Genomic DNA, 41,926 nt, shown 5'->3' with positions numbered 1-41,926 from the left:
ATTCATCTTTCAGCAGATAGACAGATCAGCCAAAGTGCGGGCGATAGCATCAATATCAGCAGTCAAAAATCTTTAATTGCCCATGCACAAAGCAAGATCAGTCTATTTGCAGCACAAGAAGGCTTACGTGCGTATGCGGGCAAAGGCAAAGTTGAAATCCAAGCCCAAGGAGATGGGGCAGATTTGATTGCACGAAAAGGTATTCAAATTATTTCCACGGAAGAAAATGTTGATATAAAAAGTCCAAAGGAAATTATTCTTACCGCTGGTGGGTCACAACTTAAAATTACCAGTGCAGGAATATTTCCAACGACTGCGGCAAAGTTTGAAGTAAAGGCGGGACAGCATAAGTTTGTGGGTGGAGCAAAGCAAGCATTACAATTACCGAAACTACCCCAATTAGTCCTTGCTCAAGGCCCTTTCGCTGGGAGGTTTCAGCTTTTTAAAACAAATGGCCGAAATTTCGAAGGTTACAAATATTCTATTAAAGATAAGAGTGGGAATGTTTTAAAAGAAGGCATAACTGATGATCAAGGTTTTACTGATCAAGTTATAACTGAAATAAGTACAAAAATTGAAGTATATAAATCAATTATGAGAGAAAGTGAACGTATTACAGAAAATTGGGAAAATAAATTAGACTCGATGGCTAAACGTACAGGGGAAGATTAATGGCAGTTCCTGTTATCTTGGGGATTATTAAAATTGCTGGTTATGCGATTGCAGCCTATGAGCTTTATCATGTAGGAATGAATATATATACAGAAGTTGAAGCATATAAAGATAATATTAAAAAAGCTAAAGACGAAATGAAAAAAATGATGAAATCTTTAGATTTGGAGATTTCAGATAATATAGATAAAAGAACTGAATTGGCTCAACTGAATGCAATTACTAATTCAGATAAGCAATCTTCTAGTACTACAAAGCCAAGCGGGACCCGAGGGGCAAGTGTAACTGGTATTCAAGCTGCCATTATGCAAAAAATTCCTTTTAGACCTGTGATTAGTAAAGTCTGTGAAACTGCTGATCAGTTGCCTATGGTGCAATTGCGTGCAAAAAGAGGTCAAAAATTTAAGGATGTTGTGCCAAAAAGTAAAGTAGATGTTGTTGCTAAACTACTCAGTATGACTGCTGAAGAGTTTGCTGATGTTTCAATTGAAGAATTTACTATTGTTCGATTAAAACAATTGGCTGTTAATTTTATGATTGAGTGTATGGATGAACTATTGACATGGCGGGGGCCGTTAAAAGCTGAAGTTTGTTTTCCTTATATTACTAAAATGTCACAATTCCAACGTCCTCCATCTAAAGGAACTCGCTTAAGCCGCTCAGGTAGTGATATTAATCCTTTTTGGCCAATGCCAAGCAAAGCACATGGTACGATTAGTGCAGATATAGTGATTCCTGAATATCGAGCTGAAGCTATTTCATTGACAAATATCTTCGCTTTAGTGGAAATTAAGTTTCAGGGGGATCGAATTGGTGAAAAACAATTTTTAACTTATAGACGTTTGAGTACACAATCAAAAAATGAAAAAAAAGTGAGTGGAATTACGGTCAGTGAAGGATTTAAACTTTCACTGTTTCGTTATCCAGAAGATGCTACACCAAAGGATCAAAGTAAAGCCCAAACTCAAGGGAATACAAGAGGTAGAAGAGGAAATTAATATAATGAGTACAGCACAAGTTTATTTAAATAATGAAGAAATAGAAGAACTCATTCGTGATATTCCATTTGATACTTCCATTTTGTATGGAGAGGAAAATAAAGAGTTTGGGGTTTGTCCTTATATCACCTTTTATCTTTTCCATTCGGCCGATAAAGTAGAAGAAATTATAAATAAAATAATTGATATTTATGAAGATTTTGAAAAAAATATTATAGATAAACCATTTAAATTACGTTATAGAGATGATATAGAGGTTTGGAAAAAATCGGAAAAATGGTCAAATAATAGATCTGAGCTTATAGAATTAATGCATAAAAACTATAAAAATCATTTAGTGTATTTTATAGGTGCAACATCAGGTGATAGCCGTGACCAAAGTGCTCGTTGGGCGCTAGAAAGTAAAATCTGTATTCATACAAAAGAATATTCAGTTTTAAAACTAAGTTTCGGTGATAAATGGTATAGATCGAATCAAATTGTTTGGCACTCCTTTGTTCAAAAATGTCTGGAACAACTTAATCCAATTCAAGCTTATAGTGGTTATGAAATAGGAAACACAGGACAATTTGCATTTGTATCTCCAGAGTTTGAAACAGTTGAACGGACTTTCACGGAGTATTTTTACGGGCTCGATATTGATCATCCTGGTATGGAGTTTTCTCATGAAAATATGTTTATTGCAGATGATCGGGATGGGTTAGGTGGTGGTATTCGTACGCCTACATGGTGCTTTTTACTTTCCCCCTACTGGCTAGAGAAACTAGACTTGAGTGAAGAACAAATTCGTGAAAAACTAAATGATCCACGAATTGAAATTACTAAAATTATAGACCCAGAAGATTCAACAAAATACAACTTATGGATACGTTTGGGAGAGCTTTCACTTTATCCAGTTGAAGAAGGTGTTCCTGATTTATTGGTGATGGCAAATGAACTAATTAAACCGATACGTTGTGATAACTTAAAACTGACCACTTTGGATGCGTGGTCAGATGATCCAAATCCACGTTTTGATGCCGTAAGTTCAAAGCAATGGATAGCACGATTTGATGAAGACAGCACTTGGCCTGAATTAAAACGAGTGAAAGTTGAAGTTCAAGAACCAGAAAGAATAGATATTGTTATTGCCGGTAGCCCATGTCCTCATGCAGGATATTGGTATACTTTTGCTAAAGAAAACTCACGTCAATATTTTAAACAAGGTGATATATTCCCTGATTTTGAAAGTGATTGGGGTGATGTGTATTGGCAGTTTGATGGTGAAGAATAAGTGAAAATATGCACTTTGGGGCAGTTTTTGGGCATAAAATGGATTTAGTTAATATAAAAAGACAACAATTTCTTACACCTCAAATGTATGAAACATTAAAGGCGGAAACTCTGAACACTATTGAAACTTTTAAAGTAAATCCTACAGGTGTTGGTGATTCACTAGAAGAAAGATGGGTATACTCTTATGCTATCGTAGCAGAGAACTATTTAAATCTACTTTTATTGGAATATACAGCTGGCAATAGTTTATCTTTTATTAGAAGCCAACTTGAAATAGTTATTGACTATTATGAGCAATATGGAAGTAAATTAAGAAGTTATCATAAAAATATAAACTTACCAGTTTTTGAATTATTTACTATTGATGGCTATTGTCCATGTATTTGGTTAATCAGTTTGTGTTATTTACTCCACCGAAAGGATTTACTACCTAGAGTTGCGAAATTAATTGACGGAGAAATGAGAGAAAATTTTGCTCAAGATTGGCTAATTGAAGAGTATTTATCTTTTTCAGATGAAAATAGATATGATTGTTCAACAGTATTAGTACCAAAACCTTACTTATTATTATGTGAAGCCTTTTCAAATCAAGATAATGAAATTTCTTTAGCTTTTGTCCGTAAGTTTTTAAAGAATTGGTACAAAGATTTATCAGGTGCGCCTTGGCATGATACTCATAAATCAGAAGGTGGCTATTATGGATACTGGGCTTTTGAAGCAGCGTGCGCTGTTATTCTGTTAGAGATAGAGAATGATACTGTCTTACATGAATACTTATATTACCCTAAAGATTTGGTTGAATTTTATCACAAATTCAAGCTCAAAACTTCAGTAATAAATTTTCTTGAAAATCATAATAAATTTTCAATTAAAGCTGGGAAAAATGTCCTCAACAGGGTTATTGGTTTACAGTTGCTAAAGTGAACTCACGTCAATACTTTAACTTGGGAGATGTTTTTCCTGATTTTGAAAGTGATTGGGGCGATGTGTATTGGCAGTTTGATGGTGAAGAGTAATTTATGCCTTCGGGGCTTGATAATCTTGGATCTCTAAAAAATAGAAGTATAAATTAACGAATATTTTATGAGTACAGTACAACTTTATTTAAATGAACAAGAAATAGCTGAATTGGCTCGAGATATTCCTCAGGATACTTCCATAATTTATGGAGAGGAAAAGAAAGAGTTTGGTATTTGCCCCTATATCACTTTGTACATGCATCAAGAAAATGCTGAAGATCTACTAAATAAAGTTTTAGATATTTATATTGAATTTGAAAAAACCATAATAGATAAACCTTTTCAATTAAGGTTTAGGAGTGACACTGAGGTTTGGAAAAAGGCTGATAAATGGATTAGAAGCCGAGATGAGCTTTTAGTTGAAATGCATAAAATCTTTAAAAAATATTTTGTATATTTTATAGGTGCAACATCAGCCGAGGCGGATACACAGAGTGCACGTTGGGCTTTAGAAAGTAATATTCGAGACTCAAATGAGCGCTATTCTAGTATTAAATTAACTTTTGGCGATCAATGGTATAAAACCAATAAGATGGTTTGGCACACTTTTGTTGAAAAAATTTTAAGACAACTCAATCCAATACAAGCTTATAGCGGTTATGAAATAGGTAATACTGGACAGTTTGCTTATATTTCACCTGAGTTCGAAACTGTTGAACGCACATTTTCAGATTATTTTTATGGACTCGATATTGATCATCCTGGTATGGAGTTTTCTCATGAAAATATGTTTATTGCAGATGATCGGGATGGGTTAGGTGGTGGTATTCGTACGCCTACATGGTGCTTTTTACTTTCCCCCTACTGGCTAGAGAAACTAGACTTGAGTGAAGAACAAATTCGTGAAAAACTAAATGATCCACGAATTGAAATTACTAAAATTATAGACCCAGAAGATTCAACAAAATACAACTTATGGATACGTTTGGGAGAGCTTTCACTTTATCCAGTTGAAGAAGGTGTTCCTGATTTATTGGTGATGGCAAATGAACTAATTAAACCGATACGTTGTGATAACTTAAAACTGACCACTTTGGATGCGTGGTCAGATGATCCAAATCCACGTTTTGATGCCGTAAGTTCAAAGCAATGGATTGCACGATTTGATGAAGACAGCACTTGGCCTGAATTAAAACGAGTGGAAGTTGAAGTTCAAGAACCAGAAAGAATAGATATTGTTATTGCCGGTAGTCCATGTCCTCACGAAGGTAATTGGTATACTTTTGCTAAAGAAAACTCACGTCAATATTTTAAACAAGGAGATATTTTTCCTGATTTTGAAAGTGATTGGGGTGATGTGTACTGGCAGTTTGATGGTGAAGAATGATTTATGCCCTTAGGGGCATTATTTTTGGAATAAGAATGATTTTTGATAAAAAGAAAAGACAATTATTTTTAACAGATGAAGTTTACAATAGAGTAAATATATTTTTAAAAGAATTACCTATTGAAATTTTAGAAAGTAAAAAAATATATGAAGACAGTCCATCTGATATAAGAAGATTAGATTATTACTTATCACTACATTCTTATGATTTATTAAGTCTAAATTTTACTGCCGGGTTTGATATTTCTACACTTAGAATTCAATTAGAAGATGTAATTACGAAATATTAAGAATATACAATAGCCTTGCGCAAAGACGAGAAGGATAAAGATTGGGCACCATTTTACTTTACTGCTATAGATGAGTACGAAAGATGTATGCAGTTGATAGGACTCTGTTATCTATTACACAGAAGAGACTTATTACCTCGTATTGCAGCGATGCAGGACAAAATTTACCATGAGCAAACAGACCAATTAGATACACTGTATGAGGACTTTTTATCATTTGAGTTGACGGATAGAAATGATGTGGATCAATGGTTTTTTGATAATCCATATCGCCCATTAATTTTTAGTAAATATAGAGATACTAAAGAAGAGAGTATTCATGATATACAGGAATATTTGAAATTATGGTATCCCGCATTTGAAAGTGCAGCTTGGCATGATACCCATAAAATGGATGAAGGTTTGTACTTTGGATATTGGTCTATAGAAGCTGCTGCTTACGTTTATCAGTTAGATTTAGATGATAGCGAAATAACACATATGATTTATCCAAAAGATTTGGTTAAATTTGCCCGAGAATTTGTACCTTCCGAAAATGATATAAGTAACCCAAGTGCAAAAACGCTAAGAAGCGAAACAGGACAAATTTGCCTTAAAACAGGTGAATGGTATAGTCCTGCGAATAACATGGAAAAACGTCATTTTAAACAGGGTGATGTTATGCCTGAGATTAAAGATAACCCTTGGGGTCTAACGATTTGGTATCTGACTGAATAAGTGGATGCCATTCGGGGTATGTTGGAATAGATATGGACATCTATAAAAAACAAATTCGACAAATTTTTCTAACTGAAAATACTTATATTGAAATCACGAAGTACTTATTAAACTCTTATCATAGATTGGTTCAAAAAAAATTGAGTATAATGGATCCATAAATGATTTAAGACGGTTAAATTATTATATCGCTGAAGAAGCTTATCAATTATTTAGTTTACATTATACAATTGGTAAGTCGATTCAACCTCTCAGAATAGAATTAGAAAATATAATTACGAAATATGAAGAATATACAATAGCCTTACGCAAAGACGAGAAGGATAAAGATTGGGCACCATTTTATTTTACAGCTATAGATGAGTACGAAAGATGTATGCAGTTGATAGGACTGTGTTATCTATTACATAGAAGAGACTTATTACCACGTATTGCAGCGATGCAAGACAAAATTTACCATGAGCAAACAGAACAATTAGATACGCTGTATGAGGACTTTTTATCATTTGAGTTGACGGATAGATATGATGTAGATCAATGGTTTTTTGATAATCCATATCGCCTATTAATTTTTAGTAAATATAGAGATACTAAAGAAGAGAGTATTCAGGATATACAGGAATATTTGAAATTATGGTATCCCGCATTTGAAAGTGCTCCATGGTATGACTTACATAAAATGGAAAATGGAGGTTATTTTGGCTATTGGGCTATAGAAGCTGCTGCTTACGTTTATTTGCTAGATTTAGATGATAGCGAAATAACACATATGATTTATCCAAAAGATTTGGTTAAATTTGCCCGAGAATTTGTACCTTGCGAGAAGGATATAAGTAATCCTAGTACAAAAACTCTAAGATGCGAAGCAGGACAAATTTGCCCTAAAACAGGTGAATGGTATAGTCCTGCGAATAACATGGAAAAACGTCATTTTAATCAAGGAGAAGGTATGCCTGAGATTAAAGATAATCCTTGGGGTCTAACGATTTGGTATCTGACTGAATAAGTAGATGCCATTCGGGGGGGCATTTTGAAATGGATGCGAATATATATTGGCAGTTTACTAGTGATAAATAGGATAAATTTTCCTTTTGGTTCTTCGTTTCTAATGGATAATATTTTTAATTTTCTTTGATTATTATTTTTAATTAAATAAATTAAAACCCAATATTTTTAAAAGGATAATGATGAAAGTTTTAAAAACGAATTTAATGCTTATTATGCTTTCAGCAATGAGTTTAATAGGGTGTAATACTAATTCAACAAAAACTTATGTGTTGACCACAACATCTTATGGTTATGATGCAAGATATATTCCTTATATTGTTGAATTAAATGGAGAAGAGTTAGGTGGAGGGCTAGGTAGTGGAACGAAAAGATCAGCAGTGATAACAGGAACTCAATATATTAAATGGGGAGAAGGTAATAGCTCTAAAAAGCATATTGCAACCAATGTCCCCACATTGACGAATGAAAATTTAAAAGATAAAAAATATTTAGCTGTCCATTTATACCCAGATGATAGTGTTGAGATTACTCTTTCAAATGAATTACCTCGTGCTACAAATAAAGGTTTAGAGTGGAGAGCAAAAATTATTGATGAATTGAAGGTAAAAGAAGAAAAATAGCTGTATCAGTCATGAGTGGCATATAGATAAAAAAAAGCGCATGATGACATGCGCTTTTTAATTTACAGCTAATTATTTTTCAACGAATGCACGCTCGATCACGTAGTCGCCTAGAACTCCCATCTTAGGAGATTCTTTCAGGCCGTGCTGGTCAAGTAGTGCAGCAACGTCGTCTAGGAATGCAGGTGAACCGCAAAGCATTGCGCGGTCAGTTTCAGGGTTGAAACGAGGAAGACCAATTTTTTCGAAAAGTTGACCAGATTCAATGGCAGTAGTTACACGGCCCTGAGTATGGAATTCTTCACGAGTTACCGTAGGGTAGTAAACCAATTTTTCTTTCGCGCCTAATTCACCAAAGAATTCGTGGTTAGGAATTTCATCTAAGATTAAATCTTGATAAGCCAATTCCGAAATGAAACGTGTACCATGTACAACGATGATTTTTTCAAAACGTTCGTAAGTTTCAGGGTCACGAATTACAGAAAGGAACGGTGCAAGACCTGTACCTGAAGAAAGTAGGTATAAGTTTTTACCAGGGTTTAAGTCATCTAGAACTAAAGTACCTGTAGGTTTTTTAGACACTAAAATTTCATCGCCAACTTTTACTTTTTGTAAAATAGACGTTAAAGGACCATCTGGAACTTTAATAGAGAAAAACTCTAATTCTTCTTCATAGTTTGCGCTTGCAATAGAATAAGCGCGCATTAAAGGCTTACCATTTACTTCAAGGCCGATCATCACAAATTGACCGTTTTTAAAACGTAACGCAGTATCGCGAGTGGTTTTAAAAGAGAATAAAGTGTCATTCCAATGGTGGACGTGAGTAATCTTTTCGACGTTAAAAGCAGCCATTAAAGGTCTCAATAAAATTATCAAATTAGAACAGCTTACTATTCTAATCTAAAATCATTCTCGATAAACTGAATATATTTAATTGAACTTATCAGAAAAAGTGATTATGTCTGAGCTTAAAATGCCAATTATCGGGTATATGAAATCTCCCTACCGAGAAAAATTTGGTATTCCACGTCAGCCGAATTTGGTGCAAGTCGAATCTTATATTGAAATGGTAGAACCTTATAACGATTTATTGGCTTTCGAAGGGATTGATGATTTTAGTCATCTTTGGCTGATTTGGCAGTTTCATGAAAATAAAAATGCAGATTCGACAAAATTTCGTCCGCAAGTTCGTCCTCCGCGTTTAGGTGGTAATCAAAAAATCGGGGTATTTGCGACACGAAGTATGTACCGACCGTCACCTTTGGGCTTGTCGGTTGTGCAGCTCAAAGGAGTGAAAAAAGTCGGAAAATCGGTATGTGTCTATGTGGTCGGTAGTGATTTGTTGGATGGAACACCAATTTTAGATATCAAACCGTATATTCAGTATTCAGATGCAGTGATGGATGCGCAAAGCGGTTATGCGCAGGATGAGCCAGAAAGAAAATCTGTGATTTGGTCAGAGCACGCTGAGCAACAAAAACAGGTATTTTTGAATAATGGCAATTTAACCGAACAATTAACAGCAGAACTGGAACAAGTATTGAGTTTAGATCCACGTCCTGCTTATCAGCATGATGATGAACGTGTGTATGGCATGTTATTTGGTGGATTGAATGTAAAATTTCAGGTCTGTGATCTACAAATTCTGATTATTGATATATCTTAATAAAAAAGGAGCTTTTAGCTCCTTTTTTATTAAATGTGTAAATTATTTATTTGCTGCAAAACTTTGTTTGATTGCGTTAAGAGCAACATCGTTATACATGCTGCAAGAGTTCTCAGCTAATTGTTTAAACTCTAAAAATTGAGTTTTTTGAGTAGGATTAGTTGAAGTATTTATCCAATTATCAATAACCTTAATTAAACCCTGCATATTGTATTCCACTCCTTTAGGAGATAGGTAAGCGTCATAAAAACGATTTTTATATTGAGCTACGCCATATTCACTCTCATCATCAGCTACGGTATAGGCTACAGTATCTTTCATGATGTATTTTTTCGCAGTAATATCTGTACTAAGATCAGCCCACCAGTCAGCTAAAAAACTTTGACTATCACTATCTGAGGAATCTGTTAAATCTAAATACTGTTCACTATTTGATACTTTATTTAATTGTAAACAGCGAGAACCAGCGGGAAACTTAATATTTGAAATAGCTGTTAAGTATTTGAGAGCATCGTTAGAAATATAGTTGCTTGAATCAGTAATATTATTTTTTATGATCCAATAATTATAGGCATCAACTTGAGATGCTAGGATTTCACCTTCAAGATTGAAGGACTTCATTGTTGTCGTAATTTTTAGATCTGATGAATTAATAGAGGAATGAGGACTTAGCGTCCACACATTATTTGCAATGGATATATTGCCATTCAGATAGCCATACGAACTGTGTAGAGATCCTTCATCATACAAGCCATTAGCTGTGACCATAAATGAATCGCTACTTTCTGAAGTATATAGTTTACCATTATCGATAGTTGCAGTATCACTTTCGTATGACAGCACATCACTTTCACTGTCGAGTTCAAAAGTTGACCACTGTTGGAAAGCAGCATTTGGTATCGTTGGATTTTCGCTGGAGTCATTATTAGAGGTTGAGTTTCCACCGCCGCAGGCAGTTAAGCTAAGAATAGTCATGGTACAAATTGCTAATATTTTTATTTTCATCATAAATCTTCTTATATCGTAATTATAAAGCCCTGATAGGCAACTTTATTATAGCTTAAATTTATGAATGATTTCATTAATAAAAAAAATAGTATGCTTTCAGAAAATCTATGTGCAAAACACGAATGACACAAGCGTGCCTTTAGAATTTTTTGCTATAGTGGTTTTATGTTTGGGGAACATAGAACAATGACTTTTAATTTTGAAATTGACACTTCATGGTGTTTAGACCAATTACAAAAAGACGGGCGAATTACTGAGCGGGACAAAATGCTGATTCAAACCACGCACCGTCAGCGTGAGCAGTTGAAATGGCATCCTTTACAATGGATTGCCAATTTTAATTTAGTCGATCAGAGTCATCCACAGTCTACCTTAACATTGAATAGACTTTGCCAATGGTTGGCAGAAAAGTCTGGTGTACCGTTTTATATTATCGATCCTTTAAAAGCTGATGTGCCTGCTTTGACAGCCATTATGTCTCAGGAATTTGCAGTACGAAATCGCATTTTAGCGGTTGAATTACAAAATGAGCATGTGCTGATTGCAACGGATCAACCTTATAAAAATGAATGGATTGCCAATTTAGAGAGAACAGTTTTACCACGGAAGATTCAGCGTGTATTACTCAGTCCAGACCAACTACAGCGTTACTTGGTTGAATATTACCAAGTGAGTCGTGCGGTCAGTAATTCGCAAAAATCATCGAGTTATGACCGTGAAAATAAAGGCGTTGAAGCACTATTACAATTAGGTGATACACAAAATCCAGATGCCAATGATCAGCATATTGTGAAGCTTGTGGATTGGGTCTTACAGTTTGCCTTCGAACAAGGTGCAAGTGATATTCACCTCGAGCCGCGTAAAGATACAGGAAAGGTGCGTTTTCGTATCGATGGCGTATTGCATACCATCTACAACATGCCCGCAAATACCCTGACAGCCGTGGTCTCGCGAATTAAGATCTTAGGACGGATGAATGTGGCGGAAAAGCGTAAGCCGCAAGATGGACGTTTAAAAACCCGTACACCCAAAGGCCAAGAAACAGAGCTACGTTTATCGACGCTGCCAACAGCCTTTGGTGAAAAGTTAGTCATGCGTATTTTTGACCCTGAAGTCTTGGTACGTAGTTTCCAACAGCTCGGTTTTGAAGGGCGTCTGTTGGATGATTGGAAGGCCTTAACCAGTCATAGTCACGGTATTATTTTAGTGACCGGTCCGACGGGTTCGGGTAAAACCACCACGCTTTATTCATCACTCAAACAATTGGCAACCGAAGAAGTGAATGTCTGCACCATTGAAGACCCGATTGAGATGTTAGAGCCAAGTTTTAACCAAATGCAGGTGAATACAGGGATTGATCTAGGCTTTGCCGATGGTGTACGGGCTTTAATGCGTCAAGACCCTGACATTATCATGGTCGGGGAGATCCGAGATCATGATACGGCAAATATGGCGATCCAAGCTGCATTAACAGGTCATTTGGTGCTTTCAACTTTACATACCAATGATGCACCATCGAGTTTGACGCGATTACATGATCTGGGGATTCAGCCTTTTTTAACGGCAGCGACCATTTTAGGGGTTTTGGCACAACGTTTGGTTCGTCAACTCTGTCCACATTGTAAGCGTGAGACTTTTATCAATGAACAAGAGTGGAAACATTTGACCTTTGAATATGCGATACAAATGCCTGATTTTGTCTACGAGGCGGTGGGCTGTGATGAATGCCGTCAAACGGGTTATAAAGGCCGTGTGGGAATTTATGAATTTATGCCACTCAGTATTGAAACCAAGCAATTGATTGGTGCCAATGCAGATCTAACCCAACTACGTACACAGGCACGTAAAGAGCATGTCGAGCCATTACGAATTGCAGGTGCGCGTAAAGTACTTGCAGGGGTGACGACTTTAGAGGAAGTCCTGCGTGTCGTACCGCTCAACTAATGGTTTGATCAAATAAATAAAAACGTCTTTGCAGCTTAAGATTCGACTCATCTTGCTTTGTTTAAATAGTGCTATCGAAATAGACAAAGTAAGAGAGACCGAAGATGAAAACATTCACTCAATTGGTATGTGTTTTAGCATTTGCAGGTGTGGCATCGGTTGCAGTCGCGAATACAGCAGTTAATCAAACAGCTGTTGCACCGATGAAAACCACATCAGTGAAACATGCCTTAGGCTTAAAAGATGATAGTAAAGTTCAATTGAAAGGTTATGTTGTCAAATCGATGGGCGATGAAAAATATCAGTTCCGCGATAGCACAGGCAGCATTACAGTGGATATTGATGATCAACTTTGGCAAGGCAAAGCGATTTCAGCTAAAACACCAGTAACGCTCATTGGTGAAATCGACATTGATTACAAACCGACGAAACGCGTTGAAGTTGATGTCGATCAAGTAAAATTTTAATTTAGCCTGTTATTCATTTCAGTGCTGCTCCATAAAAAACCACGGCTTGCTGTGGTTTTTTTATGATATGAGTAGATATGAGCAAAAGTTCGATACACTGAAGTCGGAACCATAGAAATAGGGTAGGTAAGATGCGAATTTTATTGGCAGAAGATGATGCATCCCAAGCAGACAGTATAAAAACATGGCTTGAAATGGATGGCTATAGTGTCGATTGGGTTGATCGCGGCGATCACGCTATTTTGGCTTTAGAACAACATCAATATGATTGCATACTTTTAGATCGTGGCTTACCAAAAGTAACTGGTGATGAAATTTTAAAACGTATCGTACAGTTGCATCCGCTTACACCAGTTTTATTCATTACAGCTCGTGACAGTATTGCAGATCGTGTAGAAGGTTTAGATCTGGGAGCCCATGATTATTTGGTGAAACCCTTTAGCTTGGAGGAGTTGTCAGCAAGGGTACGTGCCCAATTACGTTTGCATCATCAACAGCGTGATAATTCTCTGACTTTCGGGGATTTAAGTTTAGATGTACAAGCTAAAACGCTGCGTAAAAATGCGGAATTGATTACGTTGACTTCGCGTGAATATCAAATTTTGCATAAGATGATGTTAAATCCAGAGCATATTATGACGCGTAGCAAACTCGAAGAATCACTCTATGCTTGGGGCGATGAAGTGGAAAGTAATGCGATCGAAGTTTTTATTTACCAATTGCGTAAGAAGATTGGCAGTGATTACATTAAAACCTTAAGAGGTTTGGGTTATCGCATGAATCTTCCGCAAAAAAGTTAAGTTTATGAGTGATAAAAAAAGCATTTCCTTACAGTCGCAGCTGATTAAAACCTCACTGCTCAGTGCAATTTGGGCGGGAGCAATCTCTCTGTGTCTGATGTTGGGATTTGGTTTGTATCACATCATGAATGTACACGATGCCCTGATGGACGAAGTGGCAGATATGCTTACTGCTACTGATCTAACGCTGAAGCAAGACGAACAAATAGATGAGCTGAGTGAAGAGTTTGATATGCAATATCAACTCATACAAGGGTCGCAAGTCTTAACCACATCGGAACAACACACAGCATTTGAACATCAGCCCAATTTAAAACAGGGGCTACATTATCAATGGAGAGACGGAGCGCTTTGGCGTAGCTATGCACTTCAGGACGATGGATTAACCGTACAAATCATTCAACCGATGAAAACACGGCTCAGAGAAACGCTGCAAAGCGTACTAGGCTATGCAGGGATTTTGTTGATAGTTTGGTTGATCCAATGGCTATTACTACATATTTTGATTAAACGTCAATTGAAAGTTTTACAGCTATTTTCCAAACAAATCGCTGAAAAAAATGTAGATGACTTACAAGCCATCGTCTTACCTGAACCTGTATTGCAAGAACTAGAGCCGATCCAAACACAGCTGAATTTTTTATTAAGCCGATTAGATCAAGCCTTAGAGGCGGAACAGCGTTTTACCTCCGATGCCTCACATGAATTACGCTCACCATTGTCTGCGATTCAAATGCGACTTCAGGTATTAAAACGAAAATATCCCGACATTCAGCAGGATTTATTGAGCATACAGCACGATGTTAATCGAGGAACACGCGTGTTGGAAAATCTACTAATTTTGGCACGGCTCGACCCGACGCAATCGGAGCAATTAGATAAAAAACAAGACGACTTAGAACAGCTGAGTTTACAAGTCCTTGACGCTTTACAGCCTTTTATTGAAGAAAAGCAGATCGAATTGAAGCTCCAGACCCAGTCTGTACAGTTTGAGATGAACGCAGAGTTGATGTTTAGCTGTCTGCGAAACTTAGTCGATAACGCTATTCGCTATAGTCCTACGCAAGGACAGGTAAAGATTGATTTAACGGTAACATCACAGCAGGCGGTTTGGACGATCGAGAATCAAGGTGCGGGACTGACAGTCGCAGAATTGCAACGCATTGGCGAGCGATTTTACCGAGTATTGGGAACGAAGACGCAAGGTTCAGGTTTAGGTATTTCAATTGCCCAAAAAATTGTACAGTTACATCAAGGTCAATTAAGTGTGAAAGCCTCTGAACTGGGCGGCTTAAAGGTACAACTCATTTTTCCATTCCGCTAAAAACATGATTTGCCCTATTGAATTTAAGCGAAAGATTGTTGTGAGAGGAAGATGAGTGTTGCGATTTAAATTAAGTTTGAGTAGTTATAAAGCTTAATTTGACTAAGTACAAAACTTAAAAAAGCAGTAAGCGGCTGGCTTACTGCTTGTGTCCACGATTATTTTTATTGCGCTGATAATTATTATTTTTATCAGAAATTATTTGGTCAAAATAAGGCGATTATTTCGTGTTAAACGTAGTCGATATTCTTCACCTGCATGCATAATACGAATTTCACGTCCTAAGGCAAAAAGGTTGTTTGAATGTAGCATTGGCAGCGAGTGGTGTGCTTCATTGCTACGAGTAAAAAGGCTAAATGGTGCGTTCATTCCGTCGACTCCGTGGTGTATTTCTGAATGGTTTAAATGATAATCATTATCGAATAGACCTGTCAACGGTAATTTTAGGATTTTATAAAAAAGATAAATTTGCTTACACTTGGATATCAATTGGAACAGAGTAGAGAGCAGGGAACTATGTCGAAACCGCAAATCGATGTCGCCATTGCGATTTTATTGCATCAAGACAAAGTACTGGTGGGTTGGCGTGAAGCAAAACAGCATCAGGGCAATAAACATGAGTTTCCGGGTGGTAAAGTTGAGCAGGGGGAAAGTCCTGAACAAGCGTGTCGTCGTGAAATTTTTGAAGAAGTTGGCATTGGTTTACACGACTGGCATGCTTTTGATTTTATTCAGCATGAATATGATGATGTTGTTGTGAAATTACATTTATTTCATGCCACCGTCCCGCATGCGTTGCTGAATGAAATCCAAAAGCCATGGGCCTGGTATTCGCGTCAACAACTTATGAGTTTGAATTTTCCAAAGGCCAATCAAGCTATTTTGCAGCGCTTATATTGGCAGCAACAGATCAAAATCACCGCCGATCTACCAACATTTGAAACGCTTCAAGAGACGCTGTTGTATTATTGGCGAGTCGATGCCAGCGCAGAAAATGCAGAGGCATTAAATCAATTACCTACCGTGATTTTAAAGCAATTGATAATTAATGAAGCTCTATGGTCATTACTCTCTACAGAGGTGCAAGCACATATTTCGGCTTTACATCTTAAGCAGCACCAATTGCTGAAAAAAAATAAAGGTGATTTACAGCTTGGGAAGCGCTATATCGCAGCTTGTCATGATCAAGTTTCTGCGCTGCATGCGCAAAAAATTGGCTGTGAGGCTATTTTTATGAGCCCAGTTCTGGCGACACAAAGTCATCCAGAGGCGCAAGGTATGGGATGGGCGCATTTTTCTGAGATTGCACGAGGCATAGAAATCCCTGTTTTTGCTTTAGGTGGCATGCGTCCTGAATTGCTACCTATTGCACAGCAGCATCATGCTTATGGGGTGGCAGGTATTCGCAGTTTTTAGAAACTAGAATGTGTATATTGAATTAAAGTCGTATTTGAAAGTCGTTATGTAAAATTCAGTGAAGGTTGGTTAGAAATAGACTTACTATTTGTAAGCTATTTACTGATGTTACGCCCGTAAAAATAATTACGCATTTTTAAAATGATTTTTAAACCGATACGACGGAGTCTTAAATCTAGAGATTGAATAAAGGGATTAGCCTTCGGCTGGAGGTACTCGTACGAAACGATGCTTCTCATTAGGCAAAATGAGAAGCGTGCTTCACAAGGAAACCATCTTGCGGTGCAATGCACCTCACCGACAAAACTCGTTCGCTAGCGTCAATTTATCCAAAGTATCGCAAAAATATTTTTAAATAGATGTGGTCTTGTCTCAAACGCTTGCGGATGACGTTACCGTGTATCGTATTTTATTTAGATCAAATTATGCTTCTGATGTTACTGCGTAACATTATTTAATAATAACTATGAGAAATAAACTTACTTTGAGTATGTTTTAAATAAAAAAGCCTGATCTCAATTAAGATCAGGCTTTTTTTATGGGTGCTTAAAGAGCTTTGATGGCTTGTTGGGCTTTTTGAATGGTGCTGCTTTTCTTTTGCATTTGACCGGCTTTTAAAACAACATTCCAAAGCTGTTGTTTCATCGGCTTGGTTTGAGCATAGCTTAATCCGCGCAGTGCCAACGATTCTGCATTCGCAGGCTGACTTTTTCGATTGGCGATCATTGCCAAATATAAAAAAGTTTCCGCAGATTGTGGTGCCAAACGCTGTGCTTGAGTTGCCGCACTTTCAGCTTCATTCCATTTTCCATTGGCATAAGCGGTTTGCGTAGTTTGCATCAATTTTTTGAATGCAGGTAAGTCGCGGCCATCATCAAACTTTTGAATTTGGGTTTTCTGCTCAGGAATAACGATACGTTGACGCTTAATTTCTGGATGGTCATATGGCGTAATGATGACCCCAGAAGGGTCATGGATATCTGCCTTTTTTTCAGGTGCAGCAGGCGGCTTTTGCTCAGGTTCGATCATGGTTTGGCAACCTGCCAAAATGATCGTCAAAACGCTCAGAATACTGAACGTTTTTAAAACTTTAATGTTTTGCAGTTTAATTTGAATACTCTCCACTTGAGATGATGCGAGGTTGATCAGATGAACCCTGATCATTATCGACATCACTTTCACGAATGTAGTCACCTAAACTATCATTTTGTTCCTGAGTTGGCTGCGTCTCTTCAGTATCAACTGTGTAAGGTTCTACTTCATATTGTGTCGAACCACATGCCGTAGCTTGATTTGGAATGGAGTTGCGCGAAAGAGGAATATACATCGCACCTGTACAATGCTGCGCAGATAAATTACCTGAATAACCGTCTAACCAATGCCACTGTACGCTGTCTGGTTGACGTAAATTAACTGGTTTTTGACGTAACTGCTTCATCACATTGGTCCAAACAGGAAGTGCTCCTGACGAACCAGTTAAGCCTGTAACTTTGTTGTTGTCTAAACCTAACCAAACCACACTTAAATAATTACCTGAATAACCTGCAAACCATGAGTCACGCGTATCATTGGTTGTCCCTGATTTACCTGCAAGTTTGAGTGAAGCTGGTAATGATACATAAGCAGAACGGCCTGTGCCTGAACTCATGACTTGTTGTAAACCGTAGTTCAAGATAAAGGCAGCATCAGGTGCAATAGTCGGTTGTACCGTTAAGCTATAACGATCTAATAAACGACCATTGGCATCGACCACTGAACGAATAGCTTTCACTGGATATTTGAAGCCACCGGTTGCAAAGTTTCCATAGACACTCATCACTTCCATCGGTGACATATCGATAGCACCGAGGTAAATCGAAGGGTAGTTTGGAATATTAGAAGTCACACCAAACTTTTTCAAATGGTTAATAAAAGTCGACATACCGAACTCTTGACCTAAGCGTACCGCAGAGAGGTTATAAGAGTTTGATAGGGCATCGACCATTGGTACGACACCATGTGCACCACCACTATAGTTTTTCGGTGTCCAAGCTTTGCCATCACTTTGAATGCTGATAGGGCTGTCTTCAATTTGACTCGCCCAGTTATAGCGGTTGGATTCTATCGCACTGAGGTAAATCACAGGTTTTAGCAATGAACCGACTTGACGTTTAGCATCCATCGTACGGTTAAAGCCGGTAAAGTCCTGCGTTGAACCGACTGCTGAAACCAATTCACCATTTTCAGGATGAGACACCAGTACCGCGCCTTGTAATTCTTTCAAGCGTGCTGGATTGGCATTACTTAAACGTGCCACAGATTCTTTAAATGCAGTTTGTACACGAGTTTGAGCAATCGGGTCCATCGCGGTGAAAATACGCAGACCTTGATTGGTCAAATCGCTTTCTTGGTATTCAGTACGCAGTTGACGACGCACGATATCCATATAGTCTGGGAAGCGAGAAGGGCCCAATGTTGGTTTTGTAATGACATTCAATGGACGTGCTGACTCAGTTTCATATTGTTCCTGAGTTAAATAGCCCATGACCACCATATTGTTTAACACAATATTACGGCGTTTAATCGCACCTTCAGGGTTTTTCCACGGATTAAATAGGGTCGGGCCTTGAACCAGACCGACTAAATACGCCTGCTGAGCAATATTTAATTCACGCAGTGGTAAACCAAAATAGAATTGTGAGGCTAAACCATAACCATTGATTGAATAGTTACCGTTTTGACCTAAATTCACTTCATTTAAATAAGCTTCAAGAATTTCATCTTTGTCATAGTGAAGTTCAATCAGCATCGCCATTAAGGCTTCATTGGCCTTACGTTTAATGGTTTTTTCAGGCGATAAATAGAAATTTTTCACCAATTGTTGAGTGAGGGTCGAACCACCTTGACGTTTACCACCAGTGATATTACTTACGATGGCACGTGCTGTACCACGAATCGAAATCCCATGATGCTGATAGAAATTACGGTCTTCTGTAGCAATTAAAGCTTGGATTAAAGGCTTTGGCACTTTATCAAGTTTGATCAGCACACGGTCTTCATTGTGCTGAGGATAAATACCACCAATTAACATCGGCTCTAAACGGGCAATACCACTACTTGAAGGCTTGGTCGCACTCACTTCAGTGATTTGATTTTCACCAAAAGTCACTTTAAGAACTTGTTCAGGGTCGACACTATCACCAAAGTCAAAACCACGCGTATGGATATAGGTCACATTGCCAGAAGTAACGTAACTCCCTGTTTTCGCATAGCTGTCCTGAGCGTTATAGCCCAAAAGTTTCAGTTCTTGGTTGAGGTCTGCTTGGCTTACAGGCGCATTGGTATAAATTTCTAAAGGACGTGCAAATACCTTGGCTGGAATATCCCAACGTTGACCTTCGAATTTGTCCCGTACAATATTATCTAGACGAATAAGATAAATGCTGAACACGAGAAATCCGCCGATAATCAACAGCGAAAAAATCAGTGCAATTATGCCTATGCCACGTTCAGACTTCATAAATAGTGATAAGACCCTGAGAAATTTTGCTAATCATGCGAAGCTTTTCAGTATTTTGCAATATTTAAACTGTTATATGTATGCAAAATATTGGAAGCTACTTCACTAAAGTCGAAACTTTAAAGTTTTTTTAAATCATTTCTGTTAGTGATATGATACCAATGAGGCGAAGCGGAGCAAAAGCGCAGGTGCAAATTTCACATAAATCATTTCGAAACATTGGGTTGATTGGTCGTCCAGACAAATCATCAGTGATCGAAACCCTATGTTTGATCCACGATCATATTTTGAGTTTGGGATTACATCCTGTATTTGATACGCAAACAGCGCAGCTTGTTCCCTATAATAATACTCAGACGGTTAGCCGTAATTTATTGGGTGAAGTCGTCGATTTGGTGATCGTAGTCGGCGGTGATGGTTCATTGCTTCATGCTGCACGTGCCTTGGTGAAATATAATACTCCTGTGATTGGGGTGAACCGTGGTCGTTTGGGCTTCCTGACCGATATCAAACCGACAGAAGTGATTTTCAAGTTAGATCAAGTGCTCAAAGGCGAGTTTCAGCTAGACCGACGTTTCTTGCTGGAAATGGAAATTCGCTCAAAAGGTGAGTCGATTTATGATGCTGTGGCTTTAAATGATATTGTGCTGCACTCGGGTAAATCGGTACACATGATCGACTTTGAACTGAATATTGATGGGCAATATGTATACCGCCAACACAGTGATGGTTTAATTGTTTCCACGCCAACCGGCTCTACAGCTTATGCATTATCTGGTGGTGGTCCGATTGTCCACCCAAGTATGGATGCGATTGCCTTAGTGCCAATGCATCCACATACTTTGTCATCACGGCCGATTGTCGTAGGTGGACAAAGCGAAATTAAAATTTTGATTCGTGAAAATCGTGTTCTACCAATGGTCAGTGCCGATGGTCAACACAGTGTATCATTGGGTGTAGGCGATAGTTTACATATCCGCAAACATCCATTTAAGCTCAACTTATTACATCCACCTGGTTATGACTTCTATATGGCATGTCGTACCAAGCTAGGCTGGAACCAAGATTTTGACTCATTAAAGCAGGATTAATTATGAATATTGAACAGATGCTTGCCGTACTCGATCCTGAAATTGTTGGTCGATTAAAAACGGCAATTGAAATTGGTAAATGGCCAAATGGTGTAGCGCTGACTCAAGAACAACGTCAAATTTGTATGCAAGCGGTGTATGCATGGGAAATTAAACATTTGCCAGAAGATGAGCGTAGTGGTTATATCGACCGCGGGACCAAAGAAGAAGATGAGCATTGCGACTCACATGTGGAAGAACCTGAGTTCAAGCCGATTCGTTTCGTATAATCCTTTTTCTTTCTGATTGAAAAAGCCAGCTTAATGCTGGCTTTTTTATTAGCTGATGCATACCTAAATTTGTTGCTTCATATCTGCTTATTTAAGCGTGACGATTTGCCCACATGGTTTTGGCAGTTTGCACTGCTTCATCAAAACTTGCGATGGCACCCATGGTATACAGTGCGATTCCCATGGTTTCGGTGACCGCGATTTCACCATATTCATGTGCCTGCTGACCGTCCCACACGGCTTTAAAAATGGCCAAATCAAGTTCTTCTTCGACTGGGCTGCGGTTGTCCGTCAGTTTAGGCAATTCATGTTCATACATTTCACCATCCTTGATACCACAAATTAATGTTTTTGCATCGGGATTACGTTCGAATTCACCACCTTCACCCTTAATGACAGCACTATTTTGATAACCCAATTGAAATGCCGCACGTTGGTGTGATCCACGATAGGCTGGATGGAAAATAGCTTGCATGGTGGCTTTGGCATTAAATGGGTTAATCAGACGCGCAAGGGTGTGAATTGGGGAACGTAAACCCATCACATTGCGCAGTGAAATTAAATCACTAAGTATTGGTGAAATGACGTCGAGCGGAATATAAGCAAAATGACGTTGTATTAGTTGCTGTTCCACATCTGTATCATTTTGGCAAATAGGAAAACCCAAATACTCTAATACTTGTTCTGTATAAAGGCGGTTAATGGTATGACCTGAAGCGCCATGCATTACGACATTGTAGCCGTGTTTTGCTAGCGTTAATGCGGCCAATAAAAACCAAGGATAATGTTTGCGTTTACCTGCATAAGATGACCAATCTAAATCGACATCAAGTTTTTTAAACTTGAGCTGATCACGTGTGGCTTGGACAAAGCCAGTGAGTTCATCGACTGACTCTTCTTTTACACGCAATAACATCAAGAAAGCGCCCAATTGAACGTCTAAAACCTCATCTTTTAAGATCATGCTGAATGCTTGGTAGGCTTCATCATAAGTGAGCGAACGTGCACCATTTTTGCCTTTACCCACGATACGGACAAATTGCGCAAAAGGATGTTCAAAATCTTTGTAAATATTTCGTTTATTGTTCATGCAAATACTGGGCTTAAAATTAGGACTTAAGGATAGTTTACTTCTATAGTTGGTATTTTTCAGCCTGATAATGGGCGTAAAAAATGCAGTCTTTAGACTATAGTCTAATGATCTCGGTCTATTATTTAACCGAAATTAACATTTGTGGCAGAACAAGCCATTAAAAAACAGGTAAAATTTAACCTACTTTAGTATGTGTTTCATCTCCTGATCAATGCACTGATTCTATATCAGGTCCTGATGTGATTATTTAATCACCATACATATTTCGTTTTTCTGTATTTGGCTAAGTCAAATACCTTTGGTGCTCTTTTGTCGAAGACAAAGGGGTTTTGGGATGTTTATTTTTTGAAAATAGACAAAAACTGAATATTTCTTTGAAGCAGAAATATATCGTGAAGTAATGTCATGGCTAAAAAACCAATTTATAAGTCACTATATTTTCAAGTGATCGTTGCCATTATTGCGGGTGTATTGGTGGGTCATTTCTCACCAAGTGGTACGCAAATCATCAATGGTACCGAGCAATACGTAAAAGGCTGGGGTGAATTGTTCTATCCACTAGGACAAGGTTTCATTAAGCTAATTAAAATGATTATTGCACCTGTGATCTTCTGTACCGTAGTGAGTGGTATTGCAGGCATGGAAAGCATGAAATCTGTGGGTAAAACAGGTGGGGTCGCTTTACTATACTTCGAAATCGTTTCGACCATCGCACTCATTATTGGTCTTGCAGTGATTAATATTGCAAAACCAGGTGTAGGCATGAACGTAGATCCAGCATCTTTAGATACTTCAGGTATTTCTAAATATGTTGAATCTGGTGCAGCACAATCTACCCAAGAATTTTTTATGAATATCATCCCAAACACCGTTGTTGGTGCGTTTGCCGAGGGTGAAATTCTTCAAGTCCTATTATTTGCCTTATTATTTGGTTTTGCTTTGCATAAACTTGGTGATGCAGGTAAGCCTGTATTGAAGTTTATTGATCAAATTGCACATGTATTCTTTAACATTGTAAACATGATCATGAAGCTTGCACCAATTGGTGCTTTCGGTGCGATGGCTTATACCATTGGTAAATATGGTATTGGTAGTTTGGCACAATTGGGTCAATTGATCATCTGCTTCTATATCACATGTTTGCTGTTTATTTTCATTATACTTGGCTCAATTGCACGTATTTGCGGTTTCAGTATTTTGAAAATGATTCGCATGATTCGCGAAGAGTTACTGATCGTACTGGGTACGTCATCTTCTGAATCTGTACTGCCACGTATGTTGAGAAAACTCGAACTTGCTGGTGCAGAAAAATCTGTAGTGGGTCTTGTTATTCCAACAGGTTATTCATTTAACCTAGATGGTACGTCTATTTACCTGACCATGGCAGCAATCTTTATTGCACAAGCCACCAATACACCGCTTGATATTTCGCATCAGATCACGTTGTTGTTGGTTCTACTCATTTCATCTAAGGGTGCTGCGGGTGTGACGGGTTCAGGCTTTATTGTGATGGCTGCAACATTGTCTGCTGTGGGTCATATTCCTGTTGCAGGTTTGGCATTAATTCTTGGTATTGACCGTTTCATGTCAGAAGCACGTGCATTAACCAACCTTGTAGGTAACTCTTTGGCAACGATTGTGGTTGCGAAATGGGTGGGTCAATTAGACAAAGAAAAACTGGATTTTGCTTTGGCAAACCCTGAAGAAATTGACCGTCAGATGCAAGAAGAAGGCAACGCACATCATGCCTAAGGATGATGCTGTGATGTAAAAGATGTAATTAAAAAGGAAGCTTCGGCTTCCTTTTTTAATGCAAGGGCAAAGCCAAATTTGAACGCTTTAGTTTTTAGGCATGACGGCTGTTCTAAACTGCAATAGGATGGAGCTCAACAAAATAACAAACTCAACCAAGGAAGAAACACATGCTAGCTTATGATGCAGACTTAGAATTATTTCGAGATAACTTTCGCCGCTTTATGGCAGAGCATGTCGCACCACATTATGAGCAATGGGAACGTGAAGGCATTATGCCGCGTTCAGTATGGAATGCTTTGGGTGAAAATGGCTTTTTATGTGTGGATGTGCCTGAAGAATATGGCGGCTATGGTGTCCCAACGCATTATTCACTGATGCTAGTTGAAGAGTCTGCACGCGCAGGTTTTAGTGCATTATCGACAGGTATTTCATGCCATTCTGAAATTGCAGCGCCTTATATTTTGCACATTGGTTCAGAAGAACAAAAACAATATTGGTTACCGAAAATGGTCACAGGTGAGGTGGTCGGTGCTATTGGTATGACAGAGCCGGGAGCAGGTTCGGACTTGCAGTCTATGCGCAGTAGTGCAATTTTGCAGGGCGATTATTATCTACTCAATGGCTCGAAAACTTTTATTTCAAATGGTCAACATGCAGACCTTGTGGTATTGGCTGCGAAAACTGATCCACAAGCACGTGCCAAAGGTGTGTCATTACTTTTAGTCGATACACATTTGGATGGATTTAAGAAAGGTACCAACCTCGACAAAATTGGGCTGCATGCGCAAGACACTTCAGAGTTGTTTTATGACAACGTCAAAGTGCCAAAAGAGCAACTTTTGGGTCAAGCTGGACAAGGCTTTGCTTACTTGATGCAAGAGTTACCGCGTGAACGTACCGCAATTGCCTCGACTGCAATTGGTGCGATTCGTGGTTCCATTGATGTGGCAACGCAGTATGTTAAAGAGCGACAAGCGTTCGGACAGGCGATCGGACAGTTCCAAAATACTCGTTTTGTCTTGGCACAGGCTAAGATTGACGAATTGGCTACAGCGGCATTTTATAATCAAAATGTTGAACTTTATATGCAAGGCAAACTTGATGTTGAAACTGCAGCAGCACTCAAGAGCTTTTCTACCGATATGCAAATGAAAGTGGCCCATAATCTACTTCAATTATTTGGTGGCTATGGTTATATGACCGAATATCCAATTTCACGTTTCTTTGTTGATGCACGTATTCAGCAAATCTACGGTGGCACCAATGAAATTATGAAAGAAATCGTGGCACGAAGTATTTTAGGTCGATAAACAATTTATCAGGCTGAAATTTAAATAGCGAAGTGAAGACTTCGCTATTTTTTTGAGGATATTTTTCTATAGATTTGCTTATTTGAATTAGATTGTGTGTTTAATTTTGCGTGAATATTTTGAAACCTATGATAATGACGGTTGCCCCAAAACTTGCAGACAGACTTCAATAAATTCTGGTGTATCTAAAGTACTGCGAGACGATATATATAGGTTATTATCATTCACGACCGATTGATCCGACACCACCACACCTGCGTTTAGTAAAGCAGATTTCAGCGTTTCAGATTGGGCGAAATGGCGACCTTGTATGACACCAGCTTCTAATAACAACTGTGGACCATGGCAACTGCTCAAGATCGGCTTTTGGCTATCTGCAAAATTACGTACAAAATAGATAAAACGGTCGTCTAAAGCGAGTTTTTCGGGGGAATAACCGCCGGGAATAAACAAGGCATCAAAATCATGTACAGAGGCGTCGTCGATACTCTGGTCAATGGTGATCTGGGAACGGCGTTTCATGCCGTGAACGATTTTTCCAACCTGATCTTCGACATTGATAATGCTGTGCCGAGCGGCTCGAAAGGCCTCCACAGGCTCAAGGTATTCAATATCTTCAAAATCGTAGGTCACTAACACTGCAATTTTCTTGTGCATACTTGTACCTATGGGTCTGTTATTTTTTTTCTGATATTTAGACTACAAAGCAACGAAAAAAATTACCTGTGTCTTTTGTAATAAATGCGTCAATGACTGTAAACACTAGATGAAAGTGCCTATTAAGTCACTGAAAAAACGATCAATGACCAAGTGTTTATATAGATCATCTTTAAGTTTCAAATTATTTCTATGCCATGAAAACCAAGTTTAGAATTTTTTATTTTGCTACAGGTATTGAGAGCAAAATTTAAAACTGCAATGACCAATGAAATAAACTGATTGATGGGCTTATACAAGGGGATGGATCTGATGCAAATTTGGAGGAAAAGAGAAGGTCTATTTATTGTGCTGCTCAAGATGAATGATCAATAAAGCCGTCAAAAGGTAAGATTTGTCTTAATTATGGCTTTACCTATCAGTTTGGCTGTTTTGGCTCTTAAGTTAAGCTGATGAAGCTTTAATCAACTGTATGTTTTTAAGGCTGAAACCATCAAAGTCGTATTGCGCAACATTTGAAAGCTAACTATTGTTATACTGTTTGCAAAATTTTTTTGAAGGGCGACATAACAATGATCAACGATGATCAAAACACTCCGACTTCTCTGGACTTAGCTCAAATTCGTGAAGATATCGACTCTGTTGATATGCAGATTCAACAACTTATCAATCGTCGTGCGAAACTAGCAGAAGCTGTGGCAAAAGCAAAATTTGCTGCAGAAGAGAATCCATTGTTTTATCGTCCTGAACGTGAAGCGCAAGTTTTACGTAAAGTTATGGATCGTAACGAAGGCCCATTGTCTGATGTGACAATGGCACGTTTATTCCGTGAGATCATGTCGGCTTGTTTAGCCCTGGAAGCGCCGCAAAGTATTGCGTTTTTAGGTCCAGTCGGAACTTATACGCATTCGGCTGTTTTAAAACATTTCGGTCAAGACGCTGTTGTTCGCCCTCTTCCAACGATTGATGAAGTATTCCGCGAAGTAGAAGCAGGCAGTGCGCACTATGGTCTTGTGCCTGTAGAGAACTCATCTGAAGGTGTAGTGAACCACACTTTAGATTGCTTCAAATCTTCACATCTGAATGTTATTGGTGAAGTGGAGCTGCGTATTCATCACCAGTTCCTAGTGTCTGAAAACACACGTAAAGACAGCATTAAACAAATTTATGCTCATCAACAAACTTTGGCGCAATGCCGTGGTTGGTTAGATGCACATTATCCGGGTGTAGAACGTGTTGCACTCAGTTCAAATGCAGAAGCTGCACGCCGTATTCGCAATGAATGGCACTCAGCAGCAATTGCTTCTGAAGTCGCTGCGAACATTTACAACCTTGAAATTTTGCATAGCAATATTGAAGACAATCCTGAAAATACTACTCGTTTCTTGGTGATTGGTCGTGAGAAAGTACCGCAATCGGGCAATGATAAAACTTCATTGTTGATTTCTGCGCATGACCGTGCAGGGGCGTTGCTTGAAATTCTTGCGCCGTTTGCCAAGCATAATATTAGCTTAACAAGTATCGAAACACGTCCTGCATTACCAGAAAAATGGGCTTATGTATTCTTTGTGGACTTGGAAGGTCATGTTGAGCAAGAAAACGTGAAAGCGGCAATTGAAGAAATTCGTCCGTTAGTAAAAGAAATTCGTGTATTGGGTTCATATCCGATTGCTGTTCTTTAAGATCACAACTGTGATCAATTCCATCAGGAGTTGATCACCTTCATCATTTGAAAAAACTGGAAGTGTAAAATGACGTTTGTCCCAGCCAATGAAGGCATTGCAAAGCTAAAGCCTTACCAACCAGGTAAACCAATTAGTGAACTTGAGCGTGAGTTGGGTATTACAGATATCGTAAAACTCGCATCAAATGAAAACCCATTGGGTTGTTCTGACAAAGTGAAAGAAGCGGTTGCTGCTGAACTTGCAGAAATTGGTCGATATCCGGATGGTGGCGGTTTTATTTTGAAAGACCAAGTTGAAAAACAATTTGGTATTGCACATGACCGCATTACGTTGGGTAATGGTTCAAACGATCTTCTAGAAATTTTTGCTCGTGCTTTTGTTTCAGAGCAAGACTCTGTGGTGTATAGCCAACACGCATTTGCTGTGTATGGTCTGGTTACTCAAGCGATTAATGCTGAAGCGATTGAAGTGCCTGCAAAAGGTTTTTCACATGACCTAGATGCAATGGCTGCGGCAATCAAAGACAATACTAAATTGATTTTTATTGCGAACCCAAATAATCCAACAGGTACATGGTTTGAAGAAGCTGAATTTGAAGCGTTCATGCAAAAAGTACCTGCAAATGTGATCGTGGTTTTAGATGAAGCCTATGTGGAATATTTCCCAGAAAACTTCAACAGCTTGAAATTCTTAGATCAATACGCAAACTTAATCGTTAGCCGTACCATGTCAAAATGCTATGGCTTGGCTGCACTACGTGTTGGGTTTGCTTTGGCTTCAGTTGAAGTGACGGATTTCCTCAATCGTATTCGTCAACCATTTAACGTGAACCATCTTGCGATGGTGGCTGCAGTTGCTGCACTTAAAGATGAAGCGTTTATTGAAAAATCACGCGTAGTGAACAAAGCGGGTATGGCACAACTTGAGTCAGGCTTTGATGCTTTAGGTTTAGCGTATGTGCCTTCACGTGCGAACTTCATTTTAGTAAATGTAAATGCAGATCCTGCACAGACGTTCAATGCTTTATTAAAAGAAGGTGTGATTGTTCGTCCAGTTGGTATCCCTGAGCATTTACGTGTATCAATTGGGACTGAAGCTGAAAATGCTAAATTCTTAGCTGCATTGGCTAAAGTTTTGGGCTTAGAGGCTAAAGCTTAAGTCATGTCTGTGCCACTATTTGAAAAAGTTGCTTTTATTGGGCTTGGGCTGATTGGCTCAAGCCTAGCTCGCGTCATGATTGCTGAAGGTTTAGCTAAGGAAATTGTAGCGTCTACGCGTTCACAAAAAACTTTAGAAGATGCAAAAGCTTTAGGGCTTATTCAGCAGGGTTATAGCGATCCTGCTGAAGCGGTCAAAGGTGCAGATCTCGTTGTCTTGGCTTTGCCTGTACGTGCGACACAAAAAGTCCTTGAAGCGATAAAGCCTTATCTATCCGAACAGACGATTATTACCGATGTTGGGAGTACCAAAGGCAATGTCGTTGATGCAGCGAAAGCAGTCTATGGTGAGCAATTACCTGCTGGTTTTGTACCGGGGCATCCGATTGCTGGGGCTGAACTAACAGGTGTGCATGCAGGTAAGGTAGATTTATTTGCTAATCACAAAGTGATTTTGACACCATTACCTAGCAGTGCAGATTGGGCTGTAGAGAAACTAATTCAATTGTGGCAAGCTGCCAAAGCGGAAGTAATTTGTATGGATGTGGAAAAACACGATGAAGTGTTGGCCCATACCAGTCATCTTCCGCATTTGATGGCTTTTAACTTGGTTGAGCAACTTGCGAACCGAGAAGACAATTTAGATATTTTCCGTTATGCCGCTGGCGGTTTTCGTGATTTCTCACGCATTGCTGCAAGCGACCCACATATGTGGCATGACATCTTTTTTGCCAATAAAAAGGCAATTTTAAATGCGGTGGATGGCTTTGAAAAACAATTGGCTATTCTTCGCAAACTGATTGAAGATGAAAACTCACAAGCGTTGATGGGACTGTTGGGGCATGCACAAGCGGCACGCCAACATTTCAATCACATGCTCGCAAAGAAACCACTGATGGAGAAAAATAAAGTGACGACACAGCAATTCAAAATTTTACCGGGTCCAAAGCAATTCCAAGGTAAATTTACTGTGCCAGGTGATAAATCTGTGTCACATCGCTCTATCATGTTTGGTGCTATTGCAGAAGGCACAACGCATGTCACTGGTTTCCTTGAAGGTGAAGATGCCTTGGCAACTCTCCAAGCATTCCGCGATATGGGTGTGAGTATTGAAGGCCCTAAAAATGGCGAAGTTACCATTCATGGTGTAGGCATGCATGGTTTAAAAGCACCTGCAGGCGCTTTGTATATGGGGAACTCAGGCACTTCCATGCGCTTGCTTTCAGGCATGTTGTCGGCACAAAAGTTTGATTCGGTGATGACGGGTGATGCGTCATTATCAAAACGTCCAATGGAACGTATTGCAAAACCATTACGTGAAATGGGTGCGCAAATTCAAACCACAGGTGAGCGTGGTACGCCGCCCGTGTCTATTTCTGGAGGTCAAAACCTTAAAGGTATTCACTACGACTTACCAATGGCATCTGCACAAGTAAAATCTGGTATTTTGTTGGCAGGTCTTTGGGCGGAAGGTGAGACGGTTGTCACTGAGCCAGAACCGACACGTGACCATTCAGAGCGTATGCTTCGTGCATTTGGTTATGACGTGAAAACAGAAGGCAACCGCATTTCACTTCAAGGTGGTGGCAAGTTAGTCGGTACGGATATCCAAGTACCCTCTGACATTTCATCTGCAGCATTCTTTATGGTGGGTGCAGCGATTACTGAAGGTTCAGATGTCACACTTGAAGCGGTCGGCATTAATCCAACACGTACAGGTGTAATCGAAATTTTAAAACAGATGGGTGCTGACCTGACTGTTGAAAATGAACGTATCGCTGGCGGTGAGCCGATTGCAGATATTCGTATTCGTGGTTCACGTACACTCAAAGGCATTCATATGCCAGAAGATCAAGTGCCATTGGCGATTGATGAATTCCCAGCGTTATTTATTGCTGCTGCATGTGCAGAGGGTCAAACCATTTTGACTGGTGCAGCTGAACTTCGAGTGAAAGAGTCGGATCGTATTCAAGTGATGGCAGATGGCCTAAAAATTATGGGTATCGACTGTACGCCAACCGAGGACGGTATCATCATTGAAGGTCAAGGCAAAGCGGGTGAGTGGGGTGCAATCTTCACAGGTGGTGAAATCGAATCACATCATGACCACCGTATTGCAATGAGCTTCTCAATGGCAGGTTTACGTACTTCGGGTGAAATAAATATCGTGGGTACAGAAACTGTTGCGACCAGCTTCCCGACATTTACAGAGCTAGCGACTCAAGCCGGTTTAACGATTGCGGTAAGTGAATAAATAATTCACTAAATTTGTATATTTATTCAACAACAGCCAAGCAAATGCTTGGCTGTTTGGTTTTAATTGCTTATGCTAAAACCATACAACAAGAATGTCTTTGGATAGATACATGAGAAAACTACAATTCACCGCCCATAGCGATTCAAATCGAGTTGAAAGCAGTGCTGATACGCAAACTCAGGTTGCTGAATTATTGGCAAATAAATTAGAGCGTTATGGCTTTCAAACGTTATCGCAAAGTGGTGATCAGATTGCAGTCAGTGTTGATCAACATGAATTGCCACTTTCAGTGACATGTCAGGGGCAGGATGAATCAGGTCGTCTAGTCTGTGAAATTACCTCTTATCCAGATGAAGACCAAGATTGGTTAGATCGTATTACCGAGCAAAGTCTATTGAACCAATTGGCTCAAGCGGTCGAAAACAGTTTAAAAGAAGAAGAGTCGTATAGTGAGTTTCAATGGAAACAAATGACAAAGTAATCTGAAAAATTGAATTAAAAATCATCCATCAAAAAGCAGCATATCGCTGCTTTTTTGTTTTTTAACGGAATGTATTTACAACGTTATAGACACTCAATATTGATTGGATTAATAGTTCGATTGCTCTTTTTCACATAGTCACACATTTTTTCTGACTCTTGTTCATTGAGTCCCCAAAACACGATCACACCACGTTGATCAGTCAATTTGCTATCGCTTAAATAAATATAATGGGTGTCATGATATTTTTTATCGAGCATATCTTTATATTTTTGATCGGTAAAAGATGAACAAGATGAAATTTCAGCTTCTTTACACACCGAGTCACTCGAACAGCGTTGCTTAAAGGTTGAGATCATATTCATGGTGTCAGTGCTGTTGAGTTGGGCTTCACACACTTGGCTGTTGGGAAAGTCGTAGACCATTTTTAAGCTAAAATCACGACCATCGACATTCATCTTGTATGACGCAGTCAAATAGGCTTTGGGACCATCGTTCGCAGCAACCGTAGACGCTGGCAAATTTGTCGTTGTGGATGGGGTTGAATTAAAATAATAAACCAAAGCTGCAATGCTTAGACTTAAAATCACAGCAACAATAAATTTCATTTTTCCCTCTAAATTTTATCTTAATTTTTCTGGGTATTATTTCTGTAGTTGATTATTTAAACAAGTAAATAATTGGTTTTTAGATAAAAAATTGAGGCGTAATCAAAATTAAACGAGCATAGGCTTAAGTCATTACATGTTGAACGAATTGTGATCACTAATGCAAAAAAATGGATAACTCGACAAGCGAGTAGTTCAGTTTATCTGGAATATTGGGGGAATAGAGCGTTCGCTAGGCAAGAAAAATGAGCCAGTTAAGCTGACTCATTTTTTTTGTATTTTTTATACTAAAAAGCGTGAGATCGCGATACGAAGCTGTTTGAGATAACCTGTAAAGAAGTGGTTTGCACCTGGTAAAACCGTGATTAAATGGCGCTGTGGTTTGGCCCATTGAATCAAGTCAGATAACAGTGTGACATTATCTTCTTCACCATGAATAAATAAAATATCACCCTTAATATGTGGTGTCACATAGTGACGTACACCTGCAACTGTTGTGGTTGGTAGACCGCATAAAATAGTCTGTACAGGCTGTAATTCTACAGGCAAAAGGGCATAGCATTTAGTCATGACATTTGCACCGAAACTAAAACCGCCTGCATAAAATGGCAGGTTCGGATGTTGGTTGCGAGCAAATTCAATGACTTGCATAGTGTCTTTAGTTTCACCATTGCCTTCGTCATGTATTCCTGCACTTTGGCCAGAGCCGCGGAAACTTGGGCGATAGACAACATAGCCACGTTCTAAGAACATTTGCGCTAAAAGCACAGGTACTTTGTGCTGTGGTGTGCCACCTTGCAATGGGTGAGGGTGTGTAACTACCGCGAATCCTTTCACTTCACCCTGTGGATAATCAACAAAAATTTCAAGCTGACCAACAGGCCCTTGAATGAACAGTTGTTCTGACATAATGACTAAAATGTGAAAGCGGGAGAGTCGCATAGTTTACAGATTATGTTTATCAAAAACACAGATTGGATTTGAAAATACTCTACTGTTATAGTTTGTTTAATTAAAAATTAATCAGGATGTTTATGCTCGCTTTAATTTCTCCAGCAAAAACTTTAGATTACGAAACCGCTTTACCGACTGAAAAATTCACTCAACCACGGCTATTAGATCATTCTGAAGAATTAATCTCAGTCGCACGTAAATTGTCGGTAAGTGAAATTTCAAGCTTGATGAGTGTCAGTGAGAAAATTGCGACTTTAAATGTTGAGCGCTTCCGAGATTGGCAGCCTGATTTTGATTTTGCCAATGCACGCCAAGCAATCTTTGCCTTTAAAGGTGATGTATATACCGGTTTAGATGCTTATAAACTTACAAACTCAGACCTTGAATATGCACAAACCCATTTGCGTATGCTCTCGGGTCTCTATGGTTTATTGCGTCCGCTTGATTTAATGATGCCATATCGTTTAGAGATGGGGACCAAGCTGCAAAATCCACGTGGACATAACCTATACGAGTTTTGGGACAATACCATCACCAATCTCATCAATGACGATTTGGAAAAAGCCGGCTCTGAACTTTTGGTCAACATTGCTTCAGATGAATACTATAAGTCGGTCAAAGAATCAAAAATTAAAGCCGAAATCATCAAGCCAGTTTTTCTCGATCAAAAGAACGGCAAATATAAAGTCATCAGCTTCTATGCCAAAAAAGCACGTGGCCTAATGGCGCGTTATTTGTTGGAAAATAAAATTGAACGTATTGAAGATATCAAGTCGTTTAATACCGATGGATATTATTTCGATGCTGAGAGTAGCTTAAAGGGCGAATTGGTCTTTAAGCGAGATGAGCAACAAGCTGCTTAAGTTCAAGATTGAAAATTTTGAATCTGTAAAAAATATGAATAGCCGCTGTTTTTAAGTCAGCGGCTTTTTTATCTTCTTCACTCGGGATGTAACGGTGGGCCTGTGAAATTGATCGTGCTTTAAATTTCGTATATGAAATGATCTACAATTTGAGGCTTTTTGAGGAAAAGGATTTAAAAAAACATTCAGCGATTATCTTGTCTATCAGTCTAAAATATATTACAAAGTTAACATTGATCGAACAAATAGCTTATTAAATGACTTAATAAGATATAAAATTGTGAAATACGTCACTTTTTTGTTTAAGTTTTTTGTTATTATACCCAAATATTTAAACATGAATAAAATTTTGTTATGAAAAAAATACTGATACCAATTTTTATACTTAGCATTGTGTTCTTAGGGTTTAGTGTTTATAAAAATGCAGAGTTAAAGCGACAGCAAGAAATTAATCAGGTGTTCAATGATGATTTGAACGCATCACCTTATATGCGCTAAAAAAAATCAATCTTGCTGCTTCTGCATTGAGCTCAAGCATGATCTTGAAGAGTTCGTCTAAATATTGATATTTTATTTTTACATATAATAATTTCAAACTTTATAAATAAAACAATATCTTAAATTTACTAAATTGAAAAGCGATGAAAATGTGGAAACATTAAAAAATCAATGTGTTATAATTTGCCGAAATTAATTTGATCAGTATTTATTGATATTAAATACGAATTAAATGACATAAATAGAGGAGCTGCATAGGTTTATGCAGCTTTTTTGTTTGCAAATTTCAACATTTGTACTGTGTTGTATGCTGTTGAAAATAGGATTTTTTAAAGCCTACAATCTGTCGAATTGGCATATTCGTTGCTTAGGCATACACAAAATTAATGATGAATACATCACATGATTAATTTTGTGGAATGCTTAAATGCATAAAGTTTACTTCATAGGGGCTAGGTCATGACGACTCCTAATCCATCTTCCGAGAACATGCTTGAACGTCTGTTTAAACTGAGCGAAAACAAAACCAGTTTCAAAACAGAAGTCATTGCAGGTGTAACTACTTTTTTGACAATGTGTTACATCATTATTGTCAATCCAATGATTTTGTCCGAAACGGGTATGGATCATGGCGCTGTTTTTGTCGCAACTTGTCTAGCAGCAGCCATTGGCTGTTTGGTGATGGGTCTTGTTGCTAACTATCCAATTGCCTTAGCACCCGGTATGGGCTTAAACGCTTACTTTACTTATTCTGTATGTTTGGGTATGGGCGTGGAATGGCAAACTGCTTTAGCAGCTGTTTTTGTCTCTGGCCTTGTTTTTATCGCTATCAGCATGTTCAAAATCCGTGAAGCGATTGTCAATGCGATTCCAATGTCGCTTAAACTGGCGATCGGCGGCGGTATTGGTTTATTCCTTGCGCTGGTTTCTTTGAAAAATGCCGGCATTATTGTTGATAACCCTGCAACACTGGTCAGTCTGGGTGATTTAAAACAGCCGTCTGTCTTGTTGGCTTTACTTGGCTTCTTGATGGTTGTGGTTATGCATCACTTCAAAGTACGTGGTGCAATCATCATCAGTATTTTAGTGATTACTGCAATTTCAACCCTGCTGGGCTTCAACGAATTTAAAGGTGTTGTAGGTGCTATTCCTTCAATCGCTCCAACATTCATGCAAATGAACTTTGAAGGTCTATTCACCGCAAGTTTGATTGGCGTGATCTTTGTATTCTTCTTGGTCGATTTATTTGATTCTACAGGTACATTGGTCGGTGTATCACACCGTGCAGGCTTATTAAAAGATGGTAAATTACCACGTTTGAAGAAAGCATTATTTGCAGACTCATCTGCAATTGTTGCGGGTGCGGCATTGGGTACGTCTTCGACTACGCCTTATATTGAATCATCAGCAGGTGTTGCTGCCGGTGGTCGTACAGGTTTAACTGCAGTTGTAGTTGCTGTATTGTTTATTTTGGCATTGTTCTTAGCACCACTTGCTCAGTCTGTACCAGGTTTTGCAACTGCGCCAGCATTATTGTTTGTTGGTGTGTTGATGATTCAAGGTATCGTTCATATTGAGTGGGATGATATTACTGAAGCAGTCCCTGCATTCTTAACAATTGTGTTTATGCCGTTTACGTATTCAATTGCAGACGGTATTGCAATGGGCTTCATCAGCTATGCATTAGTTAAATTGCTTACGGGTAAAGCGAAAACTGTACCGTATATGGTCTGGATTATTGCTGTACTTTGGGCATTGAAATTTGCTGCATTTGGCGGTTAATACTGTCAAACAGCGAAAGGGTGTAAACTCAGTTTGCACCCTTTTTTATTTTTATGAGGATAAGAGATGGATCAACTTGAGCTGATTCGCGCTTTGCCAAAAGCAGAGCTACATGTGCATATTGAAGGGACATTTGAGCCTGAACTCATGTTTGCAATTGCCCAACGCAACAATATTGCAATTCCTTATCAGTCAGTCGAAGAATTAAAAGAAGCGTATAACTTCCATAATTTACAGTCTTTTTTAGACATTTATTATGCAGGTGCAAATGTACTGATTCATGAGCAAGATTTTTATGATTTGGCATGGGCATACTTTGAAAAATGTGCAGAAGATCATGTGGTTCATACCGAAATGTTCTTCGACCCACAAACCCATACAGACCGTGGCGTTGCTTTTGAAACTGTTTTGAATGGCTTACAACGCGCTTGTAAAGATGCCAAAGCAAAACTTGGCATTAGCTCACATCTGATTATGTGCTTCTTGCGTCATTTATCTGAAGACGCAGCATTTGCAACCTTAGAACAAGCTTTACCTTATAAAGATCAAATTATTGGTGTCGGTTTAGACTCGAGTGAAGTGGGTCATCCACCATCAAAATTCGAACGTATTTTTGCTAAAGCACGTGAAGCAGGTTTTCTTATCGTTGCGCATGCAGGGGAAGAAGGTCCAGCAGAATACGTATGGGAAGCCTTGGATCTACTGAAAGTAAATCGTGTTGACCATGGTGTACGTTCAGAAGAAGATCCTGTCTTAATGCAGCGTTTAATTGCAGAGAAAATGCCATTAACCGTTTGCCCGCTGAGTAATTTAAAGCTCTGTGTGGTCAATGATATGGCTGAGCATAATATTCGCCGTCTATTGCAACAAGGTGTGCATGTAACTGTCAATTCAGATGATCCATCTTATTTTGGTGGCTATATGAATGATAACTTTGTTGCGATCACCAAAGCGCTTGATTTAAGCGATGCTGAGTTAAAGCAATTGGCAATTAACTCTTTTGAAGCATCATTTATTTCAGATGCAGAAAAACAAACTTGGATTAAAAAGATTGAAGCGTTGAATTTATAATCAGCGTATAATGTCAGGCAGTGAATATTCACTGCCTTTTTTATGTTTAAATCATGCTTTTCTCTCATTCAAATCGCTCTATATTTGCCTCATCGATTACATTTTTAGCCGCAGTATTGATTTCATCCGCTGCTAGTGCAGATAAATCAAGTTTAAGTCAGCGTATGCTAAAGCCTGTGATTGAATATCAATGCTCGCAAGAGTTAAATAGTTCTAAAATTTGGAAAGGTGCTGCGTTGTTTATGAGTGCTCAACAGAAAAAAGACAATCAAGCTGCGATTTGTCAGTGCGTGAGTGAGCATGCTATGGATGATATCGGTGCAAAAGATCTGATGACTGCTGCAGTGAATGAAACTGAAAAGAATAAACTGATATCTAAAGCGGTTTTGAATAGTATGCGTGGCTGTGCTCAGCAAGTGCTGAATTAAAAGATGATGCTCACAATAAAAGCCACATAATGTGGCTTTTATTTTGTCTTTATTTTGTCTTTATTAGGGTTTTGGTTGTCGTGTCATGCTTTTGAGCACATGGTCTTTATCAATAAAATGATGTTTCAATGCTGCCAAAATATGACCCACTAAGAGCAATCCTGCTGCCCAAGAAATCCAAATATGTAGCGGTTTCACGATGGCTAATAATTCAGGATTATCTTGGACCAAGCGTGGTATTTCAAACAAATACAGGACAGGGGCCGGGTGACCTGCGCTCCAACTAAATAAGCAACCTGTAATAGGTAAAGCCAGTAGTACAAAATAAAGTGCTAAATGACCCAAATGTGCCATGGTTTTCATGCCGGATGACATACTGTCAGGTAATTCAGGTGTGGGGTGGGTATAGCGCCAAAAGATTCGTATCACCACCAGAAAAATAATTGTAGTCGCAATATTTTTATGGAGGGTAATGACTTGCCCTTTAAAGCTACCATCGACGTCATAACTCAGAAAATTACCACTATAAAAGCCAATTAACCATGCCACGATGAATATGATCGCCATCAGCCAATGTAAGACCTGAGCTGTTCGAGTGTAGTATTGTGTGTTATTGCTCATGTTGATTATTTAAGCGTCCAATCTTATGCAGATTCTAATACAGACCACAAAAATATGCGTCGTTTAAAATCGGGACACTGTGTTGTGAATATGCAACACAGGCTTTGATGATTAACTACACAACTACCGAATTTATTTTAAATAGTCATATCAGATGGTGTGTGATTTGGGGCACAATATGCGCGTTAATTAACAGAACAAAGGAAATATTCGTGAAAAAATTAGTTGCTGTTCTAGCGCCATTAGCGCTTGTACTTTCTGCATGTGCTGCGACTGGTACAACAGGTACAAGTACATCTACAGGTACAACTTCAGCAAACAGCTTGGCAATGATGGCTGTTAAAGTAGGTGTTCAAGCAAAATGCGTGACTGAGCTAAATAACAACAGCTACTGGAAAACAGGTTCAAAACTATTAACAGAAACTCAAAAATCTGAACTACAAACTGAAGTTTGTTCATGTGTAGGCGAGAAAGCGACAACTAGCGTGACTGCAACGGATTTGGTTGTAGCAGCAATGGATAAAACTTCACAAGCTAATCTTGCGGCTAAAATCGTGACAAATACTTTAAATGCTTGCGTGATCGAAACATTTAAAAACTAAGATTTAGAACATTTTATACGACCCAGACATTGGTATTGCTGAGTATTAGCAAATCCAAATTAAGGGTCGTATTTTATTTTGAGTGAGAGATATATGAAAATTGCTGGTGCAGATGAAGCGGGTCGCGGTCCATTGGTGGGTTCGGTTGTTGCGGCAGCTGTCATTTTAGATCCAAATAACCCGATTGAAGGTTTAAACGATTCTAAGAAACTCACTGAAAAAAAACGTGAAAAGTTATTTATTGAGATTCAAGAAAAAGCCTTGGCTTGGGCGATTGCTGAAAGTTCTGCACAAGAAATTGATGAGATCAATATTTTGCAAGCATCATTACTTGCAATGCGTCGTGCAGTGGAAAAACTCAGTGTGCAGCCAGAACACGTATTGGTCGATGGTAATAAAGTCCCAACCGGTTTAGCGATGAGCTGTGATGCTGTCGTAGGTGGTGATGCGATTCATCCTGAAATTTCGGCTGCGAGTATTTTGGCAAAAGTGACTCGAGACCACGAAATGGTTGAGCTAGATGCAAAATATCCACAGTATGGTTTTGCAAAACACAAGGGCTATCCAACCAAAGCACACTTTGAAGCAATTGCGCAGTATGGGGTGATTGATGAACATCGCCGCAGTTTTGGTCCCGTACGTAAAGTTTTAGAAGGGCAGTAATAAAGCTTAGTTGAACGTCTATAGTAAAAGCATGTTCTAGATAAATTTAAAGCGGCCTAATGAGCCGCTTTATGATTTAAACAACTTAAATCTTAGCGATTATAGTTATTTTGGGAATAATCAGTTTCTTCAAAAGATGGCTGATATTCTTGATCAATGTTTTGGAGATGTTCGTGCATTGCGCGTTCATGTTGAATTCGTTGGTAAATTTCTTCACGATGAACAGATACTTCTTTTGGAGCATTCACGCCAATACGAACCTGATTACCTTTAACACCAAGTACAGTCACGCTAACTTGGTCTCCAATCATTAATGTTTCTCCGACACGACGAGTCAGAATCAGCATGTTTCTCTCCTTGCAAAATGCAAAACCTGCAAATGATCTGTTATGTAAAATTCATAACTTGTAAAAGCAAAAAATTTAGCAGTGCATCTGAAACAATCATTGTGACAGTCGCAAACTGAGTAAATTTTAAAATCCTCAGGTTTAATATAACAGAGCCACTATAAAAAAAACTATAGTGGCTCTGAATTTTTACGATGTTTTTCAAAATCTGTCTAACAATGACAAATTTTGACACACAGCAAGGTTAATTAAGCACGTGCGCTTGATTCACCTGTTTCACGGTCTAGACCGAATGCAGTGTGTAGAGCACGTACAGCAAGCTCTAAGTATTTCTCATCAATAATCACTGAAATTTTGATTTCAGAAGTCGAAATCATCAAAATATTAATGCCTTCTTTTGCAAGAGCAGTAAACATTTTGCTTGCAACACCTGCGTGTGAGCGCATACCAACACCAACAATCGATACTTTTACGATGTCTGCGCGAGTTGCAACTTCACGTGCACCAATTTCTTGTGCAGTCGCTTCAAGAATGGCTTTCGCTTTTGATAATTCACTACGGTTAACTGTAAATGTGAAATCAGTTGTGCCGTCTTCTTCAACGTTTTGGATAATCATATCCACTTCAACATTGGCATCACCAATTGGTGAAAGGATGTTTGAAGCGATACCTGGTTTATCCGGTACACCAAGAATAGTTAATTTAGCTTCATCACGGTTGAACGCGATACCTGAGATGATTGGTTGTTCCATGTTGTCTTCCGCTTCAGTGGTGATTAGTGTCCCGACGTTTTGTTTAAAGTTTTCGTCGAATGCGCCATCATCGTCATTATCAAAACTTGATAATACGCGTAAAGGCACTTGGTATTTACCGGCAAATTCTACAGAGCGAATTTGAAGGACTTTAGAACCAAGTGATGCCATTTCAAGCATTTCTTCAAAAGAAATACGATCAACTTTTTTCGCTTTTGGAGCGACACGAGGGTCAGTGGTGTAAACACCATCAACGTCTGTGTAAATCTGACATTCATCAGCTTTAAGTGCAGCTGCCAATGCAACACCCGAAGTGTCAGAACCACCACGACCTAGAGTCGTAGTGTTACCTTCGGCATCAAAGCCTTGGAAACCTGCCACTACAATGACACGTCCAGCGTCAAGGTTCGAAGTCAATACATCCGTATCAATCGCTTCAATACGCGCCTTGGTAAATGCGCTGTCGGTTTTAATACCGACTTGACGGCCTGTAAGTGATTTAGCTTCAACACCAATAGAGTTAAGTGCCATTGCTAACATAGAAATCGTTACCTGTTCACCCGTAGACACCATTTGGTCTAATTCGCGTGGATCAGGGGTTTCGGTAATGGCTTTCGCTAAAGCAAGTAGACGATTGGTTTCGCCACTCATTGCAGATACAACAACCACAACTTTGTGACCGTGATCATGCCAACGCTTTACACGACGAGCAACATTTAAAATGCGCTCTGGAGTACCCATTGAGGTACCGCCATATTTTTGAACGATTAATGCCATAACTATCCTTACCAAGTAAATAAGTCCAAAGACTTAAAGCACTTACACATATTTTAAGACCGCACTTCGGCGCGATTTTAATATACCACGTAGCTTATGAACTCCAAGGTAGGAGGAGTTCAAATAGATACTTTGTGTCTGCAGGGGATTCACAT

The 41,926-nt window shown here is 38.8% G+C and carries 41 protein-coding genes and 1 pseudogene; 30 read left to right on the top strand and 12 right to left on the bottom strand.

Features of this window, described 5'->3' with window-relative positions:
• The 10 genes and pseudogenes from M5F03_RS04245 to M5F03_RS04205 form a co-directional block, all read left to right on the top strand.
• The coding region (locus tag M5F03_RS04245; RefSeq protein WP_249706797.1) for a DUF2345 domain-containing protein at positions 1-672 on the top strand (672 nt) is incomplete at its 5' end.
• Complete coding sequence (locus M5F03_RS04240; RefSeq protein ID WP_180122666.1) at positions 672-1,670, top strand: hypothetical protein; 999 nt, start codon at positions 672-674, stop codon at positions 1,668-1,670. The genes M5F03_RS04245 and M5F03_RS04240, both read left to right, overlap by 1 nt.
• Before the next feature lie 4 nt (positions 1,671-1,674).
• A complete protein-coding gene (locus M5F03_RS04235; RefSeq protein ID WP_249706795.1) occupies positions 1,675-2,943 on the top strand; it encodes a type VI immunity family protein in 1,269 nt (422 codons plus the stop codon).
• An 8-nt stretch (positions 2,944-2,951) separates the two neighbouring features.
• Positions 2,952-3,869: a PoNe immunity protein domain-containing protein gene (locus M5F03_RS04230; RefSeq protein ID WP_372491122.1), complete on the top strand. Its 918-nt coding sequence runs from the start codon at positions 2,952-2,954 to the stop codon at positions 3,867-3,869.
• Positions 3,824-3,961, top strand: a pseudogene (locus tag M5F03_RS16730) (type VI immunity family protein); the annotation flags it as partial. The gene M5F03_RS04230 and the pseudogene M5F03_RS16730, both read left to right, overlap by 46 nt.
• Positions 3,962-4,028: 67 nt before the next feature.
• Complete coding sequence (locus tag M5F03_RS04225) at positions 4,029-5,291, top strand: type VI immunity family protein (protein ID WP_249706791.1); 1,263 nt, start codon at positions 4,029-4,031, stop codon at positions 5,289-5,291.
• Complete coding sequence (locus M5F03_RS04220) at positions 5,288-5,581, top strand: hypothetical protein (protein ID WP_249706789.1); 294 nt, start codon at positions 5,288-5,290, stop codon at positions 5,579-5,581. The genes M5F03_RS04225 and M5F03_RS04220 overlap by 4 nt, the downstream gene beginning before the upstream one ends.
• A gap of 15 nt (positions 5,582-5,596) precedes the next feature.
• Positions 5,597-6,298 (top strand): PoNe immunity protein domain-containing protein, encoded by a 702-nt coding sequence (locus M5F03_RS04215; protein WP_249706787.1) that lies wholly within the window; start codon positions 5,597-5,599, stop codon positions 6,296-6,298.
• A 376-nt stretch (positions 6,299-6,674) separates the two neighbouring features.
• Entirely contained in the window at positions 6,675-7,304 is a 630-nt protein-coding gene (locus tag M5F03_RS04210; RefSeq protein WP_249706784.1) for a PoNe immunity protein domain-containing protein, read from the top strand.
• Between the two features lie 181 nt (positions 7,305-7,485).
• Entirely contained in the window at positions 7,486-7,926 is a 441-nt protein-coding gene (locus M5F03_RS04205; protein ID WP_249706782.1) for a hypothetical protein, read from the top strand.
• 72 nt (positions 7,927-7,998) lie between these two features.
• Here the strand turns inward: M5F03_RS04205 and M5F03_RS04200 are convergent, their stop codons facing one another.
• Complete coding sequence (locus M5F03_RS04200; RefSeq protein WP_078189109.1) at positions 7,999-8,778, bottom strand: ferredoxin--NADP reductase; 780 nt, start codon at positions 8,776-8,778, stop codon at positions 7,999-8,001.
• 106 nt (positions 8,779-8,884) lie between these two features.
• On the opposite strand from M5F03_RS04200, the gene tsaA reads away from it, so the two are divergent.
• Positions 8,885-9,592, top strand: a complete 708-nt coding sequence (gene tsaA / locus M5F03_RS04195) for a tRNA (N6-threonylcarbamoyladenosine(37)-N6)-methyltransferase TrmO (protein ID WP_249706780.1) — start codon at positions 8,885-8,887, stop codon at positions 9,590-9,592.
• A 42-nt stretch (positions 9,593-9,634) separates the two neighbouring features.
• On the opposite strand, the gene M5F03_RS04190 is transcribed toward tsaA, so the two are convergent.
• Positions 9,635-10,600 carry a hypothetical protein gene (locus tag M5F03_RS04190; RefSeq protein ID WP_249706778.1) on the bottom strand — a complete coding sequence of 322 codons (966 nt, stop codon included), beginning with the start codon at positions 10,598-10,600 and terminating at the stop codon, positions 9,635-9,637.
• A gap of 186 nt (positions 10,601-10,786) precedes the next feature.
• Here M5F03_RS04190 and tfpB point away from each other — a divergent pair, with 186 nt between their 5' ends.
• The 4 genes from tfpB to M5F03_RS04170 all read left to right on the top strand — a co-directional run bounded on the left by tfpB (position 10,787) and on the right by M5F03_RS04170 (position 15,135).
• The gene (gene tfpB / locus M5F03_RS04185) at positions 10,787-12,544 is read left to right on the top strand and encodes a type IV pilus assembly ATPase TfpB (RefSeq protein WP_078194425.1); all 1,758 of its coding nucleotides are present in this window, start codon (positions 10,787-10,789) and stop codon (positions 12,542-12,544) included.
• 104 nt (positions 12,545-12,648) lie between these two features.
• The gene (locus M5F03_RS04180) at positions 12,649-13,011 is read left to right on the top strand and encodes a NirD/YgiW/YdeI family stress tolerance protein (protein ID WP_249706776.1); all 363 of its coding nucleotides are present in this window, start codon (positions 12,649-12,651) and stop codon (positions 13,009-13,011) included.
• A gap of 131 nt (positions 13,012-13,142) precedes the next feature.
• Positions 13,143-13,811 carry a response regulator transcription factor gene (locus M5F03_RS04175; protein ID WP_249706774.1) on the top strand — a complete coding sequence of 223 codons (669 nt, stop codon included), beginning with the start codon at positions 13,143-13,145 and terminating at the stop codon, positions 13,809-13,811.
• A 4-nt stretch (positions 13,812-13,815) separates the two neighbouring features.
• Complete coding sequence (locus tag M5F03_RS04170; protein WP_249706772.1) at positions 13,816-15,135, top strand: sensor histidine kinase; 1,320 nt, start codon at positions 13,816-13,818, stop codon at positions 15,133-15,135.
• A gap of 198 nt (positions 15,136-15,333) precedes the next feature.
• Here M5F03_RS04170 and hemP read toward each other — a convergent pair whose 3' ends face one another.
• Positions 15,334-15,504 carry a hemin uptake protein HemP gene (gene hemP / locus M5F03_RS04165; protein WP_078189103.1) on the bottom strand — a complete coding sequence of 57 codons (171 nt, stop codon included), beginning with the start codon at positions 15,502-15,504 and terminating at the stop codon, positions 15,334-15,336.
• 147 nt (positions 15,505-15,651) lie between these two features.
• On the opposite strand from hemP, the gene M5F03_RS04160 reads away from it, so the two are divergent.
• Positions 15,652-16,551: an NUDIX domain-containing protein gene (locus M5F03_RS04160; protein WP_249706770.1), complete on the top strand. Its 900-nt coding sequence runs from the start codon at positions 15,652-15,654 to the stop codon at positions 16,549-16,551.
• Positions 16,552-17,097: 546 nt separating this feature from the next.
• Here M5F03_RS04160 and M5F03_RS04155 read toward each other — a convergent pair.
• Together M5F03_RS04155 and mrcB are read right to left on the bottom strand one after the other, a co-directional pair.
• Positions 17,098-17,580: a tetratricopeptide repeat protein gene (locus M5F03_RS04155; protein WP_249706827.1), complete on the bottom strand. Its 483-nt coding sequence runs from the start codon at positions 17,578-17,580 to the stop codon at positions 17,098-17,100.
• A gap of 76 nt (positions 17,581-17,656) precedes the next feature.
• Entirely contained in the window at positions 17,657-20,050 is a 2,394-nt protein-coding gene (mrcB, locus tag M5F03_RS04150) for a penicillin-binding protein 1B (RefSeq protein WP_249706768.1), read from the bottom strand.
• Between the two features lie 152 nt (positions 20,051-20,202).
• Here mrcB and M5F03_RS04145 point away from each other — a divergent pair, with 152 nt between their 5' ends.
• Both M5F03_RS04145 and M5F03_RS04140 read left to right on the top strand, forming a co-directional pair.
• The gene (locus M5F03_RS04145; protein WP_078189100.1) at positions 20,203-21,141 is read left to right on the top strand and encodes an NAD(+) kinase; all 939 of its coding nucleotides are present in this window, start codon (positions 20,203-20,205) and stop codon (positions 21,139-21,141) included.
• A gap of 2 nt (positions 21,142-21,143) precedes the next feature.
• Complete coding sequence (locus M5F03_RS04140) at positions 21,144-21,410, top strand: YeaC family protein (protein WP_078189099.1); 267 nt, start codon at positions 21,144-21,146, stop codon at positions 21,408-21,410.
• A 91-nt stretch (positions 21,411-21,501) separates the two neighbouring features.
• On the opposite strand, the gene M5F03_RS04135 is transcribed toward M5F03_RS04140, so the two are convergent.
• A complete protein-coding gene (locus M5F03_RS04135; RefSeq protein WP_249706766.1) occupies positions 21,502-22,500 on the bottom strand; it encodes a glycosyl transferase family protein in 999 nt (332 codons plus the stop codon).
• A 408-nt stretch (positions 22,501-22,908) separates the two neighbouring features.
• Here M5F03_RS04135 and M5F03_RS04130 point away from each other — a divergent pair, with 408 nt between their 5' ends.
• Complete coding sequence (locus tag M5F03_RS04130; protein WP_249683186.1) at positions 22,909-24,255, top strand: dicarboxylate/amino acid:cation symporter; 1,347 nt, start codon at positions 22,909-22,911, stop codon at positions 24,253-24,255.
• A 170-nt stretch (positions 24,256-24,425) separates the two neighbouring features.
• Positions 24,426-25,568: an acyl-CoA dehydrogenase family protein gene (locus M5F03_RS04125; RefSeq protein WP_111885331.1), complete on the top strand. Its 1,143-nt coding sequence runs from the start codon at positions 24,426-24,428 to the stop codon at positions 25,566-25,568.
• A 126-nt stretch (positions 25,569-25,694) separates the two neighbouring features.
• On the opposite strand, the gene M5F03_RS04120 is transcribed toward M5F03_RS04125, so the two are convergent.
• Positions 25,695-26,225 (bottom strand): DJ-1/PfpI family protein, encoded by a 531-nt coding sequence (locus M5F03_RS04120; protein WP_249706756.1) that lies wholly within the window; start codon positions 26,223-26,225, stop codon positions 25,695-25,697.
• A 572-nt stretch (positions 26,226-26,797) separates the two neighbouring features.
• Here M5F03_RS04120 and pheA point away from each other — a divergent pair.
• From pheA to M5F03_RS04100, 4 genes are all read left to right on the top strand, one after another.
• Positions 26,798-27,907, top strand: a complete 1,110-nt coding sequence (gene pheA, locus M5F03_RS04115) for a prephenate dehydratase (RefSeq protein ID WP_078194414.1) — start codon at positions 26,798-26,800, stop codon at positions 27,905-27,907.
• Between the two features lie 69 nt (positions 27,908-27,976).
• On the top strand, positions 27,977-29,068 hold the full coding sequence (gene hisC, locus M5F03_RS04110; RefSeq protein WP_180107967.1) for a histidinol-phosphate transaminase: 1,092 nt from the start codon (positions 27,977-27,979) through the stop codon (positions 29,066-29,068).
• A gap of 3 nt (positions 29,069-29,071) precedes the next feature.
• Positions 29,072-31,321 (top strand): bifunctional prephenate dehydrogenase/3-phosphoshikimate 1-carboxyvinyltransferase, encoded by a 2,250-nt coding sequence (locus tag M5F03_RS04105; protein ID WP_180009483.1) that lies wholly within the window; start codon positions 29,072-29,074, stop codon positions 31,319-31,321.
• Between the two features lie 112 nt (positions 31,322-31,433).
• The gene (locus M5F03_RS04100; protein ID WP_180005242.1) at positions 31,434-31,805 is read left to right on the top strand and encodes a hypothetical protein; all 372 of its coding nucleotides are present in this window, start codon (positions 31,434-31,436) and stop codon (positions 31,803-31,805) included.
• 83 nt (positions 31,806-31,888) lie between these two features.
• On the opposite strand, the gene M5F03_RS04095 is transcribed toward M5F03_RS04100, so the two are convergent.
• On the bottom strand, positions 31,889-32,413 hold the full coding sequence (locus tag M5F03_RS04095) for a hypothetical protein (RefSeq protein WP_078194408.1): 525 nt from the start codon (positions 32,411-32,413) through the stop codon (positions 31,889-31,891).
• 282 nt (positions 32,414-32,695) lie between these two features.
• Positions 32,696-33,322 carry an alpha/beta hydrolase gene (locus M5F03_RS04090; protein WP_111885325.1) on the bottom strand — a complete coding sequence of 209 codons (627 nt, stop codon included), beginning with the start codon at positions 33,320-33,322 and terminating at the stop codon, positions 32,696-32,698.
• 125 nt (positions 33,323-33,447) lie between these two features.
• Between M5F03_RS04090 and yaaA the strand changes: the two genes are divergently transcribed.
• The 4 genes from yaaA (at position 33,448) to M5F03_RS04070 (ending at position 38,009) form a co-directional block, all read left to right on the top strand.
• The gene (yaaA, locus tag M5F03_RS04085; protein ID WP_180115325.1) at positions 33,448-34,230 is read left to right on the top strand and encodes a peroxide stress protein YaaA; all 783 of its coding nucleotides are present in this window, start codon (positions 33,448-33,450) and stop codon (positions 34,228-34,230) included.
• 957 nt (positions 34,231-35,187) lie between these two features.
• The gene (locus M5F03_RS04080) at positions 35,188-36,510 is read left to right on the top strand and encodes an NCS2 family permease (RefSeq protein WP_078189086.1); all 1,323 of its coding nucleotides are present in this window, start codon (positions 35,188-35,190) and stop codon (positions 36,508-36,510) included.
• 66 nt (positions 36,511-36,576) lie between these two features.
• A complete protein-coding gene (locus M5F03_RS04075) occupies positions 36,577-37,581 on the top strand; it encodes an adenosine deaminase (RefSeq protein WP_249706755.1) in 1,005 nt (334 codons plus the stop codon).
• A gap of 53 nt (positions 37,582-37,634) precedes the next feature.
• Positions 37,635-38,009, top strand: coding sequence for a hypothetical protein (locus tag M5F03_RS04070; protein ID WP_111885321.1), 375 nt, complete (start codon positions 37,635-37,637; stop codon positions 38,007-38,009).
• A 63-nt stretch (positions 38,010-38,072) separates the two neighbouring features.
• On the opposite strand, the gene M5F03_RS04065 is transcribed toward M5F03_RS04070, so the two are convergent.
• Positions 38,073-38,630, bottom strand: coding sequence for a cytochrome b (locus tag M5F03_RS04065; protein WP_249706754.1), 558 nt, complete (start codon positions 38,628-38,630; stop codon positions 38,073-38,075).
• Between the two features lie 212 nt (positions 38,631-38,842).
• Between M5F03_RS04065 and M5F03_RS04060 the strand changes: the two genes are divergently transcribed.
• Complete coding sequence (locus tag M5F03_RS04060) at positions 38,843-39,232, top strand: hypothetical protein (RefSeq protein ID WP_078189082.1); 390 nt, start codon at positions 38,843-38,845, stop codon at positions 39,230-39,232.
• A gap of 93 nt (positions 39,233-39,325) precedes the next feature.
• Positions 39,326-39,895: a ribonuclease HII gene (gene rnhB, locus M5F03_RS04055; RefSeq protein WP_111885320.1), complete on the top strand. Its 570-nt coding sequence runs from the start codon at positions 39,326-39,328 to the stop codon at positions 39,893-39,895.
• A gap of 92 nt (positions 39,896-39,987) precedes the next feature.
• On the opposite strand, the gene csrA is transcribed toward rnhB, so the two are convergent.
• Complete coding sequence (csrA, locus tag M5F03_RS04050) at positions 39,988-40,242, bottom strand: carbon storage regulator CsrA (RefSeq protein ID WP_078189080.1); 255 nt, start codon at positions 40,240-40,242, stop codon at positions 39,988-39,990.
• 248 nt (positions 40,243-40,490) lie between these two features.
• Positions 40,491-41,771 carry an aspartate kinase gene (locus M5F03_RS04045; RefSeq protein ID WP_078194395.1) on the bottom strand — a complete coding sequence of 427 codons (1,281 nt, stop codon included), beginning with the start codon at positions 41,769-41,771 and terminating at the stop codon, positions 40,491-40,493.
• Positions 41,772-41,926: the final 155 nt, after the last annotated feature.

This window comes from Acinetobacter amyesii, from assembly GCF_023499985.1.
Taxonomy (GTDB): Bacteria; Pseudomonadota; Gammaproteobacteria; order Pseudomonadales; family Moraxellaceae; genus Acinetobacter; species Acinetobacter amyesii.
The sequence above is the reverse complement of the archived record's forward strand: the minus strand, read 5'-3'. Positions and strand labels throughout refer to the sequence as shown.

What these genes read in the sequence shown, in the direction of transcription:
- M5F03_RS04240 (WP_180122666.1), top strand. Translation starts at nt 672, where the DNA reads ATGGCAGTTCCTGTTATCTTGGGGATTATTAAAATTGCTGGTTATGCG.
- M5F03_RS04235 (WP_249706795.1), top strand. Translation starts at nt 1,675, where the DNA reads ATGAGTACAGCACAAGTTTATTTAAATAATGAAGAAATAGAAGAACTC.
- M5F03_RS04230 (WP_372491122.1), top strand. Translation starts at nt 2,952, where the DNA reads ATGCACTTTGGGGCAGTTTTTGGGCATAAAATGGATTTAGTTAATATA.
- M5F03_RS04225 (WP_249706791.1), top strand. Translation starts at nt 4,029, where the DNA reads ATGAGTACAGTACAACTTTATTTAAATGAACAAGAAATAGCTGAATTG.
- M5F03_RS04220 (WP_249706789.1), top strand. Translation starts at nt 5,288, where the DNA reads ATGATTTATGCCCTTAGGGGCATTATTTTTGGAATAAGAATGATTTTT.
- M5F03_RS04210 (WP_249706784.1), top strand. Translation starts at nt 6,675, where the DNA reads ATGCAGTTGATAGGACTGTGTTATCTATTACATAGAAGAGACTTATTA.
- M5F03_RS04205 (WP_249706782.1), top strand. Translation starts at nt 7,486, where the DNA reads ATGAAAGTTTTAAAAACGAATTTAATGCTTATTATGCTTTCAGCAATG.
- M5F03_RS04200 (WP_078189109.1), bottom strand. Translation starts at nt 8,778, where the DNA reads ATGGCTGCTTTTAACGTCGAAAAGATTACTCACGTCCACCATTGGAAT.
- tsaA (WP_249706780.1), top strand. Translation starts at nt 8,885, where the DNA reads ATGTCTGAGCTTAAAATGCCAATTATCGGGTATATGAAATCTCCCTAC.
- M5F03_RS04190 (WP_249706778.1), bottom strand. Translation starts at nt 10,600, where the DNA reads ATGATGAAAATAAAAATATTAGCAATTTGTACCATGACTATTCTTAGC.
- tfpB (WP_078194425.1), top strand. Translation starts at nt 10,787, where the DNA reads ATGACTTTTAATTTTGAAATTGACACTTCATGGTGTTTAGACCAATTA.
- M5F03_RS04180 (WP_249706776.1), top strand. Translation starts at nt 12,649, where the DNA reads ATGAAAACATTCACTCAATTGGTATGTGTTTTAGCATTTGCAGGTGTG.
- M5F03_RS04175 (WP_249706774.1), top strand. Translation starts at nt 13,143, where the DNA reads ATGCGAATTTTATTGGCAGAAGATGATGCATCCCAAGCAGACAGTATA.
- M5F03_RS04170 (WP_249706772.1), top strand. Translation starts at nt 13,816, where the DNA reads ATGAGTGATAAAAAAAGCATTTCCTTACAGTCGCAGCTGATTAAAACC.
- hemP (WP_078189103.1), bottom strand. Translation starts at nt 15,504, where the DNA reads ATGAACGCACCATTTAGCCTTTTTACTCGTAGCAATGAAGCACACCAC.
- M5F03_RS04160 (WP_249706770.1), top strand. Translation starts at nt 15,652, where the DNA reads ATGTCGAAACCGCAAATCGATGTCGCCATTGCGATTTTATTGCATCAA.
- M5F03_RS04155 (WP_249706827.1), bottom strand. Translation starts at nt 17,580, where the DNA reads ATGATCGAACCTGAGCAAAAGCCGCCTGCTGCACCTGAAAAAAAGGCA.
- mrcB (WP_249706768.1), bottom strand. Translation starts at nt 20,050, where the DNA reads ATGAAGTCTGAACGTGGCATAGGCATAATTGCACTGATTTTTTCGCTG.
- M5F03_RS04145 (WP_078189100.1), top strand. Translation starts at nt 20,203, where the DNA reads ATGATACCAATGAGGCGAAGCGGAGCAAAAGCGCAGGTGCAAATTTCA.
- M5F03_RS04140 (WP_078189099.1), top strand. Translation starts at nt 21,144, where the DNA reads ATGAATATTGAACAGATGCTTGCCGTACTCGATCCTGAAATTGTTGGT.
- M5F03_RS04135 (WP_249706766.1), bottom strand. Translation starts at nt 22,500, where the DNA reads ATGAACAATAAACGAAATATTTACAAAGATTTTGAACATCCTTTTGCG.
- M5F03_RS04130 (WP_249683186.1), top strand. Translation starts at nt 22,909, where the DNA reads ATGGCTAAAAAACCAATTTATAAGTCACTATATTTTCAAGTGATCGTT.
- M5F03_RS04125 (WP_111885331.1), top strand. Translation starts at nt 24,426, where the DNA reads ATGCTAGCTTATGATGCAGACTTAGAATTATTTCGAGATAACTTTCGC.
- M5F03_RS04120 (WP_249706756.1), bottom strand. Translation starts at nt 26,225, where the DNA reads ATGCACAAGAAAATTGCAGTGTTAGTGACCTACGATTTTGAAGATATT.
- pheA (WP_078194414.1), top strand. Translation starts at nt 26,798, where the DNA reads ATGATCAACGATGATCAAAACACTCCGACTTCTCTGGACTTAGCTCAA.
- hisC (WP_180107967.1), top strand. Translation starts at nt 27,977, where the DNA reads ATGACGTTTGTCCCAGCCAATGAAGGCATTGCAAAGCTAAAGCCTTAC.
- M5F03_RS04105 (WP_180009483.1), top strand. Translation starts at nt 29,072, where the DNA reads ATGTCTGTGCCACTATTTGAAAAAGTTGCTTTTATTGGGCTTGGGCTG.
- M5F03_RS04100 (WP_180005242.1), top strand. Translation starts at nt 31,434, where the DNA reads ATGAGAAAACTACAATTCACCGCCCATAGCGATTCAAATCGAGTTGAA.
- M5F03_RS04095 (WP_078194408.1), bottom strand. Translation starts at nt 32,413, where the DNA reads ATGAAATTTATTGTTGCTGTGATTTTAAGTCTAAGCATTGCAGCTTTG.
- M5F03_RS04090 (WP_111885325.1), bottom strand. Translation starts at nt 33,322, where the DNA reads ATGTCAGAACAACTGTTCATTCAAGGGCCTGTTGGTCAGCTTGAAATT.
- yaaA (WP_180115325.1), top strand. Translation starts at nt 33,448, where the DNA reads ATGCTCGCTTTAATTTCTCCAGCAAAAACTTTAGATTACGAAACCGCT.
- M5F03_RS04080 (WP_078189086.1), top strand. Translation starts at nt 35,188, where the DNA reads ATGACGACTCCTAATCCATCTTCCGAGAACATGCTTGAACGTCTGTTT.
- M5F03_RS04075 (WP_249706755.1), top strand. Translation starts at nt 36,577, where the DNA reads ATGGATCAACTTGAGCTGATTCGCGCTTTGCCAAAAGCAGAGCTACAT.
- M5F03_RS04070 (WP_111885321.1), top strand. Translation starts at nt 37,635, where the DNA reads ATGCTTTTCTCTCATTCAAATCGCTCTATATTTGCCTCATCGATTACA.
- M5F03_RS04065 (WP_249706754.1), bottom strand. Translation starts at nt 38,630, where the DNA reads ATGAGCAATAACACACAATACTACACTCGAACAGCTCAGGTCTTACAT.
- rnhB (WP_111885320.1), top strand. Translation starts at nt 39,326, where the DNA reads ATGAAAATTGCTGGTGCAGATGAAGCGGGTCGCGGTCCATTGGTGGGT.
- csrA (WP_078189080.1), bottom strand. Translation starts at nt 40,242, where the DNA reads ATGCTGATTCTGACTCGTCGTGTCGGAGAAACATTAATGATTGGAGAC.
- M5F03_RS04045 (WP_078194395.1), bottom strand. Translation starts at nt 41,771, where the DNA reads ATGGCATTAATCGTTCAAAAATATGGCGGTACCTCAATGGGTACTCCA.